The sequence below is a fragment of the Mycolicibacterium llatzerense genome (assembly GCF_025331195.1).
GTDB classification, from domain to species: domain Bacteria; phylum Actinomycetota; class Actinomycetes; order Mycobacteriales; family Mycobacteriaceae; genus Mycobacterium; species Mycobacterium llatzerense.
Map to the genome: position 1 here is coordinate 2166991 of NZ_LXOV01000001.1, position 57553 is coordinate 2224543.

The 57553-nt window shown below is 66.8% G+C and carries 53 protein-coding genes, 3 pseudogenes and 1 riboswitch (2 of these 57 running past the window's edge); of the genes and pseudogenes, 36 read left to right on the forward strand and 20 right to left on the reverse strand.

Features of this window, described 5'->3' with window-relative positions; all coding sequences use genetic code 11:
- Positions 1–549, reverse strand: the 5' portion of a protein-coding gene (locus tag A7G45_RS10700; RefSeq protein WP_260936681.1) for an MBL fold metallo-hydrolase. The gene continues 186 nt to the left of window position 1, outside the view; the window shows 549 of its 735 coding nt (coding positions 1–549); its start codon is at positions 547–549; the stop codon falls past the left edge of the window.
- A 35-nt stretch (positions 550–584) separates the two neighbouring features.
- Between A7G45_RS10700 and fgd the strand changes: the two genes are divergently transcribed.
- The 4 genes from fgd to A7G45_RS10720 all read left to right on the forward strand — a co-directional run bounded on the left by fgd (position 585) and on the right by A7G45_RS10720 (position 5769).
- Positions 585–1595, forward strand: coding sequence for a glucose-6-phosphate dehydrogenase (coenzyme-F420) (gene fgd / locus A7G45_RS10705; RefSeq protein ID WP_043398306.1), 1011 nt, complete (start codon positions 585–587; stop codon positions 1593–1595).
- A gap of 29 nt (positions 1596–1624) precedes the next feature.
- Positions 1625–3694 (forward strand): phosphate acetyltransferase, encoded by a 2070-nt coding sequence (gene pta, locus A7G45_RS10710; protein WP_260936685.1) that lies wholly within the window; start codon positions 1625–1627, stop codon positions 3692–3694.
- Positions 3691–4815 carry an acetate kinase gene (locus tag A7G45_RS10715; RefSeq protein WP_260936687.1) on the forward strand — a complete coding sequence of 375 codons (1125 nt, stop codon included), beginning with the start codon at positions 3691–3693 and terminating at the stop codon, positions 4813–4815. The genes pta and A7G45_RS10715 overlap by 4 nt, the downstream gene beginning before the upstream one ends.
- A gap of 81 nt (positions 4816–4896) precedes the next feature.
- Positions 4897–5769, forward strand: a complete 873-nt coding sequence (locus A7G45_RS10720) for a cytochrome c oxidase assembly protein (RefSeq protein WP_377042056.1) — start codon at positions 4897–4899, stop codon at positions 5767–5769.
- A 142-nt stretch (positions 5770–5911) separates the two neighbouring features.
- Here the strand turns inward: A7G45_RS10720 and A7G45_RS10725 are convergent.
- From A7G45_RS10725 to glnX, 3 genes and pseudogenes are all read right to left on the reverse strand, one after another.
- Positions 5912–7975: pseudogene (locus A7G45_RS10725) on the reverse strand (serine/threonine-protein kinase PknG); the annotation flags it as partial.
- Positions 7976–8229: 254 nt separating this feature from the next.
- Positions 8230–9183 (reverse strand): glutamate ABC transporter substrate-binding protein, encoded by a 954-nt coding sequence (locus A7G45_RS10730; protein ID WP_260936691.1) that lies wholly within the window; start codon positions 9181–9183, stop codon positions 8230–8232.
- Between the two features lie 8 nt (positions 9184–9191).
- Entirely contained in the window at positions 9192–10508 is a 1317-nt protein-coding gene (gene glnX, locus A7G45_RS10735) for a protein kinase G-activating protein GlnX (RefSeq protein WP_260936694.1), read from the reverse strand.
- Between the two features lie 144 nt (positions 10509–10652).
- On the opposite strand from glnX, the gene A7G45_RS10740 reads away from it, so the two are divergent.
- Positions 10653–11138 carry an NUDIX hydrolase gene (locus tag A7G45_RS10740; protein ID WP_174557639.1) on the forward strand — a complete coding sequence of 162 codons (486 nt, stop codon included), beginning with the start codon at positions 10653–10655 and terminating at the stop codon, positions 11136–11138.
- Here the strand turns inward: A7G45_RS10740 and thiE are convergent.
- Positions 11128–11796, reverse strand: a complete 669-nt coding sequence (gene thiE / locus A7G45_RS10745) for a thiamine phosphate synthase (RefSeq protein WP_064860069.1) — start codon at positions 11794–11796, stop codon at positions 11128–11130. The two genes, A7G45_RS10740 and thiE, sit on opposite strands and share 11 nt — an antisense overlap.
- Before the next feature lie 143 nt (positions 11797–11939).
- Between thiE and thiO the strand changes: the two genes are divergently transcribed.
- The 11 genes from thiO to A7G45_RS10800 all read left to right on the forward strand — a co-directional run bounded on the left by thiO (position 11940) and on the right by A7G45_RS10800 (position 20210).
- Complete coding sequence (gene thiO, locus A7G45_RS10750; RefSeq protein ID WP_276555117.1) at positions 11940–12947, forward strand: glycine oxidase ThiO; 1008 nt, start codon at positions 11940–11942, stop codon at positions 12945–12947.
- On the forward strand, positions 12941–13138 hold the full coding sequence (gene thiS / locus A7G45_RS10755; RefSeq protein WP_064860070.1) for a sulfur carrier protein ThiS: 198 nt from the start codon (positions 12941–12943) through the stop codon (positions 13136–13138). The genes thiO and thiS overlap by 7 nt, the downstream gene beginning before the upstream one ends.
- A gap of 22 nt (positions 13139–13160) precedes the next feature.
- Positions 13161–13904 (forward strand): thiazole synthase, encoded by a 744-nt coding sequence (thiG, locus tag A7G45_RS10760; protein WP_256370123.1) that lies wholly within the window; start codon positions 13161–13163, stop codon positions 13902–13904.
- Positions 13901–14671: an SGNH/GDSL hydrolase family protein gene (locus tag A7G45_RS10765; RefSeq protein ID WP_260936700.1), complete on the forward strand. Its 771-nt coding sequence runs from the start codon at positions 13901–13903 to the stop codon at positions 14669–14671. Before thiG ends, A7G45_RS10765 begins: the two co-directional genes overlap by 4 nt.
- Before the next feature lie 34 nt (positions 14672–14705).
- On the forward strand, positions 14706–15614 hold the full coding sequence (locus A7G45_RS10770; protein WP_061003627.1) for an ATP-binding cassette domain-containing protein: 909 nt from the start codon (positions 14706–14708) through the stop codon (positions 15612–15614).
- On the forward strand, positions 15611–16354 hold the full coding sequence (locus tag A7G45_RS10775) for an ABC transporter permease (protein WP_061009317.1): 744 nt from the start codon (positions 15611–15613) through the stop codon (positions 16352–16354). The genes A7G45_RS10770 and A7G45_RS10775 overlap by 4 nt, the downstream gene beginning before the upstream one ends.
- A 282-nt stretch (positions 16355–16636) precedes the next feature.
- Positions 16637–17161: a hypothetical protein gene (locus tag A7G45_RS10780; RefSeq protein ID WP_234785282.1), complete on the forward strand. Its 525-nt coding sequence runs from the start codon at positions 16637–16639 to the stop codon at positions 17159–17161.
- 111 nt (positions 17162–17272) lie between these two features.
- A complete protein-coding gene (locus A7G45_RS10785; RefSeq protein WP_061003623.1) occupies positions 17273–18523 on the forward strand; it encodes a COG4705 family protein in 1251 nt (416 codons plus the stop codon).
- 39 nt (positions 18524–18562) lie between these two features.
- Positions 18563–19159, forward strand: coding sequence for a phosphatase PAP2 family protein (locus A7G45_RS10790; RefSeq protein WP_061003621.1), 597 nt, complete (start codon positions 18563–18565; stop codon positions 19157–19159).
- Between the two features lie 171 nt (positions 19160–19330).
- A complete protein-coding gene (locus A7G45_RS10795; protein WP_165605570.1) occupies positions 19331–19486 on the forward strand; it encodes a hypothetical protein in 156 nt (51 codons plus the stop codon).
- Positions 19487–19532: 46 nt separating this feature from the next.
- Complete coding sequence (locus tag A7G45_RS10800; protein WP_061003619.1) at positions 19533–20210, forward strand: response regulator transcription factor; 678 nt, start codon at positions 19533–19535, stop codon at positions 20208–20210.
- Here A7G45_RS10800 and A7G45_RS10805 read toward each other — a convergent pair.
- The 4 genes from A7G45_RS10805 to A7G45_RS10820 form a co-directional block, all read right to left on the reverse strand.
- Entirely contained in the window at positions 20171–21559 is a 1389-nt protein-coding gene (locus tag A7G45_RS10805) for a HAMP domain-containing sensor histidine kinase (RefSeq protein ID WP_276555120.1), read from the reverse strand. The two genes, A7G45_RS10800 and A7G45_RS10805, sit on opposite strands and share 40 nt — an antisense overlap.
- A gap of 140 nt (positions 21560–21699) precedes the next feature.
- Complete coding sequence (locus A7G45_RS10810; protein ID WP_061003614.1) at positions 21700–22140, reverse strand: ATP-binding protein; 441 nt, start codon at positions 22138–22140, stop codon at positions 21700–21702.
- A 215-nt stretch (positions 22141–22355) separates the two neighbouring features.
- A complete protein-coding gene (locus A7G45_RS10815; RefSeq protein WP_064860937.1) occupies positions 22356–22835 on the reverse strand; it encodes an aminoacyl-tRNA deacylase in 480 nt (159 codons plus the stop codon).
- A 24-nt stretch (positions 22836–22859) separates the two neighbouring features.
- Positions 22860–24164: an ATP-grasp domain-containing protein gene (locus A7G45_RS10820; protein WP_082761713.1), complete on the reverse strand. Its 1305-nt coding sequence runs from the start codon at positions 24162–24164 to the stop codon at positions 22860–22862.
- Here A7G45_RS10820 and A7G45_RS10825 point away from each other — a divergent pair.
- From A7G45_RS10825 to A7G45_RS10840, 5 genes and pseudogenes are all read left to right on the forward strand, one after another.
- A complete protein-coding gene (locus tag A7G45_RS10825) occupies positions 24163–24804 on the forward strand; it encodes a DUF6875 domain-containing protein (protein ID WP_064860949.1) in 642 nt (213 codons plus the stop codon). The two genes, A7G45_RS10820 and A7G45_RS10825, sit on opposite strands and share 2 nt — an antisense overlap.
- A 652-nt stretch (positions 24805–25456) precedes the next feature.
- Positions 25457–25621: pseudogene (locus A7G45_RS32690) on the forward strand (PAS domain-containing protein); the annotation flags it as partial.
- A 28-nt stretch (positions 25622–25649) separates the two neighbouring features.
- Complete coding sequence (locus A7G45_RS10830; RefSeq protein ID WP_131808858.1) at positions 25650–26087, forward strand: PAS domain-containing protein; 438 nt, start codon at positions 25650–25652, stop codon at positions 26085–26087.
- Positions 26088–26374: 287 nt separating this feature from the next.
- On the forward strand, positions 26375–27157 hold the full coding sequence (locus A7G45_RS10835) for a GGDEF domain-containing protein (RefSeq protein ID WP_260936721.1): 783 nt from the start codon (positions 26375–26377) through the stop codon (positions 27155–27157).
- 762 nt (positions 27158–27919) lie between these two features.
- A pseudogene (locus A7G45_RS10840) lies at positions 27920–29658 on the forward strand (PGRS repeat-containing protein).
- Between the two features lie 11 nt (positions 29659–29669).
- Here the strand turns inward: A7G45_RS10840 and A7G45_RS10845 are convergent.
- Together A7G45_RS10845 and A7G45_RS10850 are read right to left on the reverse strand one after the other, a co-directional pair.
- A complete protein-coding gene (locus A7G45_RS10845) occupies positions 29670–29819 on the reverse strand; it encodes a hypothetical protein (protein WP_234785527.1) in 150 nt (49 codons plus the stop codon).
- Positions 29820–29878: 59 nt separating this feature from the next.
- Entirely contained in the window at positions 29879–31384 is a 1506-nt protein-coding gene (locus tag A7G45_RS10850; RefSeq protein WP_237163031.1) for a tetratricopeptide repeat-containing glycosyltransferase, read from the reverse strand.
- Between the two features lie 151 nt (positions 31385–31535).
- Between A7G45_RS10850 and A7G45_RS10855 the strand changes: the two genes are divergently transcribed.
- The 5 genes from A7G45_RS10855 (at position 31536) to A7G45_RS10875 (ending at position 36875) form a co-directional block, all read left to right on the forward strand.
- On the forward strand, positions 31536–33008 hold the full coding sequence (locus tag A7G45_RS10855) for a M28 family peptidase (RefSeq protein ID WP_061002137.1): 1473 nt from the start codon (positions 31536–31538) through the stop codon (positions 33006–33008).
- Positions 33005–34480, forward strand: coding sequence for a M28 family peptidase (locus A7G45_RS10860; protein ID WP_061002140.1), 1476 nt, complete (start codon positions 33005–33007; stop codon positions 34478–34480). The genes A7G45_RS10855 and A7G45_RS10860 overlap by 4 nt, the downstream gene beginning before the upstream one ends.
- Positions 34481–34562: 82 nt before the next feature.
- Entirely contained in the window at positions 34563–34967 is a 405-nt protein-coding gene (locus A7G45_RS10865; RefSeq protein WP_162563420.1) for a hypothetical protein, read from the forward strand.
- A 67-nt stretch (positions 34968–35034) separates the two neighbouring features.
- The gene (locus A7G45_RS10870; protein WP_260936730.1) at positions 35035–35673 is read left to right on the forward strand and encodes a GntR family transcriptional regulator; all 639 of its coding nucleotides are present in this window, start codon (positions 35035–35037) and stop codon (positions 35671–35673) included.
- Positions 35670–36875, forward strand: a complete 1206-nt coding sequence (locus tag A7G45_RS10875; RefSeq protein WP_260936731.1) for an MFS transporter — start codon at positions 35670–35672, stop codon at positions 36873–36875. Before A7G45_RS10870 ends, A7G45_RS10875 begins: the two co-directional genes overlap by 4 nt.
- A gap of 60 nt (positions 36876–36935) precedes the next feature.
- Here the strand turns inward: A7G45_RS10875 and A7G45_RS10880 are convergent, their stop codons facing one another.
- From A7G45_RS10880 to thiC, 5 genes are all read right to left on the reverse strand, one after another.
- Entirely contained in the window at positions 36936–37217 is a 282-nt protein-coding gene (locus tag A7G45_RS10880) for a DoxX-related protein (RefSeq protein WP_020100616.1), read from the reverse strand.
- Between the two features lie 16 nt (positions 37218–37233).
- Entirely contained in the window at positions 37234–38721 is a 1488-nt protein-coding gene (locus tag A7G45_RS10885) for a flavin-containing monooxygenase (RefSeq protein WP_260936734.1), read from the reverse strand.
- Between the two features lie 14 nt (positions 38722–38735).
- Entirely contained in the window at positions 38736–39362 is a 627-nt protein-coding gene (locus A7G45_RS10890; protein WP_260936736.1) for an alpha/beta hydrolase family protein, read from the reverse strand.
- Positions 39359–40189 carry a bifunctional hydroxymethylpyrimidine kinase/phosphomethylpyrimidine kinase gene (gene thiD / locus A7G45_RS10895; RefSeq protein ID WP_260936738.1) on the reverse strand — a complete coding sequence of 277 codons (831 nt, stop codon included), beginning with the start codon at positions 40187–40189 and terminating at the stop codon, positions 39359–39361. The genes A7G45_RS10890 and thiD overlap by 4 nt, the downstream gene beginning before the upstream one ends.
- A gap of 7 nt (positions 40190–40196) precedes the next feature.
- Complete coding sequence (gene thiC, locus A7G45_RS10900) at positions 40197–41819, reverse strand: phosphomethylpyrimidine synthase ThiC (protein WP_020100612.1); 1623 nt, start codon at positions 41817–41819, stop codon at positions 40197–40199.
- Positions 41811–41925: riboswitch (TPP riboswitch) on the reverse strand. Its footprint overlaps the gene before it by 9 nt.
- A 126-nt stretch (positions 41926–42051) precedes the next feature.
- Here thiC and A7G45_RS10905 point away from each other — a divergent pair.
- The gene (locus A7G45_RS10905) at positions 42052–43806 is read left to right on the forward strand and encodes an MFS transporter (RefSeq protein ID WP_260936742.1); all 1755 of its coding nucleotides are present in this window, start codon (positions 42052–42054) and stop codon (positions 43804–43806) included.
- A 7-nt stretch (positions 43807–43813) separates the two neighbouring features.
- Here A7G45_RS10905 and A7G45_RS10910 read toward each other — a convergent pair whose 3' ends face one another.
- Positions 43814–44866 (reverse strand): ferredoxin--NADP reductase, encoded by a 1053-nt coding sequence (locus A7G45_RS10910; protein WP_260936745.1) that lies wholly within the window; start codon positions 44864–44866, stop codon positions 43814–43816.
- 89 nt (positions 44867–44955) lie between these two features.
- On the opposite strand from A7G45_RS10910, the gene A7G45_RS10915 reads away from it, so the two are divergent.
- The 8 genes from A7G45_RS10915 (at position 44956) to A7G45_RS10950 (ending at position 51647) form a co-directional block, all read left to right on the forward strand.
- A complete protein-coding gene (locus tag A7G45_RS10915) occupies positions 44956–45945 on the forward strand; it encodes an alpha/beta hydrolase (RefSeq protein WP_260936747.1) in 990 nt (329 codons plus the stop codon).
- Positions 45945–46802, forward strand: a complete 858-nt coding sequence (locus A7G45_RS10920; RefSeq protein ID WP_090563052.1) for an SDR family NAD(P)-dependent oxidoreductase — start codon at positions 45945–45947, stop codon at positions 46800–46802. Before A7G45_RS10915 ends, A7G45_RS10920 begins: the two co-directional genes overlap by 1 nt.
- A gap of 12 nt (positions 46803–46814) precedes the next feature.
- Positions 46815–47735 carry a reductase gene (locus A7G45_RS10925; RefSeq protein WP_029105034.1) on the forward strand — a complete coding sequence of 307 codons (921 nt, stop codon included), beginning with the start codon at positions 46815–46817 and terminating at the stop codon, positions 47733–47735.
- A 12-nt stretch (positions 47736–47747) separates the two neighbouring features.
- Positions 47748–49232: a flavin-containing monooxygenase gene (locus A7G45_RS10930; protein ID WP_029121369.1), complete on the forward strand. Its 1485-nt coding sequence runs from the start codon at positions 47748–47750 to the stop codon at positions 49230–49232.
- A gap of 9 nt (positions 49233–49241) precedes the next feature.
- Complete coding sequence (locus A7G45_RS10935) at positions 49242–50012, forward strand: MerR family transcriptional regulator (protein ID WP_061004473.1); 771 nt, start codon at positions 49242–49244, stop codon at positions 50010–50012.
- A 3-nt stretch (positions 50013–50015) separates the two neighbouring features.
- Positions 50016–50402, forward strand: coding sequence for a hypothetical protein (locus A7G45_RS10940; protein WP_061004475.1), 387 nt, complete (start codon positions 50016–50018; stop codon positions 50400–50402).
- Between the two features lie 158 nt (positions 50403–50560).
- Positions 50561–51184, forward strand: coding sequence for a hypothetical protein (locus A7G45_RS10945; protein ID WP_061004476.1), 624 nt, complete (start codon positions 50561–50563; stop codon positions 51182–51184).
- A 139-nt stretch (positions 51185–51323) separates the two neighbouring features.
- Positions 51324–51647, forward strand: a complete 324-nt coding sequence (locus tag A7G45_RS10950) for a hypothetical protein (protein ID WP_061004478.1) — start codon at positions 51324–51326, stop codon at positions 51645–51647.
- Between the two features lie 147 nt (positions 51648–51794).
- Here the strand turns inward: A7G45_RS10950 and A7G45_RS10955 are convergent, their stop codons facing one another.
- Positions 51795–53246, reverse strand: coding sequence for an HNH endonuclease signature motif containing protein (locus A7G45_RS10955; RefSeq protein WP_260936761.1), 1452 nt, complete (start codon positions 53244–53246; stop codon positions 51795–51797).
- 197 nt (positions 53247–53443) lie between these two features.
- Positions 53444–56530, reverse strand: coding sequence for an MMPL family transporter (locus tag A7G45_RS10960; protein ID WP_260936763.1), 3087 nt, complete (start codon positions 56528–56530; stop codon positions 53444–53446).
- 113 nt (positions 56531–56643) lie between these two features.
- On the opposite strand from A7G45_RS10960, the gene A7G45_RS10965 reads away from it, so the two are divergent.
- A complete protein-coding gene (locus tag A7G45_RS10965; protein ID WP_043402029.1) occupies positions 56644–57204 on the forward strand; it encodes a TetR/AcrR family transcriptional regulator in 561 nt (186 codons plus the stop codon).
- Here the strand turns inward: A7G45_RS10965 and A7G45_RS10970 are convergent.
- Positions 57201–57553 carry the end of an alpha/beta hydrolase gene (locus A7G45_RS10970; RefSeq protein ID WP_260936767.1) on the reverse strand. Its footprint extends 655 nt past the window's final position, so 353 of the gene's 1008 nt are visible here — the last part of the coding sequence; its start codon lies off the right edge, out of view; its stop codon occupies positions 57201–57203. The two genes, A7G45_RS10965 and A7G45_RS10970, sit on opposite strands and share 4 nt — an antisense overlap.

Consider the following 57553-nt stretch of genomic DNA (forward strand, 5'->3'; position numbering starts at 1 on the left):
AGTGACCACGGCGTCGCCGGCCACCAGCACGTCGCCGAACACGTAGGAGCAGTGCCCGCCGGTGTGCCCCGGGCTGGGGATCACCTGCGGGCTGCCCGGCAGCGTCGCCGCGACGTCCTCGGTGAGTGCCTGCGCGGTCGGGATGCCCTCGCGAACCAGCCCGCCCTTGCCGACGATGTGCATCGACCAAGCCAGGTACCGCGGGTTCCAGGCCCGCGCCAGCAGGTCTGCCGGTGAAACCTGTTCCAGATACTCGCGTTTGGCGTGGCCGACTTCGGCGCCGTGGCAGAACACCGGCGTGCCATGGGTTTTGGCGAACCAGATGGCTGCGCCGAGGTGGTCGACATGAGCGTGGGTGAGCAGAATCGCCCGCACGTCGCCGGCCTCGAAGCCAAGGTCACGCAGCGAGCTGAGCACATCGTCGCGTTGGCCGGGGAAGCCCGCGTCGATCAGGATCACCCCGCTGTCATCGCTGACCAGGGTCCAGTTCACCAGGTCGGTCTGGGCGAAGTGCACATTTTCGGTGATCGCGCTTAGGACTACCGCCATGTCGACGAGTGTAGGCAAGGGGGTAGAAAAGACTCATGGCTGAACTCAGACTGGGCTACAAGGCGTCGGCGGAGCAGTTTGCGCCGCGTGAATTGGTGGAGCTGGCAGTGGCTGCCGAGGCGGCGGGCATGGACAGCGCCACCGTCAGTGATCACTTCCAGCCGTGGCGCCATACCGGCGGCCATGCGCCGTTCTCCCTGGCCTGGATGACCGCGGTCGGCGAGCGCACCGAGCGGCTGCTCCTGGGCACCTCGGTACTGACCCCGACGTTCCGCTACAACCCGGCCGTCATCGCGCAGGCCTTCGCGACCATGGGCTGCCTGTACCCGGACCGGATCTTCCTGGGCATCGGCACCGGTGAGGCACTCAACGAGATCGCCACCGGCTATGAAGGCGAATGGCCCGAGTTCAAGGAGCGCTACGCCCGGCTGCGCGAATCGGTGCGCCTCATGCGTGAGCTGTGGAACGGCGACCGCGTCGACTTCGACGGCGAGTACTACAAGACCAAGGGCGCCTCGATCTACGACGTGCCCGAGGGCGGCATCCCGATCTACATCGCCGCGGGCGGGCCCCAGGTGGCCAAGTACGCGGGCCGCGCGGGCGACGGCTTCATCTGCACCTCCGGCAAGGGCGAAGAGCTCTACAAGGACAAGCTGATCCCCGCCATGCGCGAGGGCGCCGAGGCCGCCGGCAAGAACCCAGACGACGTCGACCGGATGATCGAGATCAAGATCTCGTACGACCCGGATCCCGCACTGGCTCTGGAGAACACCAGGTTCTGGGCGCCGCTGTCGCTGACCGCGGAGCAGAAGCACTCCATCGAAGACCCGATCGAGATGGAAGCGGCAGCCGACGCGCTGCCCATCGAGCAGGTCGCCAAGCGCTGGATCGTCGCTTCTGATCCGGACGAAGCCGTCGAGAAGGTCAAGCAATACGTCGACTGGGGCCTGAACCACCTGGTGTTCCACGACCCCCGGCAGGACCAGCGCCGGTTCCTGGAGCTGTTCAAGACCGACCTGGAGCCGCGCCTCCGCAAACTCGGCTGACGGTCGGCCAGGCTCGGTAGGCTGACGCAGTGCCTGACGCCACCGCGATCTACATCGCCTCGCCTGAAGGCGACACCGGTAAGTCGACCATTGCGCTAGGGCTGTTGCACCGGCTGGCGGCCACGGTCGCCAATGTCGGGGTGTTCCGTCCGATCGTGCGGGCCGGCACCGGTCGTGACTACATCCTCGAGTTGTTGCTCGCGCACAGCACGGCCGGCCTGGACTACGACGACTGCGCCGGGGTCACCTATCAGCAGTTGCACGACGACCCCGACGCCGCGATCGCGGACATCGTCGACCGGTACCACCGCGTGGCCGACAAATGCGGCGCGGTGGTGATCGTCGGCAGCGACTACACCGATGTCGCCTCGCCCAGCGAGCTGTCGATGAACGCCCGCATCGCGGTGAATCTCGGTGCGCCCGTGTTGCTCTCGGTGCGGGCCGCCGATCGCACGCCCGGCGAGGTGGCCCATGTCGTGGAGCTGTGCCTGGCCGAACTGACGGCCCAGCACGCGCACACCGCGGCAGTGGTGGCCAACCGGTGCGACCCGGACGAACTGGCCGACGTCGCCGCCGCACTGCAGCGGTTCTCGCCGAAAAGCTATGTGCTGCCGGAGGAGCCGCTGCTGGCCGCGCCGACGGTGGCGGAGCTGCGGGACGCGGTACAGGGCGAACTGATCAGCGGTGACGAAGAGCTGCTGACCCGCGAGGTCATGGGGATGATGGTCGCCGGCATGACAGCCGAGCACTGCCTGGAGCGGCTGCGCGAGTCAATGGCGGTCATCACGCCGGGCGACCGTTCGGACGTGGTGCTGGCCATCGCCAGTGCCCATGCCGCGGAAGGTTTTCCGTCGATCTCGTGCCTCATCCTCAACGGCGGCCTGCCACTGCATCCGGCGATCGCGAAACTGGTTGCGGGCCTTGGCTTGCGGTTGCCGATCGTGGCCACCGAGCTGGGTACCTACGACACCGCCCGCGCCGCGTCGACGGCGAAGGGCCGGGTGACGGCTACGTCGCTGCGCAAGGTCGACACGGCACTGTCCTTGATGGACGAGCATGTCGACGTCGCGGATCTGCTTGCCCAGCTGGCGGTTCCGATCCCGTCGGTCGTCACGCCGCAGATGTTCACGCACCAATTGCAGGACCGGGCCCGGGCCGATCGCCGGCGCATCGTGCTGCCCGAAGGCGATGATGACCGGATCCTGCGGGCGGCGGGCCGGCTGCTCGCCCGTTCGGTTGCCGACCTGACGATCCTCGGTGACGAGTCGACGGTGCGGGCGCGGGCCGCCGAGCTGGGCCTGGACCTGTCGGCCGCTGTGGTGCTCAATCCCCGCACCAGCGACCTGTGTGACCAGTTCGCGGCGCAGTACGCCGAACTGCGCAAGAAGAAGGGCGTCACCCTGGAGCAGGCCCGCGAAATCATCCACGATGTCTCGTATTTCGGCACCATGCTGGTGCACAACAACATGGTCGACGGCATGGTGTCCGGTGCGGCGCACACCACGGCGCACACCGTGCGCCCGGCGTTCGAGATCATCCGCACCGCGCCGGACATCTCCACGGTGTCGAGCATCTTCCTGATGTGCCTGGCGGACCGGGTGCTGGCCTACGGCGACTGCGCGATCGTGCCGGACCCGACGTCCGAGCAACTCGCCGACATCGCGATCAGTTCGGCGCAGACCGCCGCGCAGTTCGGGATCGAGCCGCGGGTGGCGATGCTGTCCTACTCGACCGGAGATTCGGGCACCGGTGCCGACGTCGACAAGGTCAGGGCGGCAACGGAATTGGTTCGGAAGCGGGCGCCGGAGCTGTTGGTCGAGGGACCGATCCAGTACGACGCCGCGGTCGAGCCGTCGGTGGCCGCGACCAAGATGCCGGATTCGCCGGTGGCCGGCCGCGCGACGGTGCTGATCTTCCCGGACCTGAACACCGGCAACAACACCTACAAGGCGGTGCAGCGCAGCGCCGGTGCCATCGCGATCGGACCGGTATTGCAGGGTCTGAACAAACCGGTCAACGACCTGTCGCGCGGTGCGCTGGTGGAGGACATCGTCAACACCGTCGCGATCACGGCCATCCAGGCGCAGGGGGCGAAATGAGTCAGCCGGTCCTGGTGCTCAACTCCGGTTCGTCCTCGGTGAAATACCGCTTGGTGCAGCCGGATACGGGCGAGTCCCTGGTCGACGGCGTCGTCGAGCGCGTCGTCGACTACCGCGCCGCGCTGCAGCAGGTGTTCGACGCCGTCAGCTCCGTCGGAGTCTCCACCGACGACGTGATGGCCGTCGGGCACCGCGTGGTGCACGGCGGGCGGCAGTTCTACCGGCCCACATTGATCGACGATGCGCTGGTCGCCAAGCTCGACGAGCTGGCCCCGCTGGCACCGCTGCACAATCCGCCCGCGGTGCTGGGTATCACCGAGGCGCGCGCGCTCTTGCCTGATGCGCCCCACATCGCGGTGTTCGACACGGCATTCTTCCACGACCTGCCGGCGGCCGCCGCCGAGTACGCGATCGACCGGGATGTCGCTGAGCAGTGGCACATTCGGCGATACGGCTTCCACGGCACGTCGCACCAGTACGTCAGCGAACAGGCCGCGCAGTTCCTCGGCCTGCCCCTCGAATCGGTGAATCAGATTGTCCTGCATCTGGGTAACGGCGCGTCGGCCTCGGCGATCGCCGGCGGCCGGCCGATCGACACCTCGATGGGGATGACGCCGATGGAGGGTCTGGTGATGGGCACCCGCTCCGGCGACGTCGACCCCGGCGTCATCATGTACCTGTCGCGCGCTGCCGGGATGGCGGTCGAGGACATCGACGTCATGCTGAACCGCCGCTCGGGCGTATCGGGATTGGGCGGCGCCACCGATTTCCGCGAACTGCACAAGCGGATGGATGCCGGAGATGCGGCAGCCCAACTGGCCTACGACGTGTACATCCACCGGCTGCGCAAGTACATCGGCGGGTACCTGGCCCTGCTGGGTGGGGCCGACGTCATCACCTTTACCGCCGGCGTGGGGGAGAACGACGCCGCCGTCCGCCGCGATGCGCTCGCCGGGTTGTTGGCGCTCGGGATCGAGCTCGACGAGGAGCGCAACCTGTCCCCGAACCGCGGGCCCCGGCGGATCTCCACGGACACCTCACCGGTGAGCGTGCTGGTCATTCCCACCAACGAAGAGCTGGCCATCGCGCGGGCCTGCGTCGACCTCTGCAAGGTTGCCTGAAGGAACCTGCCAGGGTTGAGGCGTAGTTTGCGCCTCGTGCCCTTGTTGACCGGGACGTTCGACCCCATATCGGTGGTGCTGATGCTGCTCGCCATCGGTGCCGTGGTCTGGGCTCATCGACGGGTCCCGGTGCCGAGCGCGCAGCGGTGGTCCTTCGGGGTCGCCATCACAGTGTGGGCGTTGTCGACGCTCAGCGCCGTCGCGGTCTACGCGCCGTCGCTGTTCTGGCTGCGTGCGCTTCAACTCCTGCTGCTGTTGTACGTGGTGCCGTTCTTTCTGGCGCTCAGTCGCCCGGTCGCGACGGTGCGCGCGGCGCTCGGCCCGGCGGCTGGGCAGCGGGTTGATGCGGTGCTGAATTCGGTTGTCGCGCGGGTGTTCCTGTCGCCTCCGGTGACGTCCGTGCTGATGCTGGCGACGCCGTGGCTGTTGTACCTGACGCCCTGGTACGTCGCATCGATGACCGGACCGCTCGCGTCGCTGACACGACTTGTGTTGCTGGGCATCGGTTTTGGCTACTTCTACGCGAGGTTGCAGGTCGACCCGGTGCCGCGGCGCTACCCGCCACTGCTGTCCATCGGGATCAGCGTGGCCGAGGGCCTCGGCGACGGCATCCTCGGGGTGGTGCTGTGGCTGGGCCCGGTGATCGCCTACGACTACTACGCCGGCCTGCACCGCGATTTCGGGCCGGGCATCCGCCAGGACCAGACGTTCGGCGCCGGCATCCTGTGGATTCTGGGTGACGTACTCGGCGTGCCCTTCATCCTCTTGCTCATGCGCGCCTTGGGTTCTGACGAACGGCGCAAGGCCGCCGAGGTCGATGCGGAGCTCGACGCCGCTGCCTTCGCCGCCCCGTCTGCACCGGCTGCCGCACCCGGCGTCGAGACGGCCGACGATGCACCGGTGAGCGGCCTATGGTGGCAGAACGATCCGCAATTGCGTGACCGCTACCGGTGAGCCGGCGCGCTGCGCGGTCCTCTCTCTTGGCGTATTCGAATGGGAGGCGTCAACTTTCCTTGACGGTCAAGGAAAGTTGACGGCTCCGGATCGACTGTGTTGCAGGAGAGACGACACGCCAGGCGCGACGCGCCGCACCGAGCTAGAAGGTACTGATCGGCCGCACGTTGTTGGCCAGGTCGACCAGCGCGTAGCGGTGCGCCTTGGTCGGCGCCACGCGGGCCAGCCCGCGCAAGGATGCCTCGACGCCGAGGCGCAGTCCGTATTCGGTGAACGGGAAGCCCAGGATGTGGTTGGTGCTGGCAGTGTTGTCGGCCAGCCAGTCCAGGGCCGTGCCGAGCACCAGTGTCCGGATCTGCAGCACCCGCGGCTCGGATTCCGGCAGCGCCTCGACTCGGCGTGCGGCGTCACGGATTTGGCGTTCGGTGATGTCGGCGGTGGTGGGTGCCGACAGCAGGGTGACGGCGCTGGTCAGTCGTGCGGTGGTGAAATGCCTTGAGGTGGCGGGCACTTCGTCCAAGGTGTGGACGGCGGCTTCCCGGTCTCCGGCCATCGCCTGTACGCGGGCGCGGCCGAAACCGGCCGAGATGACGCCGTTGTCGGTGTTCCACACCGTCTGATAGAACGCGCGCTCTGCGGCCGATCCGGACAGTTCAGCAGTGGCCGCCAACGCCACCTTCGGTGCCAGCTCGCCCGGCAGGGTGTTCAGGACTTCGGTGAAATCCTTTGTCGCCGCGTCATAGTTGCCCGCCAGCAGCTCGCCGACCGCGCGGAACCACACCAGCCGCCAATGCCAGCCGACCCGGTCGGCCAGGTTCTCGAGTTTCCGGTTCGCTTTGGCCACGTCGCCGAGGTCGAGGAGGGCGCGCACTTCCATCAGCGGCAGCTCGACCGACTGCGACAGATCCACGCCTTCCGAATCGAGCGACCCCTCCCTGGCGGCGCGCAACGAATCCAGCGTCTGCACCGGCTGACTCAGCACGGTGGCCGACAGCACCGTCGCGCCGACGTCGGCCGGGTCGACCAATGGCACCTGCAGGGCCCGGACAATCTCTGGGGCGGTGATCTTTTCGGTGTGCTGCTGACCGTCGATGTAGACGTCGGTGTGGGCCACCAGCATGTTGACGCCGAACGTCGACCGCGACGGACTGAACACCGAGGACAGGCCGGGCCGTGGCGTCCTCGTGTCCTGGGCGACGACTTCCCGCAGCACGCCGAGCAGCTGCCCGGACATCTCCTCGGCGCTGCCGAACCGCCGGCGCGGGTCGGGGTCGATCGCGCGGCGCAGCAGCCGGCCGAACGAATCGTATTGGGCCAGAATCGGATCGTCCTCGGGCAGCCCGTCGGCGTAGCGGCCTCTGTCGGTCTTCAGATCCAGGGTCAGGGCGGCCAGGGTACGGCCGACGGTGTAGATGTCGGTGACGATCGTCGGCCCGGTCCGGACGATCTCCGGTGCCTGGTAACCCGGTGTGCCGTACAGGAATCCGAACGAGTTGATCCGTGACACCGCGCCGAGGTCGATGAGCTTGAGCTGCTCCTCGGTGAACATGATGTTCTCGGGCTTGAGGTCGTTGTAGACCAGACCGATCGAATGCAGGTAACCGAGCGCCGGCAGGATCTCCAGCATGTAGGCGATCGCTTGGGCCACCGGCAGTTTGGCGCCCTTCACCTGTTTCAGTGAGGTGCCGCCGACGTACTCCATCACGATGTAGCCGACGGGGTCGCCGTGCTTGTCGGCGTGCTCGACGAAGTTGAAGATCTTCACGATCGCGGGATGCGTGACCTCAGCCAGGAACTGGCGCTCGGCCATGGCGATCGCCTGTGCCTCCGCATCTCCGGAATGCACCAGACCTTTGAGCACCACCGGCCGGTTGTTGACGTTGGTGTCCAGCGCCAGGTAGATCCAGCCCAGCCCACCGTGGGCGATGCAACCCTTGACTTCGTACTGATCGGCCACCATGGTGCCCGGACTCAGTTGCGGCAGAAACGAATACGCGCTTCCGCAATGGGGGCATGAGCCTTCCGATTGGCCGGGCTTGCCGTCTTCGGAGCGGCCGACCGGCTTGCCGCAGGACCAGCAGAAGCGTTTGGCCTCGGCCACCACGGGGTTGGTCATCAACGCCGCGAGCGGATCCTGATCCACCATCCGCGGCACTTCGACCAGGCCGCCGCCGAGTCGCCGGACGGGCGAAACCCGGGTCGTGGCGGTGGCGACGCTGGTGGGCGCCGATTCACGTTCGGGCGGAACGGGCACCGGGATGCTCATCGAGTCGTCGAACAGCGGCCGGAACACCGCCTGCGTGCCCATCGGCCGCATGGTGGCCAGCGAATCCCACGTCACCTCAACGGCCTGCGTGCCGGGGTCGGTGTCCGGACCCGCGTCAACAGGACCCGCTTCGACAGGGCCCGCGTCCACGGGACCCGCGTCCACGGGGCCGGTCGTCGCTTCGCTTTCGGGCATCAGTCGCTGTACCTCGGCACGGGCGGGTTCGGCGTCGAGCCCAGCACGGTCAACCACTTGCGGTACAACGTGTTCCACGTGCCGTCGCGGCGAATCCGCTCCAGCGTCCCATTCACGAACCGGACCAGCCCGGTGTTGTTCAGGTTGATCCCGATGCCATAGGGCTCCTCGGCCATGTTGGGGCCGACGATGTGCAGGTACGGGTCCTGGGCCACGAGGCCGGCCAGGATGGCGTCGTCGGTGGACACGGCGTCGGCCTGCCGCTGTTGCAATGCCACCAGGCAGTCGGCCCAGGTGATGGCCTCCACGAGGACCGGCGGCGGGGTGATGCGCTGCAGTCGTGCCTTCGAGGTGGTGGCCTTCACGACGCACACCCGCTTGCCCGACAGGTCCGTCGGCCGGCGAATGTCGGAGCCCCGGGTGGTGAGGATCCGTTGTTTCGCGGAGAAGTACTCGGCGGAGAAGTTGACCAGTTTGCGTCGTTCGCAGGTGATGCTCATGGTCTTCACCACGATGTCGACCTGGTTGTGCTGCAGCGCCGAGATCCGGTCGTTGTCCGACAGGATCCGGTATTCGACCTGTGATGGCGTGCCGAAGATGTCGCGGGCCACCTCGCCGGCGATGTCGACGTCGAAGCCCGTGATCTGCCCCGTGATCGGGTCGCGGAACGTGAAGAGGTTGCTGCCGATGTCGAGCCCGACGATCAGCCGGCCGCGGTCCTTGATGTTGGTGACCGCCGCCGCCGCGGCCTCGGGCGTCGGGAACGGCCGCAGGCTCGCGGTGCAGTCGGACTTGTCCTCCGGGCCCAGGTCCGGAACCGCGGTCTGCACCTCCATGCCCGCCGGTGTCGGCGGTGCGATGGTGATGCTCTGCGGCGCCACCGGCGGTGCGGCCTCGCCGCAGCCGGCGGCCACCAGCACCGCGACCATCACCGGGACCAAACGCGCACGCATCGAAAAACTCATCGGTATTCACTCAACCTCGGCCACAGCCCGAGCGCCACCGCGAGGGCCGCAGCCAGGCTCAGCGCCGCCGCGCCGACCGTCGCTCCGGACAGGGCCTGACGTCCGTTCAGGATGTCGCTGCGCAGCTGCTTGCGGCTTTCGTCGATGCCTTTGGACAGGGCCTCGTCGAGCTTGTCGAAGGCCGGCGTCGAATCGTCCTCGCTGGTGCCAAGGGCCACCTGCGTGGCGGACTGGTAATTGCCGGTGGAGATGTAGGCGTTGATCCGGTCGTCGGCGGCGCGCCAGCGGCGGATCAGCTGATCGGCGCCCGTCAGGTCCTTCTTGCCGATCGCATCGGGCCGGCGCATGTACTCCGCCAGCTGCAGTTGGAGGGCGTCGATGCGGTGGTAGTACGACTGCTTGCGGACGCTCTCGTCGCCGCGCCGGATCAGCGACAGCGTCTCGTCCGCACGCGCCTGCTGCGCCGTGATGGCCATGCTGGTCACGGTCTGCAGCGATGCCGCCGTGTTGCGGGCATGCCGGGTGTCCGCCGTAGAGATGACGAGGGTGGCACCTATCCAGACGATCATGATCAGCACCGCCATGCCCCCGGCGACGAAGCCGATGTTGACGCGCCGGCGGGTGTGCCGGGCCAGCCAGCGGTTGGAAAAGAAGCCGAACATCAGCGTCGCCGCGACCACCAGGATCACCGGCGCGGGCACCTGTGACGAGCCGCTGGTCTCCGAATTCACGCGTGCGGACGTGTTCTCGTAGAGCCGCTGGGCGTCGGGCAGGATCTGGGTCTGCATGAGCCATGACGCCTCGGACAGGTACGACGAACCCACCGGGTTGCCGGCGCGGTTGTTGGTCCGCGCGGTCTCCACCAGGCCGGTGTAGACCGCCAGCTCGGCATTGATGTGCCCGAGCACCTTGACCATGGGCTCGTCGGTGATGCCACTGGACGCGGCCGTGACGGCGACGGCGGCGTCCGTGATGGCCTGCTCGTAGCGCTGCCGCAGATCCACCGGCTCCGAGCCGGCGATGAAGGCGGTCGCGGCGGCGGCATCGGCGACTGACAGCGTGGTGTAGAGCTGGCCGGCCGCGAACGCCAGCGGCTCGGTGTGGTCGAGCACGGTGGTCAGGGCCTGCTGGCGGGCGTGGATCGTGGTCGAGGTGGCGAAGGCACACGCGAGGACCAGGCTGGCGAGCATCAACCCGATCAGGAGGATGCGGCCGGGGGTGGTCCACATGAACCACCATCGAGTGTGCGCGGGAGTCCCGGGGGACCGAGATACCACCGGCTCGGTCGAAGGGTGCGCCAACTCCACCGTCACGTGTGCGCCGACCTCAACTTTCCTGACCCGTTGGCCCTGCCGAACTCGTTTAATAGAAGTCTAAGAGCTTGCGGCGCGTAGGGGGTGGATTACCGGTCGGCCCGGTCCCCCAAATCTTTCGCGACGTTCCCTATTGTGGGATTCGTGCAGGGCGACGGTGACGGATGGGTGCTCGCGGCTGACGGCTCCCACTTCTGGGGTCGCCATGGTGCGGCCGGACTTCTGCTGCGGGCGCCGCAGCCGGGCGGCGGAGCGGCGGTGCTGCTGCAGTACCGCGCGCCATGGAGCCATCAAGGCGGCACCTGGGCACTGCCCGGTGGGGCGCGCGACAGCCACGAGACCGTCGAGGAGGCCGCCGTCCGCGAGGCCTACGAGGAGGCCGGCCTGCTGGCCGAGCAGCTGACGGTCCGGACGACCGTGGTCACCGCGATCGCGATGGGCGAGGTGTGGACGTACACCACGGTGATCGCCGACGCACCCGAACAACTCGCGACGGTGCCCAACCGCGAGAGCGTCGAGCTGCGGTGGGTCTCCGAGGACGACGTCGCGTCGCTGCCGCTGCATCCCGGATTCGCCGCCAGCTGGGAACAGCTGCGCAGCGTGACGGCGAGTATCCCGCTCAGTTCGTAGGCAGGGCCTGCTTGAGTGCCTGCGCTGCCGCGGCCGGATCCTCGGCCGCGGTGATCGCCCGGACCACGACGATGCGCCGCGCACCGGCGGCCACCACCTCGGGGGCCCGCGCCAGGTCGATGCCGCCGATGGCGAACCAGGGTTTGTCGGTACCCGTCGCGGCCGCCGCGCGGACCAGTTCCAAGCCCGGCGCGGTGCGGCCCGGCTTGGTCGGCGTCGGCCAGCACGGGCCGACGCAGAAGTAGTCGACGTCCTCGGTCACCGAGACGGCCAGCTGCTGCTCGTCATGCGTCGAGCGGCCGAACAGCGGATCCGGCCCGACGATGTCGCGGGCGAGGGCCAGCGGCAGATCGTCCTGGCCGAGGTGCAGCACGTCGGCGTGGGCGCCGCGGGCGATGTCGGCCCGGTCGTTCACCGCGAACAGCGCGCCGTGCCGCCTGGCCGCGTCGGCCAGCACCTCCAGCGCTTCGAGCTCCTGCTTGGCCTCGAGCGGACCGAACTGTGCTTCACCGGCCGAGCCCTTGTCCCGCAACTGGATGATGTCCACGCCACCGGCGAGTGCCGCGTCGGCGAACTCGGCCAGGTCACCGCGCTCCCGGCGGGCGTCGGTGCACAGGTACAGGGACGCGGACTGCAGACGCTCGAAGGCTTTAGACACAGCGCGACGGTAGCGACTACCGTGGACGCCGCACACACGGGAGTCCCGGGACCGGGGGCTGAGAGTGGGGTCGTCCTACCCTTACCGTCACACCTGATCCGGATCATGCCGGCGAAGGGAGAGGAATCATCGTGCCGGCTGGCATGGCGGTAATCGGCGGCGGCGTCATCGGTCTGGCCGTGGCCCGGCGCGCGGCGCTGGACGGGTGGTCGGTGCGCGTGCACCGGACCGAGGCGCGTGGCGCCTCCTGGGTCGCCGGCGGCATGCTCGCGCCGCACTCCGAGGGCTGGCCGGGTGAGCAGGACCAGTTGCAGGTGGGGCTGGACTCGCTGGCGTTGTGGCATGACGGCTTCCTCGACGGCCTGCCTGACGACGTGGTGACGGCCCGCGACTCGCTCGTGGTGGCGGTCGACCGGGCAGACGCGGCCGACGTCCGTACGGTCGCCGAGTGGCTGGCGGCGCAGGGGCATCCCGTCACGGTCACCACCGCGGCCCGTGACATCGAACCGTTGCTGGCGCAGGGGATTCGGCACGGCTTCCGGGCGGAGACCGAACTGGCCGTCGACAACCGCCTCGTGGTCGAGGGGCTGATCGCGCACTGCGACCGCCTGGGTGTGCAATGGGCCGGACCGGTCGATTCCCTCGACAAGACGCGCGACGCCGATGTCACCGTGCTGGCCAACGGGATCGACGCGCCGGCACTGTGGCCCGGGCTGCCGGTGCGTCCGGTGAAGGGCGAGATACTGCGGCTACGGTGGCGCAAGGGCTGTATGCCGGTGCCGCAGCGGGTGATTCGCGCTCGGGTGCACGGTCGGCAGGTGTATCTGGTGCCGCGTGCCGACGGTGTGGTGGTAGGCGCCACCCAGTACGAGCACGGCCGGGACACCGCGCCGGCGGTATCCGGAGTGCGCGACCTTCTCGATGACGCCTGTGCGGTGATACCTGCCCTCGGCGAATACGAACTTGCCGAATGTGCTGCGGGACTGCGGCCGATGACCCCGGACGGCCTGCCGATCGTGGGCTGGCTCGATGACCGCACCCTGGCGGCCACCGGTCACGGGAGGAACGGCTTTCTGCTGGCCGCCTGGACCGCACAACGGATTTCGGACCTGTTGAAGGGCGATGCGAGAGAGAAGGTGGCACTGTGCTGATCACAGTCAACGATGAGAGCGTGGAGATTCGCGAAGGCACCACGGTCGCCGAATTGATTGGCACCCTGGGCTTTCCGGACAAGGGCATCGCCGTCGCGGTCGACTGGACGGTGCTGCCCCGGTCGGAATGGGACGACGTCGTGGCCGAGGGCGCCAAGATCGAGGTCGTGACGGCGGTGCAAGGTGGCTGAGGTCTGTACGTCGGCCGATGTCCTGCGCATCGCCGACCGGGAGTTCGGTTCGCGGCTCATCATGGGCACCGGCGGTGCGGCGAATCTTTCGATCCTGGAGGAGGCACTCGTCGCCTCGGGTACCGAGCTGACCACTGTCGCGATGCGGCGCATCGACGCCGAAACCGGCACCGGTGTACTCGATCTGCTGAACAAGCTCGGCATCGCCGCGCTGCCCAACACCGCCGGCTGTCGCGGCGCGGCCGAAGCGGTGCTGACGGCGCAACTGGCGCGCGAGGCGCTGCAGACCAACTGGGTGAAACTCGAGGTGATCGCCGACGAGCGCACCCTGTTGCCGGACGCCATCGAGTTGGTCCGCGCCGCAGAGCAATTGGTGGATGACGGCTTCGTCGTCCTGCCCTACACCAACGACGACCCGGTGTTGGCGCGCCGGCTGGAGGACACCGGCTGCGCGGCGGTGATGCCGTTGGGCGCGCCGATCGGCACGGGGCTGGGCATCTCCAACCCGCACAACATCGAGATGATCGTCGCGGCCGCCGGCGTGCCGGTGGTGCTCGACGCCGGCATCGGCACGGCCAGCGATGCCGCATTGGCCATGGAACTGGGTTGTGACGCAGTGCTTCTCGCGACGGCGGTGACCCGGGCCTCGGATCCGCCGATGATGGCCGCCGCCATGGCGGCGGCGGTCACCGCGGGTCGGCTGGCCTCGCGGGCGGGCCGCGTGCCCAAGCGGTTCTGGGCGCAGGCATCCAGCCCCGCGCTATGACGACGCGGTATGTCGCCCTCGGTAGTTCGATGGCCGCCGGGCCCGGCATCGCGCCGGGCGCGCCCGGCGCGCCGAAGCGATCCGGCCGGTCGGCGGTCAACTACCCGCATCTCGTCGCCGAGCAGCTCGGTTACGACCTTGTCGACGTGACCTTTTCGGGTTCCACCACCGCCCACGTGCTCACCGAGCGGCAGTTCGGTGAGCCGCCGCAGGTGGACGCGCTCGACGGATCCGAGTCGTTGGTCACCATCACCATCGGCGGCAACGACGCCGGCTATGTGCTGATGCTCGGGGCGGCCTGCCTGCCGCGGTTCTTGCGGTCGGTGCCCGTCGTCGGCGGGCGGCTGCGCGGCCTGCTCGACCCGGCGGAACGGGACCAGGCCCTTGACGTCGTGGGTGAGTCGTTGAAAACCGTTGGGCGAGAGGTGCGTCGACGTGCGCCGCGGGCCCGGGTGCTGTTCGTCGATTACCTGACGCTGCTGCCGCCGGCGGGAGTGCCCGCACCACCGATCGGTGCGGCCGATGCCGAGCTGGGCCGGCACGTCGCCGCCCGGCTGGCCGAGCTGACGGCCGCCGCGGCCGCGGCGGCCGGATGTGAACTGGTGCCGGTCGCAGCTGCCAGCCGTGCGCACCATGCGTGGTCGGCCGATCCCTGGACCACGGCGTTTCATCTGCCACTGCCGGGCCGGGTGGCCCCGCTGCACCCGAACGCCGCGGGTATGCGCGCCGTCGCGCAGATGGTGATCGAACGCGTATCGTGCGCCTGATGGCGCTGCCATCAGGCAAGGGGGTTGTCCGGCGATGATCCAGCTGACGGGATTGACAAAGGTTTTCGGGCGCAAACGCGCCGTCGATGATTTGACCTGTTCCGTCGAGCCCGGTTTCGTCACCGGTTTCCTCGGGCCGAACGGCGCCGGTAAATCCACCACGATGCGCATGATCGTCGGGCTGGACAGGCCGACCTCCGGCATCGCGACGGTGCTGGGCAAGACCTATCACGAGCTGAAGCATCCGCTGCGCAGCGTCGGTGCGCTGCTCGATGCCCGTCAGGTGCATCCCAATCGCACGGCGCGCGCTCACCTTCGGTGGCTGGCCGCCAGCAACAAGCTGCCGAAGGCCCGTGTCGATGAAGTACTGAACATCGTCGGATTGACCGATGTCGCGGGTAAACAGGCCGGCACGTTCTCGCTCGGGATGTCGCAGCGGTTGGGCATCGCCGTGGCGCTGTTGGGTGATCCCGAAGTGCTGCTGTTCGACGAACCGGTGAACGGGCTGGACCCCGAGGGCATCAGGTGGATTCGGACGCTCATGCGCGACTTGGCATCTGAGGGCCGGACGGTGTTGGTGTCCAGTCATCTGCTTGCCGAGATGGCGAACACAGCGGACCGGCTGCTGGTGATCGGGCGGGGACAGTTGATCAGCTCGAGCACCATGGCGGAGTTCCTGACCAGCTCCGGGAGCGACACCATTCGGGTCCGCAGCCCGCAGCTGGAGCGTCTTCATGAGTTGCTGACGGCGCAGGATGCGTCGGCGCAATTGGCGGACGGCGTGCTGCTGGTTCGCGGAATCTCGACGGAGCAGGTGGGGGAGTTGGCTGCCGGTCACGGAATCGTGCTGCACGAATTGGCCGCCCAGCAGGCCTCGTTGGAGGAAGCGTACATGCGACTGACCGACGACGCCGTCGACTACCGGGCGGTGGGTGCGCCATGACGATCAACGCCGAGCGGATCAAGCTGCAGACCACGCGGTCGCCGATCTGGCTCATCCTGACAGTTGCGGTGGTGGGTCTGGGGTTCGCCGCGATACAGGCGGCGGCACTGGGTCCGCACGGGGTGCTCAAGCCCGAGCGGGCGGCCATCGGCGTCAGCGTCTTCGGTGTGCCGGTGCTGATGATCCTGTCCGCGATGTCGATCACCGGGGAGTACCGCTCCGGCATGATCCGCACGACGTTCCTGGCCACCCCCAACCGAGCGTGGGCACTGGCAGCGAAAGCGCTCGTGACGGCGGCGCTTTCCGCGGTCGTCACCGCGGTCATGGTGGCGGGCTCGATCGCGTTCGCGGCGTCGTTGGTGACCGCAGAGCAGGCCGAGGAGTTGTCCTTCTCGAACGCGGAGGTCTGGCGTGCGATCGGCACGATGTCGCTGTATGCCGTGCTGGGCGCGGTGCTGGCGGTCGGTCTGGGCGGGTTGTTGCGGCACGCGGCGGCAGTGGTCGCGGTGGTGTTGTTGATGCCGTTCGTCGTGGAACCGGTGCTCGGCGCGCTTCCTCAGGTCGGCGCACGGGTGGGACCGTGGCTGCCCTTCGGGAACGCGTACACCTTCACCAGGACCCCCTGGTTCCAGACGTTCTCGTTGTGGTGGGGACCGGCCGGCGCGGCCCTCTACTTCGCCGCAGTTGCGGCGGCGGTGTTCATGCTGGCGCTCGTGGTGGTCACCCGCCGCGACCCGTAGGGCATGGGTGTCTGCTCTCAACGGCCGAATTGGTTTGGCGCACTGGGCCTTCCCGGCGGAGTTGCGAGATTCTGCTGGAGATGGCTCGGTACTTCGATGGCTCCAACTTCGCCGCGATTGGGTCGGGCTTGTACTCCGACCAAGTCGCCGCCCGCATGGATCGCAGTCACTGCGGCCACCCTCTGGTAGCTGAATGCTGGCCTCGACTCGAATGAACCGGTTCCTGCCTGGGCTTCGTCCAACCGCCGATATTCGGACAGTTGTTGCTCTACCATCGCGCGTATGCCGGAGACTGACCCTGAAGCGCCGTCAATCTCGCGTCAGCCCGTTGCGGTAGATCTGCAACCGAAGTGGTTGGCGCCCGCATCGCTCGGAATCGCGGTCATCGCGCTAGGGGTTGCGGTCTGGGCGCTGGTGTCGCCACCACATCAGTCGTCGCCATCGGTCCCAGAGCCCACCGAGCAACAAGTCGCCGACGCGAAGGCTCGCGCGTGTGCCGCCTTCACCACCGTGCGCACGGCGGTGGCGCTACAGACGCACACCGAACTCGGCTCTGAGCCGGTTGCGGTTACGGCGGTCACAGCAGTCTCGCGTTTGGCCATGAGCAGTGGTGCTCAGTACTTGCAGACGCATCTGGACCGGGCCACGCCGGCGGACCTCACGGCCGCGATTCGCGAGTTTGCCGTTGACCTGCAGGATATTTCGATGTACGGGCAGGCCGGGATCGGCGGGGCCGACCCGGCGCAGGCGGGTCGGTTGAAAGCCGGCGAAGCTGTCAGCACGAAGATTGCCGGCCTTTGCAAGTGAGCCGCGGGGAAGCTCCGCACGTGGGTGTTCACCTGGTCCACCTGTAGGACCGACGACAGGCCCCTTCGTTCTCAGCGTCAGTTCAGCAAGCGGTGACTACCTTCCGCAGGCATGACCGGTGCTGCCCGCCCCTCAACGATCGTGAAGCGCGTGACTGCGAGCAAGGTTCCCGAAGTCACCATCTGGTTCTGGCTGATCAAGGTGCTGTGCACCACGGTCGGAGAGAGCTTCGCCGACTGGATCAACCAAGGTCTCGGTGTGGGTCTCGGTGCCACCGCGGTGCTGTTCACCGCCGTACTGGCCCTGGTCATGGGGGCCCAGCTGCGATTGCCGCGCTACGTCCCTGTCGTCTACTGGCTGACGGTCGTGGTCCTCAGCGTCACCGGCACCCTCTACACCGATCTGCTCACCGACGCCCTTGCCGTCCCGATGGCCACGAGCACAGCCGTCTTCACTGTCACTCTGGCGGTGGTGTTCGCGGTGTGGTTCGCCCGGGAGCGGACACTGTCGATCCACAGCATCACAACGCGACCGCGGGAGCTGTTCTACTGGCTCGCTGTCCTGGTCACCTTCGCGCTCGGCACCGCCGCCGGCGACTGGACCTTGACCCTGACCGGGTGGAGTGCCGGGGTATCGGTACTGCTCCCGGTCACCCTCATCGCCGCGGTGACCATCGGCTGGCGCGTCGGGGTCAACTCCGTGTTGTCGTTCTGGCTGGCGTACATCCTGACCCGCCCGCTGGGCGCCAACCTCGGCGACTGGCTTGCCACACCGCGCAGCGCACACGGTCTCGGCCTCGGATACGGCCTGACCAGTGGAATCTTCCTCGCCGCGATCGCCGCTGCTGTCGGCTATCTGACCTGGACCCGCATCGATGTGATCGAGGTCGACGATCAGGCGGCGGCCCCCGCGCCGAAGCGCACGCTATCGGCGGTGAGCACCGTCGGTTACTACGCCGTCGTGGTCTTGGCGGCCGGCGCCCTGCTGCAATGGGCCTCGATTCAGCCGCATGGCCCCGTCACCGACAGCGAGGAAGGGCCCGCGCCGACCGCGGCGGCCGCGCCTCTGGTGCCCGGCAAGGTCGGTGCCTTCCCGGCGACCGATATTGCGCACTTCCGCAACGTCACCCAAGACACGCTGGCAAAGGTCGATGCTGGAGACCAATCCGGCGCCCGAGCGCGGATCACCGACCTCGAAACCGCATGGGACCACGACCAGGACCGGCTGCAGGCCATCGACTCCAGCGCCTGGACGGCGCTGGACCGGGAAATCGACGCAGCACTCAAGTCCGTCCGATCCAGCAGCCCAAGCGTTGACGACGAAAAACAATCTCTGACAACGCTTTTGAACAGTCTGCGCTGATTCCTTCAGTCATTCGCAACTCAGAACGACAAGGCCGCGATGGACCTCGATACCCGAATCTTTTACTACATCAACAATTTCGCCCGGGACACCCCGTGGCTGCACCCGGTCGTGGCCGGATACGCCGAAGACGGTGTTGTACTGTTCGCCAGCTTTCTCCTCGCTGGATGGTGGATCGCCCGCAGAACCAACAACCCCAGTGCGATGGCAGCGGCGGTATGGGCGCCTTTGGGTGTGCTGGCAGCGGTGGCCATCAACCAGCCGATCGCCGATACCATCAATGCCACCCGTCCCTGTAATGCGCTGCCCCACATCGTCGTCTTGCATTGCAACACCGACGGTGGCTTCCCCAGTGACCACGCGATGATGGCCGGGGCCGTCGCTGCCGGGGTCTGGCTGGTGAATCGACGACTCGGCGTCATCGCCGCCATCGCGGCAGTGGCCATGGCATTGGCTCGCGTCTATGTCGGTGCGCATTACCCCCAAGACGTCGTTGCCGGTCTCGCTCTGGGCGCGACCCTGAGCGTTTCCGGATATCTCGTCGCCCGGCCGGTGCTGAGCCGGCTGGTGGAACGCGCCGCCAGGACCCGGCTGCGGCCGCTCATCACGGCCGCTGAGCCAGGTGCCGTTCACTGAAGCAGACTGTGGCGGTGGGCTTTTCAGCAGTTTTGCGTTTGAAACGTGTGCGCGGGTCTTCAGGCCTGTTCGCGCTCAGCGTCCTCACAGCGACCTGCTGTCAGTCTGGTGGCATACCCGACAGCTGCTCGGCTTCGATCAGCTGGAATCCCGTGAAAGGTGTTGATGGACATGACAGCCCGGCGAGAAGCAATCAACCTGATGGTCGGAGCCCTGATGCTGGTGGCGGCGACGATGTCGGTCCACGAGGCCCAGGAGCGCGCCCAGAACGCACCGGCTCTGTCGAACGGCGGGCACTACGACAGCGCACTCGTCCAGGGGATGTAGCCGGCCAATTTATGGCCGCCGCCTCAGTCTGTGCCAGGCTACGCAGGTGAGAGTGCTGCTGGTCGAAGACGAGCCCATGCTGGCCGAGACGATCACCGCTGGGCTGCGCGCCGAAGGGTTCGTCGTGGTCGCGGTGGCCGATGGTGCCGAGGGCCTCTGGCAGGCCACCCACGAGCAGTTCGACGTCATCGTGCTCGACATCATGCTGCCGGGTCTCAACGGCTACGAGGTCTTGCGCAAGATGCGCGCCGCACACATTTGGACGCCGGTGCTGATGCTGACCGCCAAGGACGGCGACTACGACCAGACCGACGCCTTTGATCTGGGCGCAGACGACTATTTGACCAAACCCTTTTCGTTCATGGTGCTCACCGCGCGCTTGCGGGCCTTGATTCGCCGCGGCGCACCGCAGCGTCCCGTCGTGCTGACTGCCGGCGACATTTCACTGGACCCCGCGCGCCGGACCGTGCACCGGGGTGGCGAGGACGTCTCGCTGACACCGCGAGAATTCGCGCTCCTGGCATACCTGTTGCGCCACAAGGACACTGTCCTCACAAAAACCCAGATCCTGCACAACGTCTGGGACAGTCACTACGACGGCCCCGACAACGTGGTGGAAGTCTATGTCGGCTATCTGAGACGCAAGATCGGCTCGGAGGCGATCACCACGCTCCGTGGCGCAGGCTACCGGCTCGAATCCGGCGAACCGGCAAGCGGCAACTGAACCGTCACCACGGTTCCTGCGCCAGAGCGTCGGTCCTCGATGCTGACCGAGCCATCGTGGGCGGCCACGATCTCGGAGACGATCGCCAACCCCAACCCGGTACCACCACCACGCCGGGATCGGTCGGCGTCCAGCCGGAAGAACCGCTCGAAAACCTTGTCCCGTGCGGCGGCAGGGATTCCCGGGCCGTCATCGATCACCTGCACGACGGCGTTGTCACCCTCGGCGCGCACGACGATGGTCACCTCGCTGGTGGCATGGCGGGCCGCGTTGTCGGCCAGGTTGCGCAACAATCGCACGAACCCGTCCGGATCGACGCTGGCCTTTACCGCCGAAAGATCGGAGACTATTCGCAACGTCGTTTCCCGTTTGAGTCGTGCCGCCTCCGCAGTCGCCAGATCGTCGAGATCGGTCTCGACACGACGCAGCGGCAAGCCGCGTTCATCGGCGCGCGCCAGTAGGAGCAGGTTCTCCACCAGGGTCTGCATCCGGCGTGCTTCCGGCAACAATGCGTTGGTCAGCAGCGTTCTGTCGAGGAGATCGGGGTGGGTGGCTCCGATCTCCAACGCGGACACCACCGTTGCCAGCGGGCTCCGCAGCTCGTGGGATGCGTCCCCGACAAACCGTCGTTGCGCGGCATGGCCGGCCTCGATGCGGGCCAGCATGTCGTTCATGGTCACCGCCAGCGCGGAAATCTCATCCGACCTGCGACCGACGGGGACCCGCTCGCCCAGATCGAAGGCACTGATCGCCGACACTCGCGACCGGATGGCCTCCACGGACCGCAACGACCGGCGCACCAGCAGGTATGTGACGACTCCGGCCACCACAGCCACAACCGGCGCCGTGATCGCCAGCATCTGCCCGGCAGTGCCGATCATCTGCTCGATCGGCTCGATGCCCCCGCCCACAAGTACCGTGTACTGCCGCCCCTTGCGGGATGCCACTGTGATTGTGCTGACGCGCACGTCGTCGTCATCGGTTGCCAGCACCCCGACCTGGGCACCTTCGTGCGGCACAGGAATCAACGGGGTCTGCGGTGCGCTGTCGGATCGCTCCACCACGGTGCCGGCGGCGTCGGCGATCTGCACGGCCACGATCCGGTGATCGGTGTGCATCAATACCGATTCCACCTCATCGGGTGGTTCCTTGCGCAGCACATCGGCCACCGCCTGGGCGCGGGCCTCCGCTGCGTTGTCCACGTCGGCGCACATCATCCGGTACAGCAACAGCGTCGAGGCCGACCCCACGATCACGAGGCCGGCCAGCACCACCGCCGCGGCCACCAGCGCTGAGCGGACCGCAATGCCGCCGAACCAGCCACGCCACCGGCCTGCGAAATCCCTCAGCGCCACGCGGCGGCTCACTCGGCGCCCTGGCCTTGCAGGCCCCTCAGCGAGACCCACCCACGACCGACCCACATCGCTCCATCATTCACTGCCGTCTCCGGCAGCGATGTCACAGCGTGCGTCCTCGGCGGCGCGCGATGTCATTGCCCATCCGAAATCCATTTCGGTGCAGGCGAATTGAACAGAGATTGCCGCGTGGACGGCAACCGCACGCTCACTGCATTGGTGCACGCGCCGCGTTCACCCACGGCAAGTGTCCCGCCGTGAGTGGCGATGATCCGAGCAGCCAACTCCAGACCGGAGTTGCACTTTGACGACATCCGGCCGGTGTCGGCGACCGCGATATGGGGGCCGTCGTCGCGGATGATGATGACCGCCTGAGCATCTCGGCGGTACACCTCAAGCTCGATCGCCGATACGGCGTTGCAACGTGCATGTTCGACCAGCGCAGTGACCGCCCGGTTCAATGTCGTAGCGTCACCCACCACGTAGGTCGGCTGCAGGTCGGTTCGGATCGACAACCCAGTGTTTTGCCGCAGCCGTCCAGCATGCTGGACCAACACATCATCGAGAAAGACCATTTCTCCTTCTCGGCTCACGGCGTTGTCCTTTCTGGTCGTGTGAATGACCGGCGGCCGAGGCAACATGCTTGCCTTCGGTCAGGTGTGGCGCTACGCCGGGCATATACCTCCCGACCGTAGGAGCCACGACCTGAAGACACGCTGAGAACGATCAGAAATTAGAGTTCGCCAGCACGGCTGTGCCGCCCGTATTCGTACCCGCGTGCGGTGGGACGCTATCGGAGATCGACGGGAACTGCGTCAGTGGTGCGTTGTAAGTCGCGGGGGGCGAGTTCGATTTCGATTCCGGCTGCTCCGCCACCGACCAGAACGGTGTCATAGGTCAGCGTGTGTTGCGCGATGACGACGATGAAACTGGGGTCCAGGCCCAGTGGTGATACCCCGAGTCGGGGGTAGCCGGTAGTCGCTTCTAATTGCACGCTGCTGGCGACTTCGATTCTGCTGCAACCGAGTTCGGTGGCAACACGTTTGAGGTCTACCCGAATGTTCACCGGGCAGGTGACGGCGATCAGTCTGCCCGTGGAGTGTTCGTGGCAGATCAGCGTTTTCATAATCCGGTCCACGGGGTAGCCCAGCGCGGCTGCGAAGTCCGTCGGCGATGAGATGGGGCCGGGCAGGGCGGCGTGATCGTGCACCCGGTGCGTCACCGCGGCAGCGGCCAGGTGCGCGCGCACTCGCGCGTGCAATTCTGTCATTGATGTCCTGTCTCGTGAGTGGTATCAGTCGTTGAGCAACAGGGTGTTCAGACGCCGGTGGGTTTCTAGCAAGCCCTCGTGGTCGTCGGCGCAGCCACGTGCCATCAGCAGGTAGCCGTAGGAGCCGTCGCGCAGGTCGACTTCGGCGGTCATTGACCGTAGCGCAACGTGTTCGATGCCGGCGACGGTGCGCAACTGTGCCGACCAATCCGGTCGTAGTCGGACTCGTTGGCCGATCGGCGGCTGGAGGGCCAACTGGTAATGGACCCCGGCTGCGTTGCCCGGCCTCCGGTCGACGATCTGTCCGGCGGCCGAGTTCAGCGCGCATTCAAAAAGGTCGATGCCGGTTTGTGCGGCAACCAGGTCGGTGATGCCGCCGCCGGGAACTCTCCCGTTCACTTCGATGATGTGGGGCCCGGTCGTGGTCAGTTTGATCTCGATGTGTAGGCAGCCGCATTGCACGTCGAGTGCTAGTGCTGCCTTTAGCGCCACGTCTGCGACGTCGTGTCGCTCGACTGGGCTCAGTATCGCCGGGAGGAAGGCGCCGGTTTCTCGGAATGGTTCGGCTAGGGGCATGCGGCCGGTGATTGCGAGGACCGAGGGCAGCCCGTTGTCCACCACCACTTCAACCGAGACGTAGTCGCCGACGCCGCCGCGATCGGTTGGTGGGAAGTCACCGAGGAGTTCTTCGATGATGGTCGGTCGCCATGGGTTGGCGTGGCATCGGATTGCCAATTCTGCTGCCAGCGCCGGGAAATCGGGAATGCAGATGGTGTCGCGGCCCCCGTGCCCCGACGCCGGTTTCACCACGACCGGGTAGGTCAGCTTCTTGAGTAGTTCGTCGGCGCTGGTTGCCCTGGCCGGGCTGTCGATGCCGACAAACCCGGGTCCGGGTACGCCGGCATCGGCCAGTGCGTGGCGTTGGGCGATTTTGTCGACGAGTAGCCGTGCTGTGCAGGCATGGTTTGCTGGCAAACCAATATTCCGTGCCAGGGCGGCGGCATGCTCGATGCGTGAGTCGGCAAATGTGGTGACGCCGACGACATCGTGTAGTGTGAGCTGCGCGGTCACCTTCTCGGTGGAACTGCCGTCGGTAATGACAACGCTTCCGAATCGTCTGAGTATTCGTGCGTCGGTCTGACCGGCTAACCAGACGAGGTGAATCCCGTTTCGTGTCGCCGTCTCTGTGAGTATGAGCAGCGGGACCGAGTCGGGTTCATATACGATCGCGATTCGACGTTCGGTGGGCACTGACATGGGTGTTTTCACCCTCCACGGGGATATCGCGACAGCTGCGGCGGTTAGCAGAGACAGGGAGATTGTGCACATGGCGGTCACCCTGCTTGACGGTCTTTGCAAATTATCTGACGGCGACGATTCCGACAACGAAACGTCAGAATTTGCTCACCTGCTGCGCGGTTGGATTCGTGAGTACCTCATGGAACCGCATAGGGACCTGGGGCGGGCGGGACCGGTGTGCCCTTTTGCCCGCGCCTCGTTGGATCAGGACATGCTGTGGATTACCGCGGTGCACAGCGAACTACCGGCATTCTCCAAGTTGGTAGCTGAGCTGCACACACTGCGTGACACATTCCTGGAGCTGGAGCCGGCTGATGGCCCCGAGAGCCTGCTCAAGGCGGTGTTCATCGTGTTCCCCGATCTGACCGACGTCGCCGTCATCGATGCGGTGCAACAGGCACTCAAACCCGAATTCGTTGACGCCGGCCTCATGGTCGGCCAGTTCTATGACGGCTGCACCGAGCGCGGTCTCTGGAATGCCGACTTCCGTCCGCTGCAGTCGCCCGTTCCGCTCCTCGCGATACGGCACATGGTGGGCAGTGACTTCGCTTTTCTCAACACCTCGCCGGCCTGGGTCGAGGCTTACCTGCGACGGTTCGCGCCGACCGTCCCCTCGCCAGTGCGCGCGGCCTTAGCGGACAGATTCAGCGACCCGACCCCGCCCGGCTGAAACGCAGAGCCTGGCGTTCGCGTCGCGGACAAGAGCCCGCCGCGGCGGGGCCGTTGACCAAAAAGCGTTCGATCACCGGTCCGCATAGGTGAGCATGGTCCGCTAGGTAGGAGTATCGGCTAATAACTTAGCTCATATCATTCACAGTTAATTTCTGTTCGACACTCGTCAGTGGTCCTCTCGGAGTTGTGGCCGCACCTCCGGGAGGAGTCGTCTTCTCGCGGATGCGTCAAGTGCAGTTCGCGGATATTCGTCAGTAATACGTGTTCAAGACCGCCGATGATGTTGGGATGACCCGGCGGGTGGTAGTGAATGGCGCGATCGGTCGTCGGCGCGCGATCAGAACTTCTTTGCGACTTCTTTGCGCCCAGAAGTTGAATTAGCACTGCATCAGTGATTTGCTAGAAGTGCTAGCGCCAGTCATTTTTCGCAGGTGGTTGGTGGGGTTTGTCGCGCGACGGCGCGACGCGGGGAACGGTGTTCGCGCACCGGCTGACGGGACTGATGCATGGCAGGGAAGTACTTCGCCGACTCGGCGGCGCAGCGGTATGCGCAGACGCTCAAGACCGCCCGATCATTGCAGAGAGGCTTGGCAGGGGTCGTCCCGACTGTCGTCGGGCAGTGTCTGTCGGCCCCGATGGGAGCGTGACGCATGCATAACAATCATGCGACGGGGCACGATTCTGGTACCTCGTGGAATGTGTCAGTCGGTGCATCGGCAGCCAGCTTCCGGAGCCTCAGCGAGACCAGCCCTTACGCCGTCCTGGTGCACGATCGTGGACGTGTAGTGTACGCCAACGCCGCGGCGGCGAGTTTGACGATGGCCGAGTCGACGGGGCAGATGGTTGGCGCTCATCACCGACTTTGTGCATCCCGCAGCAATTTTGAGCGCCTTGACCGCTCCCGGCGACTCAGGCCAGGCATCGGCACCAGTGATGTCGGTTTTGCTGCGCTGCGATGGAACCACGCTCGACATCGAAGCCACCACGGTAGCCACCCCGTGGGAAGGTCGCCCCGCCCATCAGACGGTGCTGCGAGCGGTGACCACGCCAATAGTGTTGCACAGCAATACAATTAACCACGAACTGCATGTCCGGCATGCGCCGGAGGCCATCATCACCGCCACCGTCGACGGCCTGATCACCGGATGGAACATCGCTGCCGAGCGGCTGTTCGGGCGATCAGTCGCCGACTCCCTCGGGCAGCTGATCCGCGACGCGCTCGGCGTCGAACTCGATGTGGTTGCCATCGCCGCAGAGGGACGTGCCCGCGACCTCACCTGATACACGTTGACAGGAGGGCCTGTGGCGGTGCGTGTCTCTGTCGCAGCGGTCGACACCGGGTACATCCTCATCTGCACCGACCGCGCCGACGCGCTCGATACCACACAGCACTATCAGTCGGTGGTGACATCGCTGGACCGCGGCATCGTGGTCATCAATCGTGACGGCACCATCGCCTCCATCAATCCGGCCGCCATCCGCATCCGCGGACCCGGGGGCGGACGCTTTCCTAGTACACATGCTGAGCGCGCGCTGGACTACCCGGTTTCGACACCGAGGGAAACATGGTGCCTGCCCCGCAGCGGCCGGCCAACATCACCTTGCGCACCGGGCAGCCCGTCTACGCGCAGGTTCTCGGCCTGCGTCGCGACGATGGCCATCAATCCTGGATTTCGTTCACCACAACCTTGCTCAACCCCGATGAACCCGAACGTTCGCCGATTGTCATGTCGCTCACTGACGTCACCACCGAGCACCTGACCAATCTGCATCTGCGCCGCGCGGCGCACCACGACACGCTCACCGGGCTACCCAATCGTGGCCGCGCCCTGGCGATGATCACTGCGGCCATGACGCCCAGCGACCACCCTCATCTGGCGGCGCTGATGTTCATCGACATCGATCAACTCAAACGGATTAATGACTCGCTGGGGCACCACGTTGGCGATGTGGTGTTGCAAGCCTGCGCTGAGCGTCTCCAGGGGGCGATCCGCGCGGCCGACACCCTCGCCCGTGTCGGCGGCGACGAATTCGTGGTGCTCGTCGCTGCACCAGCCAGCGCCGCAGACCTTCAGCAGATCGCTCGGCGGCTGCACCACGCCCTCGAGAACCCAATCGTCACCGATGAGCACACCATCGCCGTCAGCGCCAGTATCGGCGTTGCCGGCGTCGACCCGACCCGGCCAACAACGCCCACCGATCTTCTACGCCAGGCCGATGCCGCCATGTATCAGGCCAAAGCGACAGGTTCGGGCGAAACCCGATTCTTGTCGGTACATTCGGCCACCCCTCGGCACCGATCCGACGCAGACCCGCGTCATTCCTCTACGCCGCCCGAACGCAGGTTGTAGGTATGCGGCGGGAAACGTAGGCCATTCTCAGCTTGCTCGGCGCGCGCGGTACATCGCCTTGTCGGCGCGGTGCACGCTTCCATCGGAAAGCGTTTGCCCTTCCATAGTGGTGCGATCGCCTCCTCATCGGCATAAAGCACTGATCCCCGTCACGTAGCGAGCCAAACGACGCGAGAGCCTCAGCATGTACCTTCCCTGCCATCGCGATGGGCGTTGCCGCCCTTGCGTTTTGCTTCGAACTTGGCGTGATCGGTGTCCTCGATGGCGGCATCGACAATGGTCGACCGCCGCCTCGATGCCGCACCCGCAAAAGAAGATGCCGTCCGCAGAAAATGGAAACCACCCCGTCTTTTCACGATTGGCCGAGCATAGATTTGTTTGCAAAGTCGACTCTCTGCCGCGCGTTTCCATTTTCGTGTAGCGGAGAACATGGAGTGGCGCATGAGGCGTATGAGACCGATTAAAAATATTCAATCGCGATAGTTAATAAACCTTCTTCCTGCAAACTGCAAATATTTACTATGCAGTAGCAATATCAGCACTCCACGTGCGTTTATGCGGATTTTTTGAGGAATCTGTTGGCTAGTGGGCAAACATGGTAATTTCCAATAGGCCGAGCGCGGGGCGGCAAAACGCTCTGAATCCAAAGGGGATTCGATCGTGTCCAAGCATCGCAAACAAAAGTCCGGCAGGACCTTGAGGTCCGTCAATTATCTCGCGACCGGTGCCTTGGGCGTCGCAGCCGCGAGTGCCGGCATCGTAATGGCGATTCCGCCAGGCGCGGTGGACGCGCTCACAGCGTCGCCGCGAGCGGTTGAACTCACCGATTTCAGCTTCCCGCTGGCGCCTGCGCAGGATCCGAACAACCCCTTGTGGTGGTTGACCGGGTTGTTCGGGGCGAACGCGTCGCCGCCGGGACCGAAAGCGCTCATCAAGCCGTTCGCCCCGACGACGCCGGACCCATTGGACAGTCCGTGCGGTCTGATCTGTAACGGCGCGGCAGGTACGGCTGCGCACCCGAACGGCCAAGCCGGTGGCATCTTGTTCGGTGACGGCGGCGCAGGCTGGGACAGCACCGATGCAGGAGTCAACGGCGGTGACGGCGGCGCAGCAGGTCTGCTGTTCGGTAGTGGCGGCCGAGGCGGCAACGGCGCCGACGGCACCGACGTCCTGGCCGGCAGTAACGGCGGCAAGGGCGGAAACATGGGTCTGCTCGGGCTGTTCGGGACCGGCGGCAAGGGCGGTAATGGCGGCGCAGGTGGCTTCGGTGCGACTGGCGTCACCGGCGGCGCGGGCGGTGACGGCGTTGCTGGCACCGACGGCGCGACCGGTACGGCAGGTGCGACCGGCGCTACCGGAGCCGCAGGCGCAGCCGGCGCGGCAGGTACCGCGGGCACCGCGGGAACTGCGGGCACTGCCGGCGCGACCGGCTCCAAGGGCAGCGACTTTGTATTGATCGGGTTGAAGGGCGGCACTGGTGGCACCGGTGGTGCGGGCGCCGCGGGTGGCGCGGGTGCTTCAGGCGGCACTGGTGGTACCGGTGGCACTGGCGGAACCGGTGGCACCGGCGGAACCGGTGGTGCCGGTACGCCGGGCGGCTCCGGCGGCGGCGGTGGTGCCGGTGGGACGGGTCTGCAGGGTACTGCGGCCGGTGCCGGTGGTGCCGGTGGTGCCGGTGGCAGTGCCGGCCTGCTCACGTTGTTCGGTGGCGGCGGCCAAGGTGGTGACGGCGGTATTGGTGGCACCGGCGGAACCGGTGGCACCGGCGGTTCGGGTGGCACCGGCGGCACGGGTGGCAATGGTGGCAATGGTGGCGCAGGCGGCAATGGTGGCGCAGGCGGCACGGGCGGTTCCGGTGGGACTGGTGGCACGGGCGGTACCGGCGGTACCGGTGGCACCGGCGGTACCGGTGGCGCCGGTGGCGACGGCATCTCGCCGATTGCCCCGCTGCCCTTCGCGATCGCAGGTGGTGCGGGTGGCACCGGCGGTGCGGGTGGTAAGGGTGGCACCGGCGGTACGGGTGGTACCGGCGGCGCGGCCGGCGTTGGTGGTGCCGGTGGCGGCGGTGCAACCGGTGGGCCGGCGGTGCGCCTGGTGCCGGAGGCAACGGCGGCCAGGGCGGCGTGGGCGGCACGGGTGGTACCGGCGGCGCTGCGGGCGCCGGCGGTGGTGGCGGTTTGTTGGGCGGCTTGGGAATTGGGTCCGGCGGCACGGCCGGCAGCACAGGTGCCACCGGCGCGAAGGGTGCGACAGGCGCGACCGGAGCGACAGGCAGCACCGGCGCAGCCGGAACGCCCGGAAAGACCGGCGCGTCCGGAAGTACGGGCGCCACTGGCGCCGGTGGCACTGCGGGTGCGGCAGGAAGCGCCGGACACACAGGTGCTGCCGGCAGCGCGGGCAGCACCGGCTCCGCGGGCCATGCGACGTTCGGTGTGAGCGGCGGCGCTGGTGGTGCCGGTGGCGGTGGAGGTGCCGGCGGTGCAGGTGGCGCCGGCGGATAAACCGCGAACGATCAACCGCCCTTGATGCAGAACACCTCGTCAAGGGCGGTTGTTCGTGGCCCAGCTGCGGGTTTGGCGTCCAGACGCCATAGGTCGATCATCGCCGGACCGCGGGTGGCGTCATCGACGACGACGTATCGGTGGCCTTCAGCGGTCCGCAAGACTATGTCGTTTCGTGCGTACACGCCGGAGATGGATTGTGCGTCAGCGAAGTTGACGCCTACCTGAACGACGGTCGGCTCGGCGTTGAGGACTGCCCGCATCCTGCCGACCAAATTCTCGGGGGCGAAGAACAGCCACCCCTGGTCGAGATGGAACCAGTAGCGGCCATTGATGTGCTCGCGCAGTGCGCTGAGTTCTGCCAGTGGTTCCGTCGAGGGGTGTGATCGACGAATTCTAGGAAGGGGTACTGCTCCAACAAGAGTGCCCGGTCTCGGCCGGCGAGACCGGTGTCGAGCACCAGGAATCGATGTGCCTGGCCTACGTCCAGACAGCAGTTCATGAATGTGTTGAGCGCCAGTTGGGTTGTTCGGATGTCCGGTCCCGCGATCAGGCTGATCGTCACCGCGGCACCCCGCTGGTGGCTGGACATGTTGTGTACCAATGCTTCAGGGTATGCCGACGCGGCTTCGAGCAGCGCCGGAACGGACTGATCGCGGTTCCTCGCTATTCGGCTGCGGTCCTCGCCGTTGATGTCAGTACGGGCGAGCAGCTGACGGCACAACGCAAACGATTCTGCGTGCCGGCCGGTCCATGATGCGCAGACGGATTGTTCATCGAGGGCACGCCATTGGTAGACGGACGAATCGACGAACAGGATGTCTGCCTCCGGAAGCGGTATCTCCGCTGCGCATCGTGCGAAGAGATAACCGAGCTGATACTCGCCCCGGGCACGGTACTCGGCGGCGATGGCATGTAGCGGCTCAGCGCGGGTAGGCCGGAACGCCCAAGCCCGCAGGTAAGCATCCAAGACCTGCGGCCACGGTTCGCCCAGGCGGCACATCGACCGGGCCACCTGGCATAGGGCGTAAAACGTCTCTTCGTCCCAGCCGCCCATCTCGGCGCGCCGGCCCGACCAGATTCGGGCGTTGGCGAAATCACCCAGGTTGAAATAGCTTTCGGCGAGGTAGAAGGCCGAACGTTCGTTCGTCGGGTCGCGCTGCACCTCCACCAGCAACAGGTCGCGATCCCGCTCGTACTTTCGCGGATCGTTGTTACGGGCGCCGAGTCGGCGGGACTCGATGAAGTAGTCGCCTTCGAGGCGCTCCTCGTGGAACGGCTCAGTGCAGTCGGCGTATTCGTGGACGACGCCGATGTATCGCCACGGGAGGCCGTCGCGAAATAGCTGCCGCCGCCAGTACAGCAGCCCGTCGCTGATCCGCATGGAGTAGACGTCGGCGGAGAGTCGCGTGAAGTCGGGCCGGCCGCGGACGGTGTCGTCGGCGTCCATGACCCAGATGTAGTCACTGTGGCCATGGGCGAGCTGCAGTGCTTCGGAACGGTTTTCGCCGAGATTGCGCCATCTGCGTTCGTGGACCTCCCCGGGGACTCCGAGATGCGCCATGTGATTTCGGATCGTCTCCTGGGTGCCATCGGCGGAGCCGGTATCCACGATGACCCAGTAGCTGATATAGGGCGCGACCGCATCGAGCACCTCGGTGACGATGTGTGCTTCGTTGCGCACGATCATGTTGAGGCAGATGGTCGGCCCGGGTGGATTGTCCACTGAATCCGTATACCCGATTTCGGTTGATGTTTGCTGCGCTTCCACCGAAACGGTTCAGCTCATCCACTGCGGGCGTTCGGGAACGGCCACCAGCTTCGCCATCTGGCCCGGTGCATCGGTTTCTGTGAGCCTGCACGCTACGGTGGTGCCCATGGTCCGCACCCGCGTCGCGCTCGCGCTCGTGCTGGCGGTCGGCATCTCGGGGTGCGGCCGATCGGAGCCTACGGCCGATGACTTCGCCGGCGAGCTGTCCAAGAGCGTGACGGTCGAGGCGACGACCGGTCACCTGGCCAAGCTGCAGGCCATCGCCGACGCTCACGGTGGGAACCGGGCGTTCGGCACACCTGGTTACGACGCGAGCGTGGACTACGTCGCGAATGCGCTGCGCGCCAAGGGTTTCGACGTCGTCACTCCGGATATGGAAGTCAAGGTGGCGTACAACAACACGCCTGAACTGACCGTGGCCGGCACCCGGATACCGGCGCGGGCGCTGGAGTATTCGGTCGGCACCCCCGGTCTCACCGCACCGCTGGTGCCGGTCAAAGGCGGTCCCGCATCAGGCTGCAACAGTGCCGATTACGACGGCCTGCCGATCAAGGGCGCGGTCGCGCTGGTGGACCGTGGCACGTGCCCCTTCGCGGTGAAGGAGGCGACCGCGGCAGTGCACGGCGCCGTCGCGTTGGTGGTGGCCGACAACAAGGACGACGTCGACGACGCGGGCGTCCCCGCGCGGGGCGGCACCCTGGGCGCCAAGGCGACGGTGAGAATTCCCGCGGTACTGATCTCGAAGGCGGCCGGGGCTCGGCTGCGGGCCGCCCCGGGGCCGGTGTCCCTCAAGCTGGACGCCGGTGTGCGGGTTGAGCACACCCGCAACGTGATAGCCCAGACCAAGACCGGGTCCGAGCATGACGTCGTGATGGTCGGTGCACATCTGGACAGCGTCAAGGAAGGGCCGGGGATCAACGACAACGGCTCCGGCGTGGCCGCGGTCCTGGAGACGGCATTGCAGCTGGGCAGCGCCCCGCAGATCGCGAACGCGGTGCGGTTCGCGTTCTGGGGCGCCGAGGAGGAGGGCACGATCGGCTCTGACCGATACATCGAATCCCTCGACGTCGAGGCGCTCAAAGACATTGCGCTGTATCTGAATTTCGACATGCTGGCCTCGGAGAACGCCGGCTATTTCAGTTACGACGGCAACCTGTCCGGCCCGCCGCTGGCCGACGACCTGGTGCCGCGTATCCCGGAGGGCTCGGCGGGAATCGATCGCACCTTCACGGCGTATCTGTCCGATGCCGGTAAGCCGCCTCAGGACTACCCGTTCAACGGACGGTCGGACTACGACGCCTTCACCAAGGCCGGTATCCCGGCGGGTGGGTTGGGCACCGGCGACGAGGAAAACATGAACGACGAGCAGGCCCGGCTGTGGGGCGGCACCGCCGGAAAACCTTTCGACTCCAACTACCACAAGAAGACGGACGACTTGGCGCACATCAACCGCACGGCAATGGACATCATGGGTCGTGGAGTGGCTTTCGGGGTGGGGCGGTACGCCCAGGATTTGAGTGGCCGCAACGGCGTTCCGGTCCGCGATGACCGGACCCGGCACGTGGTCTCGGCATCATGAGGCGGGCACTGGCCGCCGGGCTGCTGACCGCTGTTCTGGCGTCGTGTGCACCACCGCCGCAGCCACCGGCCCCACCGCCGCCGCCCGCGCCTGATCTCGCGCGCGATCTGGCCGGCAGGGTGGGCACCGACGGCATCTACACGCATCTGAGGAAGTTCGCCGCCATCGCGGCGGAGAACAAGGGCACCCGCGCCGACGGCACCCCCGGCTACCAGGCCAGCGTCGACTACGTCGCGAACCTGCTGCGGGACAAAGGGTTCGACGTGCAGACCCCCGAGTATGTGCGCGTGGAACGCGGTGCCCCCGGCAATCCGGTGCTCGACGTCGGTGGCCGTCGGTGGGGGGTCGTGCAGGCCTCGCTGTTGACGTCCACGGCGCCCGGCGGCCTGACCGCGCCGACGTTGCACCCTGTCAAGCCGGCCGGTTGCGCTCCGGACGATTACGGCACCCTCAACCTGCGGGGAGCCATCGCGGTGGTCGACGACGCGGTGTGCTCGGTGGTCGACAAGCAGAATGCGGCGGTGGCCCGCGGCGCGGTCGCGGTGCTGGTGGTCAGCCCGCCCAGCGCGAACGGCGCCCCGCGCGGGCTGTTCAGCCCCGGCTACTACGAACACCTCAACACGCCGGTGGGCATCATCGGCAAGGACGCCGATGCCGTACTGCTGAAAACCAACAGCCCGGTGAAGCTCACCCTCGACGCCAAGAACACCGGTGTGAAATCGCGAAACGTCTTGGCTCAGACCAAGACCGGCGACCAGCACAGCGTCGTGCTGGCGGGCGCGCACCTCGACAGCGCGCCGACGAGCGCGGGCATCAATGACGCGGCAACCGGGGTGTCGGCACTGCTGGAGACGGCCGCAGCGCTGGGCGGCTCGCCGAAGATCGAGAACGCGGTGCGGTTCACGTTCTGGGGTTCGGGCGCCGTGGGTCAGGAAGGCGCCACCAAGTACGTGCGCGGGTTGGCTGCCGAACCGCTGAATGACATTGCGCTGTATCTGGATTTCGACATCCTCGGTTCACCCAACGCCGGGTTCTTCACGTTCGACGGCGACCAGTCCGGCCAGGCGAACCCTGAGATCCCGCTTGACGCGGTGCCCGCCGGGTCGGCCGGGCTCGAGCGCACGCTGGCCGGATATCTGTATCTCGCCGGCAAGCGGCCCGCCGACATGACGATGGATCTGGGCAGTGGCTACGGTCCGTTCCTCACCGCCGGGATTCCGGTCGGCGGCATCTCGACCGGCACGTCGCAGCGGAAATCGCCGATCCAGGCGCGCTTGTGGGGCGGACAGGCGGGCGCCGCTTTCGATCCCGGGTACGGGCCGAAGGGCGATACCGTCGAGCAGCTGAACCGCGCGGCGCTGGCCGTGACCGGACCCACCGTCGCGTTTGCGGTCGGCACGTACGCGCAGTCGCTGACGGGCCCCAACGGTGTGCCGTTGCACGACGAACGACACCGGCAAGCAGGCAAGTAGCCGAGTTTCACAGCTACTGCATAACTGGAGTCGCCGTTCCTGTGAGTCCGGTTGCCAGGTTGCCGGGTTAGTAATGGTGCCCATGAAAAGCACCTATCGCCGTTGGTCGGCCGTTGCCGGCACCGTGACTGTCGTGGCCATGGGCGGGCTGACCGTCGCCTGTGGTTCGCAGGGCAACAACGCGCCGGCCACCGTGACAGTCACCCCGTCGAGCACCACGACCACCACGACGACGGCCAAGCAGCACCACGGCGGTGGTGGCGGCGGTAGCGCGGGCGGCGGTCAGCAGCAGGCGCCGGCGCCCGCTCCGGAGACGGTGACCAACACCGAGACGGCCACCCAGACCGAGACCCAGACGCAGACCGAGACCTCGACGTCGGTGCAGACCTCGACGGAAACGTCGACGTCGGTGCAGACCTCGACGGTCTACCAGCCGCAGCCGCGCGAGCGCGGCGGCTTCAACAACTTCGGGCCGCAGCAGCACTGATCAGGCCCTGAGTTAGGTCCGTCACTGCTTGTATGCAAGCTTGCATGCAAGTTGCTACTGTCGTCCCGTGGCCATTGATCAGACTCCCGCCAGCGAGCGCGCCTACCGTGACACCAAGAGCAAGATCCTGGTCGGCGCGGTCAAGGGCGGGCAGCTGCTGAGCGAGGTGGAAGTCGCGGCGGAGCTCGGCGTGAGCCGGACACCGGTGCACGAGGCCTTCCTGCGTCTGGCGGCCGAGGACCTGCTCGACCTGCTGCCCCGGCGGGGCGCGGTCGTCGTACCGATCCCACCGCGTGAGGCCACCGACCTGCTCGAGATGCGCCTGGCGCTGGAGGGCAGTGCTGTGCGCCGCCTCTGCCGTTCTGAGGCCACCGCGCAGGCAGTGGCTGCCGAACTCGCCCGGCTGATCGACCAGCAGCGTGGCGCGGCCACCGATCTGGCGCGCTTCGCCGAGCTCGACGACGCCTTCCACCGGCACATCGTGGACTCCGCCGGCAACTGCATCGCGCAGCGGTTCTACGGCTCGTTGGGCGACCGGCAACGCCGCATGATGGCCGACGCCGTGCAGGCCGACCAGACGCTCGTCGAACGGCTCATCGCCGAACACGCCGAGCTGGCCCAGGCCATCGACGTCCGCGACGCGACGGCGTTCGACGCCCGCCTGCTGGCGCACCTCGAGTCGACGTACGAGGTGGTGCTGCGATGAGTCGCGCCCGTGTGAAGCCATGGCTCGCCGTCGCCGCCGGTGTCTTCTGCATCGGTTGGGGCGGAAACCAATTCACCCCGATGCTGATCGAATACGTGCACCGCGCCGGATACTCGCGCGTGGACGTCGACGTCCTGCTGGGCGCCTACGTGCTGGGCCTGATCCCCGGCCTGCTGGTCGCGGCGGCCATGTCGAACCGGTACGGCCGGCGCCCATTGATGGTCGCGGGCTTGATCAGCTCGGCGCTGGGCAGCCTGATTCTCGCGACCGGTGAATTGGGCGGATTCCCAGCACTTTTCGTCGGCCGGCTGCTGTGTGGGCTGAGCGTGGGTGTCGCGATGGCCGTCGGTTCGACCTGGATCGCGGAGCTGTCCGCACCGCCGTATGACACCGCAGCGACGGGGGCCGGCGCCCGGCGGGCCTCGATCTGGCTGTCGCTGGGGCTGGCGATCGGCCCCTTGTGCTCGGGCCTGCTGGCGCAGTTCGCGCCGCTGCCGTTGACGCTGACGTACCTGGTGCAGGCGGCGCTGTGCGTGCCGGCGCTGTGGCTGGTGCTGACGCAGACGGTCGAGACCCGGGGTGCTCGGGTCAGTGGAGACCTGTTGTCCCAGTTGCGGGTTCCAGCCGCCACGCACCGCCGCTTCGTCCGCGTCGTCGCGCCGATGGCGCCTTGGGTGTTCGGTTCGGCGGCCATCGCGTACGCCATCGTGCCGGCTCTGGTCGCCGACCGGCTGGGCCCATGGGCGCTGCTGTACACCGCGGGTCTGACGGTGCTGACGCTCGCCTGTGGCGTGCTGGTGCAACCGATCGCCCGCCGGTTGGACGACCATTCCAGCGCCCGCGCGGTGGTGGTGTCGATGGTGCTGATGTCGGCCGGGGTGTTCGCCGCGGTCGCCACGGCGGTGACGCGCTCACCGGCCATCGCGGTGCTGGTGGCCATGCTGCTGGGCAGCGCGTACGGCATCGCCATCGTGTCCGGGCTGCTGGAGATTCAGCGCATCGCCGAACCCCACGAACTGGCCGGGGTGTCGGGCGTGTACTACTCGCTGGCGTACGTCGGCTTCCTGCTGCCCGCCGTGCTCGCCGCGCTGGCCCACTACGTCAGCTACCCGGCGATGCTCACCGTCGTCGGCCTGATGGCGGCGGTGTGCACGGTGATCTGCGCGGCAGGCTGGTCCAAGCACCTGCCGGCGCGCGCCTAGACCGGGATTTGTGCACGATTTTCCGCGCCAACCGCGGAAAATCGTGCACAAATCACTAAGTCAGGCGCGGTTGCGGGCGACGTTGGCGGCCAGGTAGAGGACGTACCCGATGACGCCGACGGTCGCGATTTTGCGGGTCTGCGGCACGATCAGGCCGACGCCGAGCGCCGTCTCGATCGATCCGTTGACCTTGAGGTGCTTGTCGATGTCCTCCGGGAACGCCGTGGCGGTGATGCCCTTGAACAGGTCGGGCTTGACGAAGTGCGCCAGTCCGGCCAATGCCAGGCCGATCCCGGCCAGCAGGCCCTTCTTTCCAGCGGTGTTCTCAGCGGCGTCGGTCACCTGTGGTCCTCTCTGCTCACGAAATCTTGTAGTCGCTCAACGGAAATTCGGACGCTTCCCGGATTGCCGTCTCGGTCGACGACGGGCGTAGCAGCGTGGGCTCACCCGCGGGATTGAAATAGTACGAGTGGGCGCTGGCGCAGTTGCCGAGCGTGAACAGCGAGTCGCCGAGCAGTTCGGTCATCCGGTCGAGGAACGCCGTGTTGGCTTCCTCGGTGACCTCGAACGTCGTCGCACCGCGCGCCCTGACCTCGGTGAAAAGCCGGTCCATCAGCCGCATCTGGTACTCCATGGTGTTGAAGAAGTTCAACCCCAGGAACGCGTACGGGCTCGCCAGGCTCAGGTAGTTCGGGAAGTACGGCATCGACACGCCCTGGTAGGCCTGGAAACGCGTTTCACGCCACCACTTTCCGAGATCGCGGCCCTCGCGGCCGATCACCTCGATGGCCGGGAAGTTGGCCTCCCACAGGTCGAAACCGGTTGCGAGCACCAGGGTGTCGATCTCGACCTTGACGCCGTCGTTGCCCAGGATGCCGTCGGCCTCGATCCGGTCGATGCCGGCGTCCTGCAGGTGCACGTTGGGGCGGTTGAAGGCCTGGTAGTAGCCGTTGCTGAAAGTCGGCCGCTTGCAACCGAAGTCGTAGTCCGGGGTCAGTCGGCGCCGCAGGTCCTTGTCGCGGATGACGAAGAACCGGTGCATCTTCGACAGGTCGGAGGCCGAGATGTTGAAGCGGCCGCGGAACATGCCGTAGTGCCGGACCCCGACGGACACCATGACCTCGTAGATCGAGTCGGTGAGCCAGCGAAGCGCGCGCTGCGTCAACGGGAATCGCGCGAACAGCTTCTTGGCCCGGGCGCCGAAGCGCGGGTCGATCTTGGGCACCACCCAGATGGGCGTGCGCTGGAACACCGTCAGATCGGCGGCGGTCTTGGCCAGCTCGGGGATGAGCTGGACCGCGGTGGCGCCGGTGCCGATGACCGCGATGCGCTTGCCCGTCGGGTCGTAGTCGTCATCCCAGTCGGTGGTGTGGATGACGCGGCCGGCGAAGGTCTCGATGCCCGGAATCGCCGGGATGTTCGGCTGCGACAGGAAGCCGGTGGCGGTGATCAGGTAGCGGGCGCTGAGGGTTTCACCGTCGGCGATGTTGATGCGCCACAGCGCGGCTTCCTCGTCCCAGCGGGCGCCGTTGACGACGACGTTGAACCGGATGTGCCGCCGCACGTCGTACTTGGCCGCGACGTCGTCGGCGTACCGCTTGATCTCCGGGCCCGGGGTGAACAGGCGCGACCAGTTCGGGTTGGGCTCGAAGAAGTACGAGTAGGTGGTGGTGGGCACGTCGACCGCGAGCCCGGGATAGTGGTTGACGTACCAGGTGCCGCCGAGGTCGTCCTCGCGCTCCAGGATGGTGAAATTCTCGATCCCGAGGCGTTTGAGCTGGATGGCCGCACCGATACCGGCGAATCCCGCGCCGACGATGACCGCGTCGAACTGCTGCGTCGTCATATTCAGACGGTACCTCAGGTACCGCTTCGGGCCACGAACACAAGGGCCGCGGCGACGGCCAGCGCGGGGACGTCCAGGGTCTTGGATCCCAGGTCATGGCGGGCGCCGGTGATCTCGATGAGCTCGGTGGGCGCCCGGATCAGCTGGGCGGCGGCCGTGAGCTCGGCAATGCTGCCGAACGGGTCGGCCGTGCCGTGCGTGAAGACCGTCGGGACCTCGATCTGGCCCAGGTGCTCGGTGCGGGCCCGCTCGGGCTTGCCGGGCGGGTGCAGGGGATAGGAGAACAGCGTCAGGGCCGCCAGGTCGGCGCTCTGTGCTGCCACCATCGACGTCATCCGGCCACCGTAGGAATGGCCGCCGGCGATCACCGGGCCGTCGGTCAGGGTGTGGGCCAGCTCGATCGCCTCGACGATGCCTTGCTGGTCCGACGCTGCCGAGTTGGACGGCGGCCCCTTCGGGCGGCGCCGCCGGTAGGGCAGGTTGTAGCGGATGGCGAGCCAGCCGTGGCGAGCCCATTCGTCGCAGATGCGGACGATCAGTGGGGCGTCGCGGTTACCGCCCGCGCCGTGCGTGAGCAGCACGACGCCCGTCGGCGTCCCGTCGGGTTCGTGCGCGATGCCCGCGATGTCCTCGAGACTCATGCCTGCAACCTGAACAGCGCGTTGACCGGACCGTGGCCGTGGCCCAGCGGGTAGGCCGCCCGCAGGCACTCGGTCACCCAGCTCTTGCCGAACGCCACCGCGTCGGGCACCGAAAAGCCGTGCGCCAGTGCGCAAGCCGTCGACGCCGCGAGCGTGTCGCCCGCACCGTGGTCATGACCGGTGTCGATGCGCTCGGTGGTGTATTCGTAGAACTCGCTGCCGTCGTACAGCAGGTCCGGGCTGTGATCGCTGGACCGCAGATGACCGCCCTTGACCAGGGCCCACTTCGGGCCCAGGTCATGCAGGGCCTTGGCGGCATCTTTCTGGGTCGACGCGTCGACCACCTCGATGCCGGTGATCAGCCGGACCTCGTCGAGGTTCGGGGTGACCAGCGTGGCGATCGGAAACAGCTGGGTACGAACCGAATTCAGCGCGCTGGGGTGCAGCAGCGGGTCGCCGTGCATGGACGCGCACACCGGGTCCACGACCAGCGGGATGTCACCGTCGAGGCTCTGCCAGGTCTCCGCCACCGCACCGATGATCTCGGCCGAGGCCAGCATGCCGGTCTTGGCTGCCTGGATGCCGATGTCGTCGGCGACCGCGGTGATCTGCCCGCTGATGATGTCGAGCGGCAGCTCGTGAAAACCCTTGACCCCCAACGAGTTCTGCACCGTCACCGCGGCGACGGCGACGCACCCGTGCACGCCGAGCATCGCGAAGGTACGCAGGTCGGCCTGGATGCCGGCGCCGCCGCCGGAGTCCGAGCCGGCGATGGTCATCACCCGCAGCGGCGTTTCGCCCGGCGGGGTCAAAGGCAGAAGGTTCACGGACGCATCACGACGTCAAGGGTAGATACACCCGGTTGCCGTGGTCAGCGAACTCCTGGGATTTCTCTGCCATGCCCTGGGCGATCTCGTCCGCGAAATCGGGCGCGACCCCGTCCGGGTAGGCGTCGCGGATGTCCTGCGTGATGCGCATCGAGCAGAACTTCGGACCGCACATCGAGCAGAAATGCGCCGTCTTGGCGGGCTCGGCCGGCAGCGTCTCGTCGTGGAACTCGCGGGCAGTGTCCGGGTCCAGCGACAGTGCGAACTGGTCGTGCCAGCGGAACTCGAAGCGCGCCTGGCTCAGTGCGTTGTCGCGGTCCTGCGCGCCCGGGTGGCCCTTGGCCAGGTCGGCGGCGTGCGCGGCGATCTTGTACGCGATCACCCCGTCCTTGACGTCCTTGCGGTTGGGCAGGCCCAGGTGTTCCTTCGGGGTGACGTAGCACAGCATCGCGGTACCGGCCTGGGCGATGATCGCCGCACCGATGGCCGAGGTGATGTGGTCGTACGCCGGCGCGATGTCCGTCGCCAGCGGGCCCAGCGTGTAGAACGGGGCCTCTTCGCAGAGTTCCTCCTCCAGGCGGACGTTCTCGACGATCTTGTGCATCGGGACGTGGCCCGGGCCCTCGATCATCACCTGCACGCCATGGGATTTCGCGATCTTGGTGAGCTCGCCGAGGGTGCGCAGCTCGGCGAACTGCGCCTCGTCGTTGGCGTCGGCGATCGAGCCGGGACGCAGACCGTCACCGAGGGAGAAGGTGACGTCGTAGCGCTGCAGGATTTCGCAGAGCTCTTCGAAGTGCGTGTAGAGGAAGGATTCCTGGTGGTGCGCCAGGCACCACGCCGCCATGATCGAGCCGCCGCGGGACACGATGCCGGTGACGCGCTTGACCGTCAGCGGGATGTAGCGCAGCAGCACGCCGGCGTGCACCGTCATGTAGTCGACGCCCTGCTCGCACTGCTCGATGACGGTGTCGCGGTACAGCTCCCAGGTCAGCTTGGTGGGATCGCCGTTGACCTTCTCGAGCGCCTGGTAGATCGGCACGGTCCCGACGGGGACGGGGGAGTTGCGCAGGATCCACTCGCGGGTCTGGTGGATGTCCTTGCCGGTGGAGAGATCCATGATCGTGTCGGCGCCCCAGCGGGTGGCCCACACCATCTTGTCGACCTCTTCGGAAATGGAGGACGTGACGGCCGAGTTGCCGATGTTGGCGTTGACCTTCACGGCGAACGCCTTGCCGATGATCATCGGCTCGAGCTCGGGGTGGTTGTGGTTGGCCGGGATGATGGCGCGGCCGATGGCGACCTCGTCACGCACCAGCTCGGCCGGCACACCCTCGCGCTCGGCGATGAACGCCATCTCGGCGGTGATCTCGCCGTTGCGGGCGCGCTGCAACTGGGTGCCGCGGTCCTTGACGACACCGGGACGGGCGGGCAGGCCCTTCTCCAGGTCGATGGTGGCGTTCTCGTCGGTGTACGGGCCCGAGGTGTCGTACAGGTCGAGGTGGTCGCCGGTGGTCAGGTTGACCCGGCGGAACGGGACCTTTCCACCGTCGGGAAGCTCCCGGTAAACCTTCGTGCTGCCCTGGATGGGGCCGCAGGAAAGGTCGTTGAATACAGCAATTGCAGACATCTGCTTACTCCCTACGCCGGCATTACCCGGTCAGGTTCATACGGTCGACGGCGCCATGAAGCCGTCCTCTCAGCGCACCAGGGTGTGCGCTCCCGCGCGGACGCTGTTCACCGTAGTCGATGCGCGCCGGAAGGCAAGGGTGCGTTGCGGGCCGGTGAGCGGGACGGAATTGTCATGCGGTCGTTTGTATAGCTAACATATGTTTTTCTGATATTGGAGCGAAGACCGACTGATGACGACTGAAGCCGAGCTCACCGGGCAGCGCGACACCGCGCTCGCCGCCACCGCACGCCGCCGTGTCCAGATGGACCACGACCACCCGCACTACAAGTGGGTCGTGCTGTCCAACACCACACTGGGCATCCTGCTGGCCTCGATCAATGCGTCCATCGTGTTGATCTCCCTGCCGGCCATCTTCCGGGGGATCGGGCTGAACCCGCTCGCGCCGGGCAACGTCAGCTACCTGCTGTGGATGCTGATGGGCTACCTCGTGGTGACGGCCGTGCTGGTGGTGCCGTTCGGCCGCCTCGGTGACATGTACGGCCGGGTCCGGATCTACAACATCGGTTTCGTCGTCTTCACGCTGGCGGCCGTCGCGTTGTCGTTCGATCCGTTTCATCTCGGTGGCGGCGCGGTGTGGCTCATCGCCTGGCGCGTGATCCAGGGCATCGGTGGCGCCATGCTGATGGCGTCGTCGTCGGCGATCCTGACCGACGCCTTCCCCGCCAACCAGCGCGGCATGGCCCTCGGCGTGAACATGGTTGCCGCCGTTGCCGGTTCGTTCCTCGGTCTGCTGATCGGCGGATTCCTCTCCGAATGGGAGTGGAAGGCCGTGTTCTGGGTCGGCGTCCCGATCGGCATCATCGGCACCATCTGGAGCTACCGCTCGCTGCACGAATTGGGCTCGCGCAGTCCGGGCCGAATGGACTGGGCGGGCACCGCGACGTTCGGCGTGGGCCTGACGGTGCTGCTGCTCGGCATCACGTATGGCATTCAGCCGTACGGTGATTCGCCGACGGGCTGGACCAGCCCCGCGGTGCTGGGATCGATCGCCGTCGGCCTGCTCCTGTTGGTCGCGTTCTGCATCGTCGAACTCAAGGTCGAGTCGCCGATGGTCGACATGCGGCTGTTCAAATCGGCGACGTTCGGCATGGGCAACCTCGCCGGCCTGATGTCTTCGGTCGGCCGCGGCGGGTTGCAGTTCATGCTGATCATCTGGCTGCAGGGCATCTGGTTGCCGCTGCACGGCTACGACTTCGAATCGACGCCGCTGTGGGCGGGTATCTATCTGCTGCCGGCGACGGTCGGCTTCCTGGTGGCGGCACCCGTCGCCGGAACCCTGTCCGACCGGCTCGGTGCCCGGCCGCTCGCGGTCGGCGGCATGCTGCTGATGGCGGCGACTTTCGTTGCGCTGCTGATCATCCCGGTCAACTTCGACTACTGGCAGTTCGCCGTCCTGGTGTTCCTCAACGGCGTCGGCGGCGGCATCTTCACCGCGCCCAACGCGGCCGCCATCATGTCGAGCGTGCCGGCCGCGCAGCGTGGTGCGGCGTCCGGGGTGCGGTCGACGTTCTTCAACGCCGGCAACTCGCTGTCGATCGGCATCTTCTTCTCGCTGATGATCGTCGGGCTGGCCAACACGTTGCCGTCCGCGCTGTCCAGCGGCCTGCAGCAGCAGGGGGTTTCGGCCGACGTCGCGCAGCAGGTGGCCGGGCTACCTCCGGTCGGCAGCCTGTTCGCGGCCTTCCTCGGCTACAACCCGATAGCCGAGCTGCTGGCCCCGTTCCACACCCTGCAGCAGCCGGGCATCAACGCAGGCACGCTGACCGGCCAGACGTTCTTCCCGCAGCTGATCACCGAACCGTTCCACTCCGGGCTGGTCGTGGTGTTCGGCGCGGCGGCGATCATGATGCTGCTGGGCGCCGTGGCGTCGATGTTCAATCCGGGTACGTACGCCACGGAGCCCGGCGCCGACAACGAGGCGTGACGGCCGATCAGCGGTCGAAAATGGCTGTCAGATAGTCCGATTCGGGTAGTGACTGGCACGCCAGCCGGACGCCGATGCCGAGTTCGTAGTCGTCGAGGGTGTCGTTGACGCGCATGCTAACCTCGCCCTGACGGAGGGTGTACGCGCACGCGCCGCAGTTGCCTTCACGGCATGCGTAGGGCGCGTCGATACCTTTGTCCAGCAGGGTATCGAGCAAAACCTGGGTCTTGGGCCAACTGATCTCGTGGGTATCGCCGTCGATTTCGACGGTGGCGGTGGCGGACTCGCCGTCCGCGCCAGCATCGCTTGCCGGCTCCGGCGCGGCGAAAGCGTCCGTGGTCAGGGAGACGAAGACCTCGCGGTGCACGTGCTCGCGGGCGACGCCGGCGTCGTGCAGGGCGGCCGCGGCCACGTCCATGAATGCTGCTGGGCCGCACAGGTAGGCGGCGGTGTCGGCACCAGGCTTGGCAGGCAGCAATGTACGCATCCCGGCCGGGGTGGGCAGGCCCGATTCCGACTCGAGCCAGTGGGCGACAGTCAGCCGGTCGACATGTGCCGCAAGCAGTTCCGTCAATTCGGTGTTGAAGATGACCGACTCGCGGTCGCGGTTGGCATAGACGAGTGTCACCCGGCGGCCGGTCTGCAGGAGCACGGCGCGGATCATCGAGATGACCGGGGTGATGCCGCTGCCGGCGGCGACGAAGATCAGTTCGCCCGCTGCCGGGCGGACGGTGAAAGCGCCTGCGGGCGTGAGTGATTCCAGCGTCATTCCGGCCTTGGCGTGGTCGCACAGCCAGTTGGATGCGAGGCCGCCCGCGGTGCGCTTCACGGTCACCTTCAGGTGCTCGTCGGTGGACGGACTGCTCGAGAGCGAATAGCACCGCGAGACCGCACCGCCATGCGCCGGGATGCGCAATGTCAGGAACTGGCCGGCCTGGTAGGTGAACTGGTCACGCGCGTCGTGCGCGGCCGTCAGGACCAGTGACACGGCGTCGGGGGTCTCGGTGATCACCTCGACCACGGTCAACTCGTGTGACCTGGACGCTGTCGATGCGGTCATGGATAAGCCTTCCGTCGTAGGACCAGGTCAGATTGTCGTCACTAACTGTGCCATTGACAAATGGCACAGTTAGTGGTGACCTATTCGGCGTGACGGAAACTGATCGGGCAACGCTGCCCGAGGTACCCAGCCGCGCAACGTTGCGCTCCACGCTCTCGGCCACCGTGACCCGCTGGACGCTCGGAAATCTGACCAGCGTGATCCCCATGAACACGCCCGGCGTTTGGTTCGGGCGCGGACTGATTGCCACCATCATGGAGGTCGCCGGCTCCATGCCCGGCGGCACCCGAATCATCCCGGTGCGCACGCCGCACCTGCGGGGCGAATGGGTCCTCGGGCCGGGTGTCGAATTCGGCCGCCGCGCCGGCTACTACGTGCACGGCAGCGCCTACGTCATCTGCTCGGCGCGCACCCACCGCAAGCTGGTGGCCCGCCTGTCCGAGGCGACGGGCCTGCCGATGTTCGTCGTGGACTACCGCCTCGCTCCCGAGCACCGGTTCCCGACCGCGGCCGAAGACGTCGAAGCCGGATACCGGTGGCTGCTGTCGGAAGGCTATGCGGCGTCGGACATCGTCATGGGCGCCGACTCGGCCGGCGGTCACCTGACCTGCGACATGCTGCTGGCGCATGCCGGCGACGCCGACTTCCGGCCCGCGGGCGTGGTGCTGTTCTCGCCGCTGATCGACGTGACGCTCGGGCTGGCGTTGGAGCAGGAGAAGGCGTCGTACCGCGATCCGGCGATGTCGGCCACCGCGGCTGCGCGCATGGTAGGGCTGTACACCCAAGGGCAGAACCTGGCCGATCCGCGGCTGCGCCTCGACTTCGCCAAGGCAGATCAATTGCCACCCATGCTGATTCAGGTCGGCGGCTTCGAGATGCTGCGCGCCGACGCCCGCTACCTCGATGCCGAACTGCGCCGCGCCGGCGGTGCCAGCACGCTCGAGGTCTGGCCCGGCATGGTGCACGTCTTCCAGGCCCTGCCGCATCTGGCACCCGAGGCCGGCCCGGCACTGCGCCGTGCCGCGGCATTCATCGCCGATGCCTACAAGCGATCCAACGAGCTCGAAGAGGTGTGCTGATGATCGGCCTTGACACAATCCTGAATGTCTTTCGCGGCCAGCGCCGCTCGGACAAAGCGAAGGCGGTGGTCACCGGCGCCGGCAGCGGCATCGGGCGGTCGTTCGCCCTCGAGCTCGCGCGCCGGGGCGGCGAGATCATCTGCGCGGACATCAGCCTGGAGCGCGCGAAGGAGACCGTCGCGCTGATCGACCAGCTGCCGACCGGCAAGGGGCACGCCGTGCAGTGCGACGTCGCCGACCGCACCGCCATCGAGCTCCTGGCCAAGCAGGCGCAGGAGATCTTCGGTGGCGCACCGACGCTGGTGATCAACAACGCGGGTGTCGGCATCGGTGGAAAGCCGGTGGGCGACATCGGTTTCGAGGACTGGGACTGGGCGCTCGGCATCAACCTGTGGGGTGTGGTGTACGGCTGCGAGGTCTTCACTCCGCTGCTGCGTGAAGCCGGCAGGGGCGGCATCATCAACGTGGCCTCGGCCGCCGGGTTCGCCGCCGCGCCGTCGATGGCGGCCTACAACGTGTCGAAGGCCGGCGTGATGTCGCTGTCGGAAACCCTCGCCGCCGAACTCGACGGCACGGACGTCGCCGTCACCGTCCTGTGCCCGACGTTCGTGAAAACCAACGTCTTCACCGACGGCCGCATCACCCCCGGCTCGATGAGCCTGAGCCAGCAGTTGGCTCGCTGGACCGGCCTGTCCGCCGACAACGTCGCCGCCCGCACCCTGGACGCGCACGACGGCGGCCGGCTCTACGTGGTGCCGCAGCTCGACGCCACCGTCATCTGGCATCTCAAGCGACACTTCCCGGCTCTGTACGTCCGCGGTGCCGGACTACTCGGACGCGTACTTCCCAAGGACTGAAAGGAACCCATCATGGCAATGGATCTCGACGAGATGCTGCAGCGCATCAAGGACAAGCAGTGGGCCCTGGCCGACATCGACTGGGACGCACCGGGCGCCGAGCTGATCGAGCCGGAACTGTGGGCCAAGCTCAAGCCGTTCATGACCGACCTGATGTGGATCGAGAACGTGGGCGCCCGTGGCTTCGCCGCGCTGGCCCGCAAGGCGCCGACGCCGACGCTCAAGAGCATCTACGAGCACTTCCACGCCGAGGAGCAGAAGCACGCCAACGCCGAGCTCGCGCTGATGCGGCGCTGGGGCATGCTCGAGAACGACGAGGTGCCGCCGCCGAGCGTCAACGTGCAGCTGGTGATCACCTGGCTCGACAAGTTCTCCGACGGCATGTCGCTGTCGATCCTGGGCACCGTCATCCCCATGCTGGAGGTGGCGCTGGACGGCGCACTGATCAAGTTCATCACCGATGAGGTCAAGGATCCGGTGGCGCAAGAGGTCTTCAAGCGCATCAACTCCGACGAATCCCGCCACCTGGCCGTCGATTTCGAGGTGATGGACATCCTGGGCCACGCCGACATGCGCAAGCTGGCCGTCGACTTCGTCGGTAGCTGGATGAACCCGGCACTGGTCGTCGGCACGCTGAGCTACTTCCCGCTGCTGAACAAGATGCGCGACAACATCGTCGCCATGGGCGTCAACGAGGAGCGCCTGTACCAGGCGATGCGCCGCTTCCAAAGCGTCGGTGAGCGCAGCGCTTTCGCGCGCCGGGTGCCGATGTACCGGTTCGTCTCATGGCACGCCAAGAAGGTCATCGACCGCACGTCGAAGTACCACTGGCTGGCCGACTCGCTGGTGGTCGTCACCGGCGCCATCCCGATGCCACTGGTGCGGTACACGCCGAGCTGGTCGGACGAGATGACCTACGAGCCGGTCGCGTAAAGGAATTCACCAATGACACTCTCTGTAGCCATCATCGGTGCCGGGTTCGCCGGCATCGGCGCCGCCATCCGTCTCAAAGACCAGGGCATCACCGATTTCGAGATCTTCGAACGTGGTACGCGCGTCGGCGGCACCTGGCGTGACAACACGTATCCCGGTGCGGCGTGCGACATCCCGTCGCGCCTGTATTCCTACAGCTTCGCGCCGAATCCGGACTGGTCACACACCTACTCCGGCAGCAACGAGATCCTCGGCTACATCGACAACATGGTGGAGTCGTTCGGTATCGCGCCGCATATCCGCTTCGGCCACAACGTGACCGGCGTGGAGTACGACGAGGTGGCGGGGGAGTGGACCGTCAACTTCGAGGGTCGCGAACCCGTGCAGGCGCGCGCCGTGATCGTCGCCTCGGGGCCGTTGGCGAACGCCAGCTTCCCGAAGATCGAAGGCATCGAGACCTACGAGGGCCACAAGATCCACAGTGCCCGTTGGGATCACGACTACGACTTCACCGGCAAGAAGGTCGCGGTCATCGGCACCGGCGCCAGTGGCGTGCAGATCGTCCCGGAACTGGTCAAGGTCGCCAAGTCGGTCAAGGTGTTCCAGCGCACGCCCGGCTGGGTGATCCCGCGCCTCAACGGTTCGACCAGCGGCTGGCTGAAGCGGATCTACAAGGACGTGCCCTTCGCCGAGAAACTCGCCCGCTCGGCGTGGTTCTGGGGCCATGAGTCGGTCGCGCTCGGTGTCGTGTGGGACAGCCCGTTCACCCGGGTCGTCGAAGCGGTGAGCCTGGCGAATCTGCGCCTGCAGGTCAAGGATCCGTGGCTGCGCCGGCAGCTGACCCCCGACTTCTCGGCCGGCTGCAAGCGGCTGCTGATGACCGCCGACTACTACCCGGCGCTGCAGGCCGACAACTGCAAGCTGGTCACGTGGCCCATTGCGCGGTTGTCGCCCAAGGGAATCCGGACGGTCGAAGGCATCGAGCACCAGTTCGACGCCATCGTGTTCGCCACCGGCTTCGAGGTGTCCAAGGCCGGTACCCCGTTCCCCGTCATCGGCATCGACGGCCGGGAGCTCGCCGCGGAATGGAGCCGGGGTGCGTACGCCTACCGCAGCGTCGCGGTATCCGGTTACCCCAACCTGTATTTCACCTTCGGACCCAACTCCGGCCCCGGCCACAGCTCCGCGCTGGTGTACATGGAGGCGCAGATCGATTACATCGTCGAGGCGATCTCCAAGCTGTTGCAGTTCGGGTGGAAGTCGCTCGACGTGCGTCCCGAGGTGCAGGCACGCTACAACGAGGACATCCAGCAGCGGCTGCAGTCCACCACGTGGAACTCAGGCTGCCAGAGCTGGTACCTCACCGAGGACGGCTTCAACGCGACGATGTTCCCGGGGTTCGCCACCCAGTACGTCAACCAGTTGAAGGCGGTCAATCTGCACGACTTCAAGATCACTGCTGAACAGACCAGCGGTGCGTCGGTCCTGACCGCATAGAATCCGCTGGTGGCTGAGTACCGGATCGACGACCTCGCGCGCGAAGCGGGGACGACAACCCGGAACGTCCGCGTCTACCAGGAGAACGGCCTGCTGCCCCGGCCCCAGCGCCGGGGCCGGGTCGCGATCTATACCGATCGGCACCTGAGCCAGTTGCAGGCGATCGTCCGGCTGCTCAGCGAGGGCTTCACCGTCAAGCACATCCTGAAGTTCCTCACCGGCCTGCAGCGCGGTGAGGGGCTCGTCGAGGTGCTGGACCTCGCCGAGCTCGAGGAGTTGGTGATCTCGCCGTGGTCGAACCCCGAGGCGCAGACCATGACGCGCCAAGAGCTGGAGATGGCGCTGGGCCGGCTCGACGGCGCGACGCTGCGACGGCTCGTCGCCGGCCGGATCATCGAGCCGACGGACGACAAGGATGCCTACCTGGTACCTGACCGGCGGGTTATCGACGACTTCGCCAGGCTCATCTCCCGCGGGATGCCGTTGGCGGCGATCCTCAAGACCACCACCGCGGTCGACAAGAAGCTCGACGAAGCGGCCCGGGCCATGACCCGGGCCGGGCACACCGAGGTGGTCCGGCAGCGGGGGACGGGCTGGTACCCCAGCAACGACGTCGAACTTGCCTGGGCCGCCGACCTGATCGATGCCATGCGCCGTGTATCCCGCCGTTCTGCCCACGCTAGCCTTGACCGCGCGTTAGATGAAGCGGTGCGAGCCGAGCTGCGGCAGTACCAGCAGGAGGCCAAGGACAAGGGGGCTCCTGTCGAACGGAAGGCGTGAGTCATGGCGCAGGCAGACGGAGCTGAGGCTTCCTCCGGCAAACGGAAGCGCGGGCCGAAGACCCTCGTCCAAGCGGTGTTCGCATTGATGGACGATGTCGCCGAACTCCGGAAATCCGCGCAGTTCATCGCCGACAACATCGCCGCCCTGAGCGAGAGCGCAGCGGGCATCGACAGGCACGCCGAACTGATCGCCAGCCAGATCACCACGTTGACCGAGGCCGCGGCCGGCATCGACACGTCTGCCGAGAAGATCGCCCACGGTGCCAACTCCATCGCGGCGACCCTGCCGAGCCTGAAGCGGCTCGCCGAAGTCGTGGAGCCGCTCGATACCACGGTGGCCCGGCTGGGCTGGCTCGTCGACCGGCTTCCCGGCGTAAAACGAAGCTAGTCGTCAATTCCTGTTCTCGCAGAACGGAATTCGTCCTCACTCGTCAATATCGAGACCCGTGTCGATCGGCTATTGCCACCCGCCGAACATCGGAGGAACGTATATCGGTGGACCGGCGGCGCCGCTGGGGCGCTGCCCCGATATAGAGGGGGTGGGCCGTGTACGCACGCTCTACCACTATCAACGCACAACCCTCGGCTATCGACTCGGGAGTGGCTCACCTCCGCGATGAAGTGATGCCCCAACTCCAAGGTCTCGACGGGTTCGTCGGCATGTCGCTGCTCACCGACCGGGAGTCCGGCCGGTGCATCGTGGTGACCGCGTGGGAGTCCCAGGACGCGATGAACGCCGTCGCCGAGCAGGTTCGGCCGATTCGCGAAAAGGCGACCCAGATGTTCAGTGGCGGCGCCCCGACCGTTGACGAGTGGGACATCGCGATATTGCACCGCGCTCGCCAGATGCCCGAGGGCGCGTGCGCGCGGGTTACGTGGGGACATGTCGACCCGGCCCACGCCGACGCCGCCATCGAGCATTTCAAGATGAACATCGTCCCCGACAGTGAGGCGCTCGAGGGCTTCTGCAGCACCAGCCTGCTGGTCAATCGGAACACCGGACGCGGCGTGGCCTGCACGACGTTCGACAGCCGAGAAGCCATGGAGCGCAACCGGGATGGCGCGCGCACGATGAAGCAGATGCGCATGAAGGAAACCGGTGCGGCCGAGCTGGACGAGGCCGAGTTCGACGTGGCCTTCGCTCACCTGCGGGTGCCGGAACTGGTTTAGCCGCAGGCGCCGAACCGACCCGGGGACCGGACCGGTGCCGGGTCGTGCTCGGCTGCCCCGTGGGGGCAAGCCAAGAATCTGCCAAGCGTCGGGCTGCATGCTTCCTTCACCAATCAGCAGCAGAGACAGGTGAGTTCACATGACGCGACGAATCGCACGACTGGCCGCGGCGGCACTGTTGTCCGGCGGGATGAGTCTGGCCGCTTTCGGGTTGAGTGCCGGCACTGCCCAGGCAGAACCCTCCTCGGGCACCTGGTGTCCGGGCCAGCCGGTCCCCGGAGGCTTCACCGAGGTCGACTGGGACTGGACGACCTGCCATCGATACAACTTGGTACACCGCGGAATGCCGCCCCAGGTCGTCGGCATGACCGCCGAAGACGGCTGGTACGGTGGCCACCCCCACTATCGGACGGTCGCGGGCGAGAACACCAACGCGACCTGTCAATTCTTGGGGTGCCCGTAGCTACGAACGGCAGGGCTGAGGACAACACGGTTCCCGATTCCAGTGCTACTTCGAGTGTGCTGACACGACGTTCAACAGTCGAGAAGCCTTGGACCGCAACCGGTATGGCGCCGGGACCCGGAACGAACGCGTATGAACCGGCGCCGCCTAGAACGGTGCCGGTTCGTCCCATTGTTCTGCGGCCAGAATCTTTTCGAGTTCGAGGCGGCGGCGCCATTGGTCGTCGGCGATGTGTTCTTCGTTGACCATCCGGGCTTCGTTCGCCCATTGTTGGCGTTCTTGGGCTCGGGTGCGTTTGCGTTTGGGCATGCAGTATCCCCGCCCCGGTTTCCGCACCGGCTCCCCAGTGATTTCGGGGGTTCCGGTCGGCTTGCCGAGTTGCGGGTACCAGTGCGCACCGTCGGGTTTGGTGACGTAGGTGTGCCCGGTGGGCGCGGTCCACACCACGGTTCCGTCCGGGAACTGGTGATCGGTCCAGCCGTGGAACGTTTTGAGCAGGTGGTGAAATCGGCACAGGCACTTGAGGTTTGACGGGTGCGTCGGCCCAGCCGGGTAGGGCACGGTGTGGTCGAGGTCGCAGGCTTCAGCGGGCCGGTCACAGTCGGGGAAGCGGCACGTCAGGTCGCGGCAGCGCACGAACTCGGCGAGCGTGGCCGACGGCCGGTACCGCGGTTCGATGACATCCGGCGGGATGTGCACCTGCCGCACCGTCGCACCCTCGGCCAGCTGGGTCACCTGGTCGGCGGGGATCTGCCCGTACCCGGGCAGGAATCCCGGCGCACCACCGTCGAGGGCGTCGGCGGTGGCGATCACGTGGATCACCGCGCGGGTCCCGACGGTCGGCGCCGGCAGCTCCACCCCGGTGGCGGGGCAGTCGGCGTCGCCGCACTGGCACTGCAGCCGGCCACCCCGGGCCAGGGCATCAATGGCGGCGGCGCGGCGCTGGTCATGGCTGCGCGGATCGTTCTTGCACACCCCGCGGGCCAGGTCATCGAGGGCGGCGTCCAGCACGGCGGCGGTCGCCGCGTCCACCGTTCCGCAGACGCTGGCGCATCCCGGGCCGGATGCACGGATGTCGAGGTAGCGGGCCTGCGACGGGGGTTTGGGTGCGTGCACCCCCGCTTGGTCGGAGGCGGCGATGATCGCGTCGATGCGTTGTTCCATCTTCGGTTTCGACAACCGGCCCCAGGACACGATCTTGGCCGCGAGGTCGGCATCGACCTGCGCGGCGACGTCGTCGTCGATGATCAGGTCGGTGCGCGAGACGATCATCGCGACCAGCACCGCATCGATCAGGCCTTTGGCATACACCGCCGCCACTTTCGGCAGCCGGGTGCGCAGCATCACCGCCCGGTCCACCTGCGCCTGCGCCCGCTTGCGGGACACCCCGAGAGCGGCGGCGACCTCGACCACCAGCCCGGAATACCCGTCGATCGCCCAATACCGCTTTTCCACATCATCATCAGGAGCCCGCAGCGCCCACAGGTCACCGATCGCGGCCAGGCGGCGGGCACCGGCGGCGTTCTCTTCCCGGGTGGCGAGGGTGATCGCGTCGACCGCCGCGGGCGCGGCGTGGGGATCACTATTCGATTCGAACATACAAGCGACTCTACTCTCGCCTACCGACAAGAACGCGCGGAAAGTGCGGGCTTGCTTCGGCGACGGTTAGGACACCTAAATACAAGGACTGCAGCAGGATTGGGGCCACGCAGGCTCTCGGACAGGTATCGTCAACCGTCGACGATTAGTGGGCCTAATCGTCGACGGTTGACGGAAGCCTGGTCCGGCTAGACCACCTAAGCGTCGACGGTCACGGGTGCAGGCGTCGAGTGTGTCGTCGCGGGCATGGGCTTGCTCGGCCACCAGATGCGGTTGCCGATCATGGCCATGGCTGCCGGCACCAGCACGGTGCGCACCAGGGTGATGTCGATCAGCAGGCCGACGCCGATGGTGAACCCGATCTGCAGCAGGTTGATGACCCGGCCGCTCATCAACGCGAACATGGTGAGCGCGAACACGATTCCAGCGGTGGTGATGACGCTGCCGGTGCTGCCGAAGCTGCGCATGATGCCGCGGATCATGCCGTCGCCGGACTCTTCGCGGATGCGTGCGGCGAACAGCATGCTGTAGTCCGCGCCGACGGCGATGAGCGCCATGAAGGACACCGGGAACACCGACCAGTCCACGTCGACCCCGATGAGGTGCTGCCACACCAGCACACTGAATCCGGCGGCAGCCGCGAACGACAGCGTCACCACGGCAACCATGAACACCGGCGCGAGGATGCTGCGCAACAGCGCGATCAACACCAGCAGCACACCCAGGATCGCCACGATGCCGTATAGGGCGAAGTCGTGCCACACCTGGTCGCGCATGTCGGCGGAGAGTGTAGCCAGTCCTGTGCTGGCGAAATGTGCGTTCTGCAAGGAGGTTTCAGAGGCGGCCTGAACCGCGGCCGGAGCCAGTGCACGCGACGCGTCCAGCGCCTGGGCGCTGTACGGATTGATCTTCCAGACCACCAGCATGCGCGCTGTCTTGCCGTCGGGGGAGAACAGCAGGTCCTGCGCGGCCCGGAACTTCGGGTCGGAAAAGCCTTGCGGCGGCAGGTAGAAGCCGCTCGCCGGGCCGTCGGCGGTGTGCGTGCTCAGGGTTGTCAGATAGTCCGTCGCCTGGCCGAGTCCGTCGGTGAGCCGGCCGGACATGTCGACCACCCGGTCCACGCCGCCCTTGACCTGATCGAGCCCGACCGCGAGGCGGGTCATCCCGGCGCTGAGCTGATCGGCGCCACGGACCAGCTCGGTCAGCTGGACGCGCGCCTGCGCCGGCGAACCACCCGGCAGGTTCGAGACCATTTTCTGCAACGTGGCCAAGGCATCTCGGATGGCCGGCTCGGCGGCGCGCACCTTCTCGACGGTGACTTGGGGGATTGCGCTGAGGCGCTGGGTCTGCACCAGCGCGCGGCTGACCGCGCCGTTGGAGATGGCGTCGAGGTCGGCGATGTCCGCCCGGGCGCGGCTGCACACCGGGTTCATCAGGCAGTCCGGTCCGGGTTGCGGATCCAGCGCGGCGCCGAGTGCCGAACTCACCAGCCGGCCGGCGTCGGCGACCTGTGCGTTGCCGTCGATGGCCTGCAACGCGGCATCGAGCAATCCGGTGGAGGAGCTGAGATCGGCCAATGCCGAGCGGACATCCACGGTGCCGTCGGTCAGCGTCGACAGCCCCGCGCCGGCGGCCTGGTATCCGTCGAGTACCTGATGGGCCAGCCCGGTCACTTGCTTTATGCCCGAGACCAATTGGGGAATCTGGGTCACCGCGGAGGCGGCGCCATCGCGCAGCTGAGCCGCACCGGAGTCGAGCCGGTGCATGTCGGGGACGGCCTTGTTGACCTGGTTCTTGGCATCGCCCAGCCGGTCGGCCACGATGCCGGCCTGGTAACCGATGGTGGTCTGCGGCAACTGCTTTCCGGCCGGCCGGGTCATCGAGCGAACGTAGGCGATCTCGGGCATGCCGGCGATGCGGCCGGCGACGCGGTCGAGTGCGGCCAGGTCGTCGGTGTTCCGCATGTCATGGTCGGCTGAGACGATCAGGTACTCCGGCGCCGCCTCATTGACACCCCAGTGCGCATAGGTTTTCTGGTAGCCGATGGCGCTCTCGGTGTCGTCGAGCTGCATGGAGTTCTCGTCGAAGTTCACCCGGAAAGTCGTGAGAACCATTGCGGAACTGAGCAGTATCACCAGCGATGCGGCCACCAGCACTCCGGACCGGCGGATCATGGTCGACCCGATACGGCGCCAGCGGCGGTCGTTGAGGGGCCGGGGTTCGGCCAGGCCGCGCCCGCCGAGGATCGACAGCAGGGCGTAGGGCAGTGACATCGAGACGGCCAGGCCGACGACGATCGCGATGGCGATCGGTGGGCCCGCGGCCTTGAACATGCCCAGCTCGGTGAACCCCATGGCCGTGGCGGCTGCTGCGATGGTCAACATCGACGCGATCAGGATGCCCGAAACCCGCTGTCCGGCTTGAGCTATCGCATCGGCGACGGGTACCTGGCTGCGCCGGGCCTCGTGATACCCGGCCAGGATGAAGATGGCGTAGTCGGTGGCGGCACCGAGCAGCATCGCGGTCATCAGGGAGATGGTGAAGTTCGAGACGGTGAGTACCCCGGCCATGCCAAGCAGCGACACGATCGGGCGGGCCACGCCGAGGGCGATGCCGATGGTCAGCAACGGAACCATCGCGGTGGCCAGGGACCGATAGACCATCAGCAGCACCAGGGTGATCAGCAGGACGGACACCGCGGTGATGATCAGCAGCGAAAAGTCCATGGCGCTGAACAGATCGGCCAATGTCGGTGACGGTCCCGTGAGGTACACCCCGACCCCGGGCGGTTTGGGTAGGGCCTGGAGCTGATTGCGGACCTCGATGGTGTTCTTGTGTGCCTTGGTGGACCCGACGTCACCGGTGCCGGCCATCACCAGGTTGATCGCCTTGTGGTCCGGGCTGAGCGCGATGTCGCGCAACTGCGGATTGTCGTAGGTGTCGAGCACGTAGGCGACGTTGGCCTTGTCGCGCTGCAGCGTGGCGACGATGTCCCGGTACAGGGCCTCGTCGGCCGCGTTGATGCCGCGCTCGTCGACCAGCACCACGCTGCCCACGGCGGACGACCGCGGGACGCCGAACGCGTCGGACATCTCGCGCAGCGTCTGCGCGGCCTTGATGTTGGTGGGCATGAACGGCGCGGAGTGGGCTGCGACGGTCTGTTCGAGCTGGGGGATGGCCACGTTGAGAAGCCCGGCCACCGCTATCCAGAAGCCGATGACCAACCACGCCCATTTGGCGCAGAAACGGCTGGTTGCAGCGAAAAACCTGCTGTTGTGCCCCACCGGGACCCCCTCGATTCGAGACCGGAACTACACCGTTCGGTCTACTATTGGAGGGAGACGCTAGTAGACCGAACGGTATGCGAACAATGCCGTAGGACAGGGAGATGCATCACATGAGTGCCCGCGACCGGCTCGTCGTCACAGCCATCGATCTGATTCGGCGCCAGGGCGTTTCGGGTACGGGACTCAGTCAGCTGCTCGAACGCAGCGGTACCGCACGCCGGTCGCTCTACCTGAACTTCCCCGGCGGCAAGGCCGAACTCGTGGCTGACGCGACCGTCACAGCGGGCAACATGCTTGCCGACGGCATCGATCGTCTGATCGGTGAGCGGGGCCCGGTGGGCGCTGTACGGGCCTTCGTCGAGATGTGGATCGCGAATCTGACCAGTAGCGACTTCGAGATCGGATGTCCGATCGTCGCGGCCGCGCTCGGACGCAGTGAGGCCCCCGGAGCGGCCGACGCCGCCGGTGAGGTCTTCCTCGACTGGGAGCGCCGGATCGCTGCCGGGCTGGAATCCGCTGGGCTGTCAGCCGACGATGCGGCGCGCCAGGCGACGCTGACCGTCGCCGCGGTGGAGGGCGCCATTGTGATGTCGCAGTCGACCAAGTCAGAACTGCCGCTACGCCGGGTCGAGGAAGCGCTTGTCGAGTCGGTGGAGCAGCTCCTGCGTTAGGCGGACTGCGCGGGTGGTACGTCGGTGGCTGTGCCAGAAAGACATTCGGCGATGAAACTGGCCATCCGCGCGTACGCCCGACGGCTCTCGGGCAGTCCGGGAAATATGGCCGGGAACGCGTGGAGCTGACTGGGCCAGGCCATGACCTCGCAGGAGCGCCCCGCTTGGTGCAGCCTGTCCTGCATCCGCTCGGCGTCGCATAGCAGTGATTCCGTTGCGGAGACGACGATCAGGGACGGCGGCATCGCATCCATGGGCCCGGACATGGGCTCCAACTGGTCGAGATTTCCAGTGGGGCAGATGCGCTCGGTGATAACCGGGAAGCCGGCAGCGATCCCGAAGACGTCCG

Bases quoted from the DNA above. Each gene is read 5' to 3' on its own strand.
- A7G45_RS10855 (WP_061002137.1), top strand. From the start codon at position 31,536: ATGGTCCGCACCCGCGTCGCGCTCGCGCTCGTGCTGGCGGTCGGCATC.
- fgd (WP_043398306.1), top strand. From the start codon at position 585: ATGGCTGAACTCAGACTGGGCTACAAGGCGTCGGCGGAGCAGTTTGCG.
- A7G45_RS10775 (WP_061009317.1), top strand. From the start codon at position 15,611: ATGACGATCAACGCCGAGCGGATCAAGCTGCAGACCACGCGGTCGCCG.
- A7G45_RS10955 (WP_260936761.1), bottom strand. From the start codon at position 53,246: ATGTTCGAATCGAATAGTGATCCCCACGCCGCGCCCGCGGCGGTCGAC.
- A7G45_RS10785 (WP_061003623.1), top strand. From the start codon at position 17,273: ATGACCGGTGCTGCCCGCCCCTCAACGATCGTGAAGCGCGTGACTGCG.
- A7G45_RS10715 (WP_260936687.1), top strand. From the start codon at position 3,691: ATGAGTCAGCCGGTCCTGGTGCTCAACTCCGGTTCGTCCTCGGTGAAA.
- thiC (WP_020100612.1), bottom strand. From the start codon at position 41,819: ATGTCTGCAATTGCTGTATTCAACGACCTTTCCTGCGGCCCCATCCAG.
- A7G45_RS10865 (WP_162563420.1), top strand. From the start codon at position 34,563: ATGAAAAGCACCTATCGCCGTTGGTCGGCCGTTGCCGGCACCGTGACT.
- A7G45_RS10730 (WP_260936691.1), bottom strand. From the start codon at position 9,183: ATGCGTGCGCGTTTGGTCCCGGTGATGGTCGCGGTGCTGGTGGCCGCC.
- A7G45_RS10890 (WP_260936736.1), bottom strand. From the start codon at position 39,362: ATGAGTCTCGAGGACATCGCGGGCATCGCGCACGAACCCGACGGGACG.
- thiO (WP_276555117.1), top strand. From the start codon at position 11,940: ATGGCGGTAATCGGCGGCGGCGTCATCGGTCTGGCCGTGGCCCGGCGC.
- A7G45_RS10770 (WP_061003627.1), top strand. From the start codon at position 14,706: ATGATCCAGCTGACGGGATTGACAAAGGTTTTCGGGCGCAAACGCGCC.
- A7G45_RS10885 (WP_260936734.1), bottom strand. From the start codon at position 38,721: ATGACGACGCAGCAGTTCGACGCGGTCATCGTCGGCGCGGGATTCGCC.
- A7G45_RS10860 (WP_061002140.1), top strand. From the start codon at position 33,005: ATGAGGCGGGCACTGGCCGCCGGGCTGCTGACCGCTGTTCTGGCGTCG.
- A7G45_RS10790 (WP_061003621.1), top strand. From the start codon at position 18,563: ATGGACCTCGATACCCGAATCTTTTACTACATCAACAATTTCGCCCGG.
- A7G45_RS10825 (WP_064860949.1), top strand. From the start codon at position 24,163: ATGGCGGTCACCCTGCTTGACGGTCTTTGCAAATTATCTGACGGCGAC.
- A7G45_RS10875 (WP_260936731.1), top strand. From the start codon at position 35,670: ATGAGTCGCGCCCGTGTGAAGCCATGGCTCGCCGTCGCCGCCGGTGTC.
- A7G45_RS10905 (WP_260936742.1), top strand. From the start codon at position 42,052: ATGACGACTGAAGCCGAGCTCACCGGGCAGCGCGACACCGCGCTCGCC.
- A7G45_RS10780 (WP_234785282.1), top strand. From the start codon at position 16,637: ATGCCGGAGACTGACCCTGAAGCGCCGTCAATCTCGCGTCAGCCCGTT.
- A7G45_RS10965 (WP_043402029.1), top strand. From the start codon at position 56,644: ATGAGTGCCCGCGACCGGCTCGTCGTCACAGCCATCGATCTGATTCGG.
- A7G45_RS10795 (WP_165605570.1), top strand. From the start codon at position 19,331: ATGACAGCCCGGCGAGAAGCAATCAACCTGATGGTCGGAGCCCTGATG.
- A7G45_RS10720 (WP_377042056.1), top strand. From the start codon at position 4,897: ATGCTGCTCGCCATCGGTGCCGTGGTCTGGGCTCATCGACGGGTCCCG.
- A7G45_RS10815 (WP_064860937.1), bottom strand. From the start codon at position 22,835: ATGACAGAATTGCACGCGCGAGTGCGCGCGCACCTGGCCGCTGCCGCG.
- A7G45_RS10820 (WP_082761713.1), bottom strand. From the start codon at position 24,164: ATGTGCACAATCTCCCTGTCTCTGCTAACCGCCGCAGCTGTCGCGATA.
- A7G45_RS10920 (WP_090563052.1), top strand. From the start codon at position 45,945: ATGATCGGCCTTGACACAATCCTGAATGTCTTTCGCGGCCAGCGCCGC.
- A7G45_RS10765 (WP_260936700.1), top strand. From the start codon at position 13,901: ATGACGACGCGGTATGTCGCCCTCGGTAGTTCGATGGCCGCCGGGCCC.
- A7G45_RS10950 (WP_061004478.1), top strand. From the start codon at position 51,324: ATGACGCGACGAATCGCACGACTGGCCGCGGCGGCACTGTTGTCCGGC.
- A7G45_RS10930 (WP_029121369.1), top strand. From the start codon at position 47,748: ATGACACTCTCTGTAGCCATCATCGGTGCCGGGTTCGCCGGCATCGGC.
- A7G45_RS10940 (WP_061004475.1), top strand. From the start codon at position 50,016: ATGGCGCAGGCAGACGGAGCTGAGGCTTCCTCCGGCAAACGGAAGCGC.
- A7G45_RS10925 (WP_029105034.1), top strand. From the start codon at position 46,815: ATGGCAATGGATCTCGACGAGATGCTGCAGCGCATCAAGGACAAGCAG.
- A7G45_RS10810 (WP_061003614.1), bottom strand. From the start codon at position 22,140: ATGGTCTTTCTCGATGATGTGTTGGTCCAGCATGCTGGACGGCTGCGG.
- A7G45_RS10910 (WP_260936745.1), bottom strand. From the start codon at position 44,866: ATGACCGCATCGACAGCGTCCAGGTCACACGAGTTGACCGTGGTCGAG.